The sequence below is a fragment of the Streptomyces sp. PL-29 genome (assembly GCF_058344425.1).
The window spans coordinates 1,239,600-1,295,451 of the sequence record NZ_CP136996.1 but is presented as its reverse complement, the minus strand read 5'-3'; the positions used below and the strand labels follow the sequence as shown (position 1 = coordinate 1,295,451).

The following is a 55,852-nucleotide window of genomic DNA, read 5'->3' as shown; positions in this document are numbered from 1 at the left end:
GTACGCGGCCGGGGCGCCCAGGTCTGGGACGCCGACGGCCGCCAGTACACCGACTTCGTCGGCGGGATCGCCGTCAACGCCCTCGGCCACGCCCACCCGGCGATCGTGGCGGCCGTGACCGAGCAGATCTCGACGCTCGGCCACGTCTCCAACCTCTTCGCCTCCGAGCCGGTCGTCGCGCTCGGCGAACGGCTGCTCCAGCTCTTCGGCCGCCCCGGCAAGGTCTTCTTCTGCAACTCCGGCGCCGAGACGATCGAGGCCGCCTTCAAGATCGGCCGGCTGACCGGGCGGACCCACATGGTCGCCACCGAGGGCGGCTTCCACGGCCGGACCATGGGCGCGCTCGCCCTCACCGGCCAGCCGAAGAAGCAGGAGCCCTTCGTGCCCCTGCCCGGCGACGTCACCCACGTCCCCTACGGCGACGCCGACGCCCTGCGGGCCGCCGTCACCGAGGAAACCGCGCTCGTCGTCATCGAGCCGATCCAGGGCGAGAACGGCGTCGTCGTGCCCCCGGCCGGATACCTGACGGCCGCCCGCGAGATCACCCGCGCCACCGGCACCCTGCTGGTCCTGGACGAGGTCCAGACCGGCATCGGCCGCTGCGGCCAGTGGTTCGAGCACCAGGCCCACGAGGGCGTCGAGCCCGACATCGTCACCCTGGCGAAGGGGCTGGGCGGCGGCCTGCCGATCGGCGCCCTGGTCGCCTTCGGGGCCACCGCCGACCTGCTCCGGCCCGGGCAGCACGGCACCACCTTCGGCGGGAACCCGGTCGCCTGCGCGGCGGGCCTCGCCGTCATCGACACCATCGCCGCGCACGACCTGCTGGACCGGGTCAAGGCGCGGGGCGAGCAGCTGCGCGCGGGCATCGAGTCGGCGGAGCACCCGCTGGTGTCCCACGTCCGCGGCGCCGGACTGTTGCTGGGTATCGTGCTGACCGAGCCGATCGCAGCCACGGTGCAGCAGGCGGCTCAGGACGCCGGCTTCCTGGTCAACGCGCCCGCCCCCGACGTCGTACGGCTCATGCCCCCGTACGTGCTCACCGAGGCCGAGGCGGACGCGTTCGTCCGGGCGCTGCCCGGCATCCTTGACGCGAGCAGCGGGGACGGATCCGGAGAATGAGACGACGATGAGCCAGGCGCAGGACAACGAGCACGGCGGGCAGGCCGTCCCGCAGACCCGCACGGCGCGCCACCGCCGGATCGTGGACATCCTCAACCGGCAGCCGGTCCGCTCCCAGAGCCAGCTGGCCAAGCTGCTCGCCGACGACGGCCTGAGCGTCACCCAGGCGACGCTCTCCCGCGACCTCGACGAGCTGGGCGCGGTGAAGATCCGCAACACGGGCGGGGAGCTCATCTACGCCGTGCCCAGTGAGGGCGGCTTCCGCACCCCGCAGGCCCCGCTCGGCGAATCCGCGAAGGAGGAGCGCATGCGGCGCCTCTCCGGGGAACTGCTGATCTCGGCGGAGGCCTCCGCGAACCTCGTCGTCCTGCGCACCCCGCCGGGTGCGGCGCAGTTCCTGGCCTCGGCCATCGACCAGGCCGAACTCCGCGAGATCCTCGGCACCATCGCCGGCGACGACACCCTGATGCTGATCAGCCGTGACCCGGTGGGCGGCCAGGCCCTCGCCGACCACCTCCTGCGGCTGGCGCAGAAAGAGGGCTGAGCGGGACGTTCGGGCCGGGCCGGGACCGACGCCGCCTAGTAGCGGGTGACCGCGAGCGGCCCGTCCTGCGTGCCGATGGCGATGTGCGGACGCCGGTCCGGATCCGCCCAGCGCAGGATCGCCCGCATGTCCCGCTCGGGCACCGACACGCAACCGGCCGTCGCTCCCTTGCCGTTGACGTGCAGGAAGATCCCGGCGCCCCGGCCGCGCACCGGGCGGTCGTAGTTGAAGGCGATCAGCAGTGCGTGCGCGTACTGCTGCTCGTAGCCGACCAGGTGCTCGGCCTCGCCCGGCGCGCAGTCCGCCGCCAGCGGCTCCACCCACCGGTTGTACGCCGCCGAGGCGTTGTCCTGGCACCACCAGGACTCCGCGGTCACCCGCCGGTAGCGGTACTCCGTCCCGGCCGGCGCACGCCGGATCCCGAAGGCGTAGGGGAGCTCGTACAGGCCGGTCGGGGTGGTGCCGGTGCCCTGGATCCGGGTCGCACCCTCGGCCAGACCGCCCGCCCCGAACCGGGCGGGCGCGCTCCCGGCCGCGTACCAGAGCCCGGCTCGCCGGTCCCACCAGGTCAGGCGGCCGGTCGTGGAGCCGGGCGCGGGCGCGACAGCGGTGATCAGCTGGCTGCCCCCGCCGGTGTCGGCGAGACGGTCGGGCAGGGGCCCGGACGGAGCCCCGGATCCGTGCGGGAGCAGGGCGGTGACGAGCAGTGAGCCCGTGACGAGAGCAGTACGCAGCACATGTCAGACGGTACGGGCAGGAAGGGGCAGCGGCAGCCCCGGCAGGCCGTCGAGGCTCGTCCCGATGTGATCCTTCTTCTCGCAGTACTCGGCGAACTCCTCGTCCGTCTTGCGGGCGAGGAACTCCGAATGGAGGGTGCGCTCACCCTGGTACTCCATGAGGGGGACGGCGTACCCGCACACGTCGGCGATCCGGCGGGCGTGCACCAGGATGACCGCCCGTGCGCCGGGCCCGTCGGCCTCGCCGAACAGCTCGATCAGTTCGGGCCAGCGCGGGTCGTCGCGGAAGACGGCCTCGCCCTCGCCGTGGATGCGGACGATGTTCGGGGGCCCGCTGAAAGCGCACCACATGAGGGTGATCCGGCCGTTCTCCCGGATGTGGGCGATGGTCTCGGCGCCACTGCCGCCGAAGTCCAGGTAGGCGAGCCGCTGTTCGTCGATGACGACGAGGGTGCCGGCGCGGCCCTTGGGGGACAGGTTGACGTGGCCGTCACCCGAGAGCGGGGCGGTCGCGGTGAAGAAGACGGGCTGTTCCTCGATGAAGGTGCGCAGCCTGCCGTCTATGCGTTCGTAGATCTTTCCCATGGGCAGATTATCTGCCCACGACTGCGGTGTAGGTCGCAGGATTTCGGCTGCCCTGCTCGCCGATGCGTGCGGGCGCGCCAATTGACGAAACATGCAGAGCAATGCATAGTTATGCCTGTCGATGGGTGTGCCGATGAGGAGTCCCGCGATGGAGTACGGCGTACCCGCCTGCTCCGGCGGCGTGCACACCCCCCGGCCCCACCGACGTCTTCGACCGGTCGCCGAAGACGCCGGCCGGGCGCGACCCGGCCTGATCGCCGCGCTGCCCAGCCCGCCCGAAGGCGGCCTCCCCGTTACCTCCGCGGCGGGGAGGCCGTTGCACATCCATCCATGCAGTCTTAGAGGAGCAGTAGCTGTGAGCAGCAACAACGCTGGTGACGTCCGGCTCTGGGGCGGCCGGTTCGCCGACGGCCCCGCCGAGGCCCTCGCGAAGCTGTCCGCGTCGGTCCACTTCGACTGGCGCCTCGCGCCCTACGACATCGCCGGCTCGCGCGCCCACGCCCGTGTGCTGCACACGGCGGGACTGCTCACGGCCGACGAGCTCACGCGCATGATCGACGGCCTGGACCGGCTGGAGGCGGATGTCGCCGACGGCTCCTTCACCGGCACCATCGCCGACGAGGACGTGCACACCGCGCTGGAGCGGGGCCTGCTGGAGCGGCTCGGCGCCGATCTCGGCGGCAAGCTGCGGGCCGGACGGTCCCGCAACGACCAGGTGGCCACCCTCTTCCGGATGTACCTGCGCGACCACGCCCGCATCATCGGCGGCCTCATCGCCGACCTCCAGGACGCGCTGGTCGGCCTCGCCGAGAGCCACGCGGACGTGGCGATGCCGGGCCGCACCCACCTCCAGCACGCGCAGCCGGTGCTCTTCGCCCACCACGTGCTGGCCCACGTGCAGTCGCTGTCCCGGGACGCGGAGCGGCTGCGGCAGTGGGACACCCGTACGGCGGTCTCCCCGTACGGCTCCGGCGCGCTGGCCGGTTCCTCGCTGGGCCTGGACCCGGAGGCCGTTGCCGCGGAGCTGGGCTTCGAGCGGGGCTCGGTGGGCAATTCGATCGACGGCACGGCCTCGCGCGACTTCGTCGCCGAGTTCGCCTTCGTCACCGCGATGATCGGGATCAACCTGTCCCGGATCGCGGAGGAGATCATCATCTGGAACACGAAGGAGTTCTCCTTCGTGACCCTGCACGACGCCTTCTCCACGGGCTCGTCGATCATGCCGCAGAAAAAGAACCCGGACATCGCGGAGCTGGCGCGCGGCAAGTCCGGCCGCCTCATCGGCAATCTGACGGGTCTGCTCGCCACCCTCAAGGCCCTGCCCCTGGCCTACAACCGGGACCTCCAGGAGGACAAGGAGCCGGTCTTCGACTCCTGCGACACCCTGGAGGTCCTGCTGCCGGCCTTCACCGGCATGATGGCCACGCTCACCGTCAACCGGGAGCGGATGGAGGAGCTGGCCCCGGCGGGCTTCTCGCTCGCCACCGACATCGCGGAGTGGCTGGTCAAGCAGGGCGTTCCGTTCCGCGTGGCGCACGAGGTGGCAGGCGAGTGCGTCAAGGAGTGCGAGGGGCTCGGCATCGAGCTGGACGAGCTCACGGACGAGCAGTTCGCGAAGATCTCGGAGCACCTGACCCCCGAGGTGCGCACCGTCCTGAACGTCCGGGGCGCGCTCGCCTCCCGCAACGGCCGCGGCGGCACCGCCCCCTCGGCGGTCGCGGCCCAGCTGAACGAACTGAAGGCCGACCTGGTCATCCAGCACGCCTGGGCCGTCCACAAGCAGTAGCCATCCCCACAGTCCCCGCCGCCCTGCGGCCCACACGCCCGCCGACCCGGGTCCGGGCCTGTACGTCCGCACGCGGCGGAACCCCCGGAGGGGCGGCGGGAGCCCGGTGCTCCCGCCGCCCCTCCGGCGCGTCCGCCACCGACCCGGTCCGCATCGGCCGCCCGGTGTTCCGCGTCACGCGGCCCAGTTCGCCAGGGCGTCGAAGTCCTCCCGCGCCAGGCCGATCTGCTCGTCGATGCGCATCAGCAGGGTCCGCGCCGGGTGGTGGCGGTCGACCCACTCGCGGTCCATCGCCGTGATGTCGTCGTCGATCCAGGCGAAAGGCCGCTCGCCCGCATATTCCAGGATGTATTGGGTCTTCCAGAAGGTGCCGGCCGGCGCCCGGCCGTGCATCACCGGCCAGTCGACGAACGGAAGCCGGGGCAGGCCCAGAAGAGGGCCTATCCAGTCGTTGGCCTCGTCCTTCCAGGTGGTCGCCCAGACCAGCTCGTACGCCTTCGCGAGCGCGATCAGCTCCGGGCCGTGGCCGTGGTTCAGCCAGACCCGCAGCGGCTTCGCGCGTTCCTTCTCGGACCAGCCCGTCGGCCGCATCCGGTGGGTGGAGTACCCCGCGGGGCGGCGCTGGGCCCGGGCCGCGTAGGGGTTCAGGGGGCCGTCCACGTCGATCAGCAGCAGTGGCTTCATCGCGGCAGGATTCCGTTCCGGATGCCCGCAGGCATTCCATTTTTCTCTGAGTGAGACGTTGGCGTCTCAATTGGGGTACACTTGTCTCATGGCCATGGATCGTGACCAGGTGCTCCGCGATGCGGCCGCCCTGCTCTCCCGCAAATCGACCGCCACGATGGACGAGGTCGCCCGCGCCGCCGGAATCGGGCGCGCCACCCTCCACCGGCACTTCGCCGGACGTGACGCCCTCGTACGCGCCCTCGAAGATCTCGGCATCCGGGAGTTCGAAGTGGCGTTCGACAATGCCCGCCTCGACGAGGGCACCGCGGTGGAGGCGCTCCGGCGCCTCGTCGCCGAGGCCGAGCCCAACGCCGAGCTGCTGGCCTTCCTCGTCACCGAGAATCAGCTGTTCGAGGGCGACGAGGTCAACGAGGGCTGGGCCCGGCTCGACGCCCGGGTCACCGCCCTGTTCCGGCGCGGCCAGGAAGAGGGCGACATCCGCATCGACCTGAGCCCCGCCTGGCTCACCGAGGCCCTCTACGGCCTCATCGGCAGCTGCGCCTGGGCCGTCATGGACGGCCGGGTCGCTGCGAAGGACTTCCAGTACATGATCACCGAGCTGCTGCTCGGTGGCGCCCGACGGAGTGTGGAGAAATGAGTCGTACCGAACAGCTGGCGCGTCGGACGGGGGTGGAGGAAAGGAGCCGCGGACGCTGGCTCGCGCTCTCCGTGCTCGTCCTGGCCGTGCTGCTCGTCGCGGTCGACGCCACGGTCCTCGGCCTGGCCACGCCCTCACTCAGCGAAGACCTCAAGCCCTCCGGCACCCAGCTGCTGTGGATCGGCGACATCTACTCCTTCGTCATCGCCGGACTCCTGGTGTCCATGGGCTCCCTCGGGGACCGCATAGGCCGCAAGAAGCTGCTCCTCGCCGGCGCCACCGCCTTCGGCGCCGTCTCGGTCCTGAACGCCTACGCCACCAGTCCCGAGATGATGATCGTCGCCCGCGCCCTGCTCGGCGTGGCCGGTGCCACCCTGATGCCGTCCACCCTCGCGCTGATCCGCAACATCTTCACCGACCCGCGGGAGCGCAGTCTCGCCATCGGCATCTGGGGCGCCACCGCCTCGGCCGGCGCGGCCATCGGCCCGGTCGTCGGCGGAGCCCTCCTCCAGCACTTCTGGTGGGGCTCGGTCTTCCTCATCAACCTCCCCGTGATGATCGCCCTGGTCCTCGTCGGAATCAAGCTGCTTCCCGAGTCCCGGAACCCGGTCGCCGGCCCCTGGGACCTGCTCAGCGTCGGCCTGTCCCTCGTCGGCGTCATCGGCGTGGTCTACGCCGTCAAGGAAGCCGCCACGCACGGCATGACCTGGGAGGTCGCGGTCGCCGCGATCCTCGGCGCCGGCGCCCTCTACACTTTCGTCCGCCGCCAGTTCACCCTGCCGTCCCCGCTCCTCGACATGCGGCTCTTCCGGCACCGCGGCTTCTCCGGCGCCGTCCTCGCCGACCTGCTCACCGTCTTCGGCCTGTCCGGACTGGTCTTCTTCCTCTCCCAGTTCCTCCAGCTCGTCCAGGACCGCGGCCCGCTCGAGGCAGGCCTGGCCGAACTGCCCGCCGCCATCGGCGCGGTGGTCACCGGGCTGGTCGCGGGCCGGTACGCCCGCAGGTACTCGGTGCGCTCCGTGGTGACCGGCGGCCTCGCCGCCATCGGCGCCGCACTGGCCGTCCTGACCATGATTCACAAGGAGAGCGGATACCCGCTGCTCGGCGCGGCCCTGCTCGTCGTCGGCCTCGGCGCCGGCTTCTCCTTCACCGTCACCGCCGACGTGATCCTCTCCAGCGTGCCCAAGGAGCAGGCCGGATCGGCCTCCGCCGTCTCCGAAACGGCGTACGAGCTGGGTGCCGCCCTCGGTATCGCCCTGCTCGGCTCCATCGTCACCGGCGTCTACCAGGGCTTCACCGCCCCGGCCTCCGTCAGCGGACCCGTCGCCGACGCCGCGCACGAGTCCCTCGGCGGGGCCGTCGAGGCTGCCGGGGCACTGGACCCGCAGACCGCCGCCCACATGGTCGGAGCCGCCCAGGACGCCTTTGTCGACGGCCTGAGGCTGGCCTCCGGAGCCGGCGCGGCCGTCCTGCTGGCCACCGCCGTGGCCGCCTGGTTCCTGCTCAGGGGCCAGCGGCTCCAGGAGAGCGTCGAGCACTGACCCGACGCCGCGTCAAGAGAGGGTGTCCCGGCCCTGGTTGACAGCCCATGGAACCCCGGGACACCATCCCGGCGATGGAGATCGACGATCTGACCCCGGCCGAGCGCCGCGTATGGGAGGCCTTCCCGCGCGGTGACGGCATCGACTTCCGGGAGCACCCCGAGGACAGCTCCGTCGACGGGGCCGGCTGGGGACCCGGTCGCACGCTGCGTGCCGAGGTGCTGCGCGCCCTCCTGCTCGGTGCCGCCCCCGCCGTCGACGGCCGGGTCGCCGGGCTCAAGATCAAGGGCGCGAGGATCGTCGGCAAGCTCGACCTGCGCTACGCGGTGATCGACCACCCGATCCGGATGCGCGACTGCTGGTTCGAACGCAAACCGCTCCTGTACGGCGCCCAGCTGAAGGCCCTGGTCCTCGGCTACTCCACCCTGCCCGGCCTCACCGCGGCCACCCTGCGCGTCGACGTCGTCCTGCGGCTCTCCTGCTGCCGGATCAGCGGCCCCGTGCGGCTCCAGGGCGCCAAGATATCCGGCGGCCTCTTTCTCCAGGGCGCGGTCGTCGGCCCCACGGCGGGCGAGGAGGCGGACGAACCCCCGCTCCAGCTCAACCACGCGGAGATCGGCACCGACATCATCGCCAACGACCTGACCGTCCACGGCCAGCTCCGCCTCAACGGAGCCGTCGTCGGCGGCCAGGTCAGCCTCGACGACGCGCGCCTGCTCGCCCCCGGTGGCATCGCCCTGCACGCCGAAACCCTCTCGGTCGGCACCAACCTGCACGCCGCGCGGGCCCGGACGCAGGGCCGCGTCAACCTCACCGGCTCGCGGATACCCGGCCGCCTCAACCTCGCCCGCGCCGTTCTGGAGAACCCGGGCGGCATCGCCCTGCGCGCCTCCAGCTGCACCGTCGGCGAGGTGTGGCTGCCGTCCTGCGAAGACGTACGGGGCAGCGTGAACCTCAGGCGATCCCAGTTCGACCTGCTGAACATGCGGCCCGGCACCTGGCGCGACCCGCTGCGCCTGGACGGTCTGACGTACCGCACGCTGGGCCCGCACCTGCCCGCCGAGGAGCGGCTGGCCGCGCTGGAGACCGGCGAGGCAGGCTACCTCCCGTACCCGTACGAACAGCTGGCCGCGGCCTACCGCACCGCGGGTGACGAGGAGGCGGCCCGCACGGTCATGCTCGCCAAACTGCGCCGGCACCGCCGCACGCTGCCCCGGCACACGCGCCTGTGGGGACTCCTGCAGGACGCGACCGTGGGCTACGGCTTCCGGCCGCTGCGCGCGGCCGGCTGGCTGACGGCGCTGCTGCTCACCGGGGCGATCGCGTTCGCGCTGGAGCCCCCGCGCCCGCTCAAGCAGGGCGAGGCGCCGGACTTCAACGCCGTCTTCTACACCATCGACCTGATGATGCCGATCATCGGCTTCGGTCAGGAAGAGGCCTTCGCGCCGAGCGGCTGGTACCAGTGGCTGTCGTACGTGCTGATCGTGACCGGCTGGATCCTCGCCACCACGACGGCGGCGGGCGTCAGCCGGTCACTGAGGCGGCAGTGAGGGCCGCGGAGGACCTGGAGAGCGGCGGAGGCCGCGGGGGCCGCGGAGGCCGCGAGCGTCAGGCGGCCTTCGCCTTGGTGGCGTACATGTCGACGTACTCCTGGCCGGAGAGCCGCATGACCTCGGCCATCACCGAGTCCGTCACCGCACGCAGCACGTACCGGTCGCGGTCCATGCCCTCGTAGCGGGAGAACTCCATCGGCTTGCCGAAGCGGACGGTCACCCGGCCCGGGCGCGGCATGCCGGCGCCGCCGGGCTGCAGCTTGTCCGTGCCGATCATCGCGAACGGCACCACGGGGGCGCCGGTCATCAGGGTGAGGCGGGCGATGCCGGTGCGGCCCCGGTAGAGCCGGCCGTCGGGGGAGCGGGTGCCCTCGGGGTAGATGCCGAAGATCTTGCCCTCTTCGAGGATCCTGCGGCCGGTCATCAGGGCCGCCACGCCGCCGTTGGCGCCGTCCCGGTCGACGGGGATCATCCCGGCGCCGGTGAAGAACCACGCCATGAGCCGGCCCTTGACGCCCTTGCCGGTCACGTACTCGTCCTTGCCGATGAAGTGGACCGTGCGGTCGCACACCAGGGGCAGGATCATGGAGTCGATGAAGGTGAGGTGGTTGCCCGCCAGAATCACCGGTCCGGAGCCGGGGATGTTCTCGACGCCCTCCACGCGGGTGCGGAACATCGTGCGCATGACCGGTCCGACAGTGGCTTTGATGAGCTTCGTACGGAACAACGTGGGCCCTCCGGCATCGAAAAGAGGCTCGCGCCCCCACCGCTCGGCGGTGGGGGCAGGTGAGGACGATACTCGCGGGTCAGCTCCGAGCGCACATCGGGTTCACGTGTCGGATACGCATTGTTGACGCGTGTTTTCGCCATGTTCCCCGGATGTGCCTCCGAGGCACCCCCTGCGGCCACCCCCTCTGTCTACCATCGGCACGCCGATCGCGGGCCGCGGGATGCCGTGACGCCACAGGTCCCGGGACCGCCGGCCCCTTTCATGACGAGGAGTGGCACTCATGACACAGGGTGGGGCAGCGCGGCGCACGGTCCTGGGGGCGGCGGTCCTGGCGGCGGGGGCGGGGATCACCCCTCTCGCGGCGGGACCGGCCTCCGCGTCCGCCGTGGGCGGCGGGCACGGCGCCAAGGGCTACCGGGGCCTGCCGTACCCGGCGGTCATCGGCCACCGCGGCGCCAGCGGCTACCGGCCCGAGCACACGCTCGGCTCCTACCAGCTGGCCCTCGACCTCGGGGCGGACATCGTGGAGCAGGACCTGGTCCCGACCCGCGACGGCCACCTGGTGTGCCGCCACGAGAACGAGATCGGCGGGACCACCGACGTCGCAGACCACCCCGAGTTCGCCTCCCGGCGCACCACCAAGTCCGTCGACGGGGTTTCGGTCACCGGGTGGTTCACCGAGGACTTCACCCTCGCCGAGCTGAAGACCCTGCGCGCCAAGGAGCGCATCCCCGCCCTCCGCCAGCGCAACACGCTCTACGACGGCCAGTGGGCCGTCCCCACCTTCGAAGAGGTGCTCCGCTGGGCCGACCGCGAGGGCCGGCGGCGCGGCGAGCCGGTCTGGCTGCACGTCGAGACCAAGCACCCCAGCTATTTCCGTGGCCTGGGCCTCGGCCTGGAGGAGCCCCTCGCCCGACTGCTGCGTCGGTACGGGCGCGACGGCCGGAACGCCGCCGTCTTCCTCCAGTCCTTCGAGCCCTCCAGCATCCAGCGGCTGTCCCGGCTGGTCTCCGCACCCCGCGTGGTACTGCTCTCCGGTGCGGGTACCCGCCCCTGGGACTTCGAACGGGCGGGGGACCCGCGCACGGTCGCCGACCTGGTCAAGCCCGAGGGCCTCCGGTGGATCGCCGGGTTCGCCCAGGGCATCGGCCCCACCATGGACCTGATCCTCCCGCGCGACGCGGCCGGCCGCCTCGGCGCTCCGACCACCCTGGTCAGGGACGCCCACGCCCGGGGGCTGCTGCTGCACCCCTACACCGCGCGCAACGAGAACAGCTTCCTGCCGACCGAGTACCGCAGGGGTACGGATCCGGCCGCCTACGGCGATGCCCTCGGGGTCTTCCGCACCTACTTCGAGCAGGGCATCGACGGCATTTTCACCGACAACCCGGACACCGGGCTGCTCGCTGCCGAGGCCTTCCGGCCGGGCCGGCGCCCCGTCAACGGCTGAGCGCCGCTTCCCGAACGAGTGGGCCTCGCCCGGCAGGGAAACCGCCGGGCAGGTCCCGCTCGTCCCGCTCGGCATGGACCTGCTGAAGGACCCCGACCTCGTGACCGGGCTGGGCCCGCTGCTCTCCGCGGAGGCTGCGGCCGAGGCCCCGGCCGCCGGAGTGGACGCGGCCGACCTCGAACAAGCCGTCTGGGTCAGGCTGCTGGAGAGCGGCCGCCGCGCGCCCGATCCCGAAGACCCCGCCGAACCGGCCCGCTGGCTGCGCCGGGCGGTACGGGCGGAGGCCAGGCTGGCCCGCCGCCGGGCCAGCCGCGAGATCCCCTACGGCCACCGCAGCCACTCCGCGGACGACGGCCCGCAGCCCCGTGCCGCCAGTGGGAGCGCACCCGAAGACGCCCTGCTGCACGGCGAGGAGAACCGCGTCCTGCGGTCGGCCGTCGCCCGGTTGCCCGGACGCTGTCCCGAGCTGATGAGGGCACTTCTTTCGCCCAGGGACCTCACATACCGTGAAATCGCAGGAGAGTTGGGTATCTCACAAGGAAGTTTAGGGCCCGTGCGTTCCCGTTGCCTGGGATGTCTGCGCAGAATGCTCGCGGCAGAGGTTGCGGCTCCTGGCCTTCGGGGAAGGGAGCGGTAGACCAACGGGCTACCAGGTGAGCTGGAGGCATGCGCACATGGGCATGAGCGTGACCATTTCGGCGGCGGTCGCCGAGGACGCCGAGCAGATCTTCAAACTGCAGTACCTGGCTTTCCAGCGCGAGGCAGAGCTGTACGGCAACTACCTCATCCAGCCGCTCACCCAGTCCCTGGACTCCCTGAAGGGGGAGCTCGCGAAGGACACCGTCCTCGTGGCCCGGCTCGGCGACGAGGTCGTCGGCACCGTGCGCGGCAGTGTGGACGAGGAGGGCACCGCGAAGATCGCCAAACTCTGCGTCCACCCGCGCCTGCAGGGCCACGGGCTCGGCGCGCGCCTGCTGCGCGCTGTGGAGGAGGCCCTCGCGAGCCCCGGCACCGCGACCCGCTTCCGCCTGCACACCGGTCACAAGAGCGAGTCCAACCTGCGCCTCTACCGCAAGGCCGGCTATGTGAAGGTCGGCGGGCGCACGGCGTCCGACGGCGTGCAGTTGGTGATCCTGGAGAAGGACGCCAAGGCCCCCACCGACTTCGCGGTCAGCGCCTGACCCGGCGTCAGCGCCTGCGCAGCCACAGCATCCCGGTGATCGGCAGGATCACCGGGATGAACAGATAGCCCATGCCGAACTGCGACCAGACGGTGGTGTCGGGGAAGGACTCCGGGCGCACCAGGGTCCAGGTGCCCACGGCCAGTACGCCCGCCAACTCCGCGGCGCAGCAGGCCAGTGCAGCCCGGCGCGCCGTCTCGCCGCCGCGCACGAGCGAGTAGGTGATGAAGGCGTACGCCAGCGCCGCCACCGCGGACAGCGAGTAGGCCAGCGGCGCCCGGTCGAACTCGGTGGAGATCTGGAAGGCCGACCGGGAGACCGCGCCCACCACCATCACCCCGTAGAGCCACACCAGCAGCAGCCCGGGTCCGGAGACCAGCCGCTTGCGCCCGGCGGGGGCGGCGGTCGTCGTGTCAGCGTCAGGCACCGGTGGTTCCCCAGATGTCGTAGAGCCGTACTTCGAGGACGGCGAGGACGACCGCGCCCGCGGCCACCGTCACCGATCCCCACTTGGTCCGCTCGGTCAGGGAGAGCAGCCCGGCGGCCGGTACCGCGGCGAAGGCGCCGAGCAGGTAGGCCACGAAGATCACCGAGCCCTCGTCGGGCCTCTCGCCCCGGCCCAGCTGGACCAGGCCGATCACCAGCTGGGCCAGGACCAGTACGGTCACGACGGCCATGCCGATGAAGTGCCAGTCCTTGGTCGGCTGGTCCCGCAGCGCGGCGAAACCGCACCAGGCGGCGAGGGCGAGTGCGGCCACGCCGATGGCGACCGTCAGGGCGTCGAGCATGCAGCGAGGGTATTACGGGCCGGAGAGCCCCGGGCGCGCGCCCCTTCTCCCGCGGCGGTCCCACGTGGCCGCCGCTCCCGGGCGCCGTCCCCCGCGTCGTCGGCCGGACCGTGGTCTTGACCACAGAGGTGCCCGCCGCCCGACCCCGGCAGGTGGTCGGGGGGTCGGCCCGGGACGCCGTGTCGGCGCAGGTCGGCGGCATGATCGGCCGGGTGGGGCGGGTGGCTGCGTTCGGCCGATGGTGTCCGGTATGCGGCCGAAAAATGTCCGGTATCCGGACAGTTTTGATCGGTGAGGGGTCAGGTCTGCTTTACTGGGCCCATGACCACGACGAGCAGCCGCACCCTTGCGACCGAGGCGACCATGACGCCCGGTGCTCGCTGTATGTGTCGAATGCGCGCCTTCTGAGGGCCCCTTCCTGAGCCTCGCGCCCCGAAGCGAGACCGGCAGCGCCAGTGCGTCCCCACCGGATGGACCACCCGGCCTGCTCATGCCCCGCGCACACGTCGACGCCATCGATTTCTGACGGTTCGTCCCGTATCGCGTCCCCAGATGTTTGCCCCGTGCCCGGCAGCCCGCTGCGCCGTGCACTCGACAGCGACGGAATTCCTGTGATCACCACATCGGGCCTCACGAAGGTCTACCAGTCCCGTGGCCGCGAGGTCACCGCCCTGGACGGCGTCGACCTCCACGTCCGCGAGGGCGAGGTATACGGAGTCATCGGCCAGAGCGGCGCGGGCAAGTCCTCCCTGATCCGCTGCGTGAACCTGCTGGAGCGCCCCACCACCGGCACCGTGCACGTCGACGGGGTCGACCTCACGGCGCTCGCCGGCCGCGGCCGACGGGCCGGCAGGGAACTCCGCGAGGCCCGCAGCCGCATCGGCATGGTCTTCCAGCACTTCAACCTGCTGTCCTCGCGCACCGTCCAGGCCAACATCGAGCTGCCCCTGGAGATCCTCGGCGTCTCCGGCCGCGAGCGCTCCCGCAAGGCCCTCGAACTCCTCGACCTGGTCGGCCTCGGCGATAAGGCCAAGGCCTACCCCGCCCAGCTCTCCGGCGGCCAGAAGCAGCGCGTCGGCATCGCCCGCGCCCTGGCCGGCGACCCCAAGGTGCTGCTCTCCGACGAGGCCACCAGCGCCCTTGATCCCGAGACCACCCGCTCCATCCTGAAGCTGCTGCGCGACCTCAACCAGCAGCTCGGCCTCACCGTACTGCTCATCACGCACGAGATGGACGTCGTCAAGACCGTCTGCGACTCGGCCGCGCTGATGAAGAAGGGCCGCATCGTCGAGTCCGGCACGGTCGCCGAGCTGCTCGCCACCCCCGGCTCCGAGCTCGCCGACGAGCTCTTCCCGGTCACCGGCGCGGCCACCGGCCCCGACCGCACGGTCGTGGACGTCACCTTCCACGGCGAGGCCGCCGCCCAGCCGGTCATCTCGCAGCTCTCGCGCACGTACAACATCGACATCTCGATCCTCGGCGCCGCGATGGACACCGTCGCCGGCCGGCTGATCGGCCGCATGCGCATCGAACTGCCCGGCCGCTACGAGGACAACGTCGTGCCCGTCGGCTTCCTGCGCGAGCAGGGCCTCCAGGTCGACGTCGTCGACGACATCGACATCGACATCGAACTGGCCGAACTGGTCAAGGACGGTGCCCAGTGACCTGGTCCGAGATGCAGCCCCTGCTCACCCAGGGCACCTACGACACCCTCTACATGGTCCTGTGGTCCACCCTGGTCACCGTGGTCGGCGGACTGCCCATCGGCATCCTGCTCGTCCTGACCGACAAGGGCGGCCTGCTGCAGAACCAGCCGCTCAACAAGGTCCTCGGCGTGATCGTGAACATCGGCCGCTCGCTGCCGTTCATCATCCTGCTGATCTTCCTGATCCCGGTCACCACCGCCGTCGTCGGCACCTTCATCGGCCCCACCGCCATGATCGTCCCGCTCGCCGTCGGTGCGATCCCCTTCTTCGCCCGGCTCGTCGAGACCTCCGTCCGCGAGGTGGACCACGGCCTCGTCGAAGCCGTCGAGTCCATGGGCGGCGGCATCCCCACCCTGGTCGGCAAGGTGCTCCTGCCGCAGGCCCTGCCCTCCCTGGTCGCCGGCGTCACCACCACCGTCATCACCCTCGTCGGCTACTCCGCCATGGCGGGCGCCGTCGGCGGTGAAGGACTCGGCTCCAAGGCCATCACGTATGGCTTCCAACGCTTCGAGACCGGCTTCATGGTCGCCACGGTCGTGGTCCTCGTCGCCCTCGTCACCGTGGTCCAGCTGATCGGCGACGGCGCCGTCCGCCTCCTGGCCCGCCGCGGCCGGACGGCCTGACCGCCACACCACGGGCCGCGACCCCCACTGATTTCCCCACAGAGCCCGCACTTGTCGTGCTTGGGCCACCACCAGCAAGTCCTCGGTACTTGTTCAGCAAGAAAGGCACTCTTCGTGCGTAAGAACACCAAGCTCACCGCCCTCGCCGCCACCGCCACCGCGCTGACCCTCGGCCTCACCGCCTGCGGCAGCTCCTCGGACCCGTCCTCCGCCAAGGCCGACGGCGGCACGGCGGACGAGAGCAAGCCGCTTGTCATCGCGGCCTCCCCCAGCCCCCACGCGGACATCCTCAACTTCGTCAAGGACAAGCTCGCGGCGAAGGAAGGCCTCACGCTGGAGGTCAAGGAGTTCACCGACTACGTCCTGCCCAACACCGCCACCGAGCAGGGCCAGGTCGACGGCAACTACTTCCAGCACAAGCCGTACCTCGACGACTTCAACAAGAAGAACGGCACCCACGTCGTCCCCGTCGTGAACGTGCACCTGGAACCCCTCGGCCTCTACTCCAAGAAGGTCAAGGCGCTCTCCGACATCAAGGCCGGCCAGACCATCGCCGTGCCCAACGACACCACCAACGAAGGGCGCGCGCTCCAGCTGCTGGCCGCGAACAACCTGATCACCCTCAAGGAGGAGGTCGGCACCAGCGCCAAGCTGTCCGACATCACCGACAAGAAGGGCCTGGAGTTCAAGGAGCTGGAGGCCGCCACGGTCCCGCGCGCCCTGGGCGACGTCGATGCCGCGGTCATCAACGGCAACTACGCCCTCGAGGCCGACCTGGCACCCGCCAAGGACGCACTCGTCCTGGAGAAGGCCGAGGGCAACCCGTACGCCAACTTCCTCGCGGTCAAGGACGGCAACCAGGGCGACCCGCGGATCCAGAAGCTCGCCAAGCTCCTGAACTCCGACGACGTCAAGAAGTTCATCGAGGAGAGGTACCAGGGCTCGGTCGTCCCGGCCTTCGGCACCCCCGCCTCCTGACCCCGCCGACCGACCCGGTCGGGCCCGGACGGTCATGCATCTCGGCCCCGCACGCCCCTGTCGGCGCGCGGGGCCGAGTCCTGCCCGCTGCCGGAGCCGAGTCCTGCCCGCTCCCGGGCAACCCGGCCCTGCACATACCCCGTTCGATGCTGCATGCTGTGGCCTACGACCGTGGATCAGGTCCGGCACCGACCAACGGCCCCACACCACGGTCGCATCGCACCACGGTCGCACCACGTTCTCAGGCATGGAGCTGCGCATGACTACCACCTTCCCGGACGTCACCATCAGCACGGAACGGCTGGTGCTGCGCCCGTTCGAGGAGGAGGACGTCACCGCGCTCGCCGAGATGATGAACGACGAGAACACCACCGCCTGGACCTCCGCGCCGCACCCCTACACCCAGGCCGACGCGCACGCGTGGGCCACCCGCGACTCCCACACCGAACGCGCCGAGGGCCGCGGCATCGTCTTCGCCGTCACCGAGTTCCTCACCCAGCGCCTCGTGGGCATCGTCCACCTCCGCAACACCAACTGGCGCACCCGCGCCACCGAGGTGGGGTACATCACCGCGCCCTGGGCCCGCGGCGAGGGCTACGCCAGCGAGTCGGTCCTGGCCGTCGCACGATGGCTGTTCCGCGAGCAGGGGTTCGAGCGCCTCGAACTGCGCACCGCCGCCGACAACACCGCCTCCCAGCAGGTCGCCCAGAAGATCGGCTGCATCAGCGAGGGGGTCCTGCGCAACGCCTGGACCGTGCGCACGCAGACGGCAGACGGCGGCTGGGTCGACACCCGCACCGACCTCATCGTGTGGAGCCTCCTGCCCGAGGACCTCGACGAGGACGACGACTTCGACGGGTACGACGGGTACGAGAGCTACGACACCTACGGCGGCCACGGCGCACACCCGGGCCACACGGTCCCCGGACAGCGGTCCGACGCGATCGGCCGGCCGGTCGGCGCCGACCGGAAGTGAACCGGTGACCGGGTAGTCTCACCGTGCCCGCCCCTCCCCCCACACCAGGAGACAGACGACGATGGCCGACCGGGTCACGGTGATCGGCTGGGACGGATCCCCCCTGACCTCGGCCGCCCGGTCCGCGCTGTCCGCCGCAACCCTCGTGGCCGGAGCCGCCCACCACCTCGCGCTCCCCGAAGTCCCGCCCACCGCCGAGCGCATCCGCCTCGGCAGCCTGGGCCTGGCCGCCCGCCGCATCGCAGGCCACCGCGGCACCGCGGTGGTCCTCGCCGACGGTGACCCGGGCTTCTTCGGCGTCGTACGCACCCTGCGCGCCCCGGAGCACGGCCTGGAGGTCGAGGTCGTCCCCGCCGTCTCCTCCGTCGCGGCCGCCTTCGCCCGCGCCGGCATGCCCTGGGACGACGCCCAGGTCGTTGTCGCCCACCCCCGCACCCTGCGGCGGGCCGTCAACGTCTGTCGCGCCCACCCCAAGGTGGCCGTCCTCACCTCGCCCGGTGCCGGGCCCGCCGAACTCGCCCTGCTCCTCGACGGAGTCCACCGCACCTTCGTCATCTGCGAGGAACTCGGCACGGACCGCGAGCAGGTGAGCGTCCTGACCTCCGACAAGGCCGCCGACCACAGCTGGCGCGACCCCAACGTCGTCATCGTCATCGGCGGCGCGGTACAGGCATCGGCCGGTGACCCGGCGTGGCTCCTCGGCCAAGGCCCCGCCCACTCCGGCGAACGCGGCTGGGCCCGCCCACAGGCTGGCGCGGGGGAGGGGGAGTCGGCCCTGCTGCACGCGGCGCAACTCGCCCGGCTCGGCCCGCGCACCGGCGACCTGGTCTGGGACATCGGCACCGGATCAGGCGGTGTGGCCGTGGACGCCGCCGCCCTCGGCGCCGCCGTCATCGCCGTCGACGCCGACCCCGCAGCCCGCGAGCGGGTGACCGCCGCGGCCCGCAACCGCGGAGTGCAACTGCAGTTCGTTGCCGGGCGGGCACCGCACGTCCTGGAGAACCTGCCCGAACCCGACGTCGTCCGGGTCGGCGGCGGAGGCGCCGAGGTCGTCGCGGCCGTCGCCGACCGGCGCCCCGAACGGATCGTCAGCCACGCCTCCACCCGCGACGACGCGGAGGCCATCGGCCGGACCCTCGCCGAACACGGTTACGAGGTCGAGTGCGCCCTCCTCCAGGCCGTTGGCCTGGACCCCCGCACGTGGGTCGAACAGGACCGTTCCGTGGTGTTCCTCCTGGCAGCTCAGCGCCCCGTGACCCGCTGAGACGGGGGCCGGGGTAGGCTGGCCGATCGTCGTACCGCGCCGACGTTTCGGGCATCGCGCCATGGCTCGGACACGCGACGTGGCGCAGTCCACAGAGGACCGTGGTGGTTATGGCCGCCACGATCGCGAACGGGCGCGACAATGCTTACTGGTTGTCGTGCAGGTGCGCGTGGGACGGACTCGTCGCACCCGCGACACCGCACGGCAGCTCCGCTCGGAGGCCTCGTGGGCGACCGGGTGATCGAAGAGGCAACACCGATGGGCGAGGGGTAAGCATGACTGACACCGGCCAGGTCCCGGGCGAGGGTCTCCCGGACAACACGGGCATGGTGGATCAGCAGGGCATCCCCGCGCCGGTCCAGATCCCGGCACCGATGCCCGGGTACGCCTTCCAGGACCTCATGGACAACCCGGCCGAGCCGGAAGACGAGGAACTGCTGCTCATGCCGAGCGGCCAGGGCTCCTGGAGCGACCCGCAGGTCGTCCCGCAGGCCCCGGCCTTCCCGGTGGATCCCCAGCTCGGCGAGCCGCCGATGTACACCGACGCGTCCTACGGCTCCGTGCCCGCCTACCCCGGTGCCCCGGCGGCGTACCCGGAACCGGTCGCGTACACCGAGTTCCCCCAGCCGGGCTTCCCCGACGGCTCCTACAGCGCCGGCGCCCACGAGACGGGCGGCCGGGATTCCGGTGCGCTCGACCTCGGCGGTCTCGTCGTCCCGCCGCCCGCGGCTCCGGAGGCCTCCGCGGCCTCCGTCCGGCGCCCGCTGCACATGGGCCCGCCGGTGCCCGACGCGACCGGCGGAGTCGTACGCTCCCTCGCGGACCGCGGCCCGGCCACCGCGCCCGCCCAGCCCGCCCCGCTCGCCTCCGCGGTCGCCGCTGCCGTGCCCGCCACCCCGCTCCACCAGGCCGGCCCCCCGACCGTCGGGCCCGAGTACCTGGACGTCCCGCGTGCGGAGGCCGCCCAGGAGCCGGCCCCGCAGCTCGGCGAGGTCCCGCCGCAGGCCGGGGCGCCGTGGACGGCGGAGCCGGTCCCCGCGCCGGCGCAGGCCGAGGCCGCCCGGGCCCCCGAGCCGGCCGAGGCCCCCGCGCCCGTACCGACCACCGTGGAGCCCGAGCCGGAGCCGACGGCCGTGGCGGCACAGCCGGCGGCTCAGCCGGCGCAGCCCGAGGACGGTCCGGCCGAGGCGATCGCCGTGCCGGCGGAGCCTCCCGCGCCCGTGGCCGCGGCGGCTCCTGCAACCGCTCCCGAGGAGGTCGTGCCCGAGCCGGTCGCCGTTCCGGCGGAGGCCGAGCCGGTTGCGTCCGTCGAGGCCGTCGTCGTCGAGCCGGTCCCGCCGGTGCCGGCCGAGGCCGTGGCTCCCGTGGCTCCCGTGGCTCCCGTGGCTCCCGAGCCGGTGGCCGCGGAGCCGTCGGTCGAGGCCGTCGCCGCCGCGGAGCCCGCCGAGCAGGTCATGCCCGAGCAGGTCGTGGCCGAGGCGGTCGCCGCCGCGGAGCCCGCCGAGCAGGTCGTGCCCGAGCCGGTCGCCGTTCCGGCGGAGGCCGAGCCGGTTGCGTCCGTCGAGGCCGTCGTCGAGCCGGTCCCGCCGGTGCCGGCCGAGGCCGTGGCTCCCATGGCTCCCGAGCCGGTGGCCGCGGAGCCGGTGGCCGAGGCCGTCGCCGCTACGGAGCCCGCCGAGCCCGTCGTGCCGGTCGTGTCCGAGCCCGTCGTGTCCGCGCCGGCCGAGGCCGTCGCCGCAGAGTCGGAACCCGGCGCCCTGGCCGGGGCGCCCGTCACGGCCGAGCCCGTCGCCGGTGACCCGGCCCCCGGCTACGACGACGCCGAGCGCGAGGCCGTCCTGCGCGTCATGCGCGAGCGCCGTGACATCCGCAAGGGCTTCCGGACCGACCCGATCCCGCACGAGGTGCTGCTCCGCGTCCTGGAGGCGGCCCACACCGCGCCCAGCGTCGGCCACTCCCAGCCCTGGGATTTCGTCGTCATCCGCTCGGCCGAGACCCGCCGGACGATGCACGAGCTCGCCCAGCGCCAGCGCGAGGCATATGCGAAGTCGCTGCCCAAGGGCCGGGCGAAGCAGTTCAAGGAACTCAAGATCGAGGCCATCCTCGACACCCCGGTGAACATCGTCGTCACCGCCGACCCCACCCGTGGCGGCCGCCACACCCTCGGCCGGCACACCCAGCCGCAGATGGCCCCGTACTCCTCGGCCCTCGCCGTCGAGAACCTCTGGCTCGCCGCGCGCGCCGAGGGCCTCGGCGTCGGCTGGGTCAGCTTCTTCGACGAGCGCGAGATGGTGCGCGAGCTCGGCCTGCCGGAGCACCTGGAGGTCGTCGCGTACCTGTGCGTCGGCTACGTCGACGAGTTCCCGGAGGAGCCCGAGCTGGCCCAGGCCGGCTGGTCGCAGCGGCGCCCGCTCTCCTGGGTGGTGCACGAGGAGACCTACGGCCGCCGCGCCCTGCCCGGAGAGGAGCCGCACGACCTCCTCTCCGAGACGGTCGCCAGCATCCGCCCGCTCGACGCCAAGGCGCTCGGCGAGGCATGGGAGCGGCAGAAGCGCATGACCAAGCCCGCCGGGGCCCTCGGCATGCTGGAGATCATCTCCGCTCAGCTCGCGGGTCTGTCCCGGGTCTGCCCGCCGCCGATCCCGGAGCCGGCGGCGGTCGCGATCTTCGCCGGGGACCATGGCGTCCACGCCCAGGGCGTGACCCCCTGGCCGCAGGAGGTCACCACCCAGATGGTCGCCAACTTCCTGGGCGGCGGAGCGGTCTGCAACGCCTTCGCCAACCAGGTCGGCGCCGAGGTCTGCGTGGTCGACGTCGGTGTCGCCCGGGACCTCCCGGCCACCCCCGGCCTGCTGCCGCGCAAGGTCCGCCCCGGCACGGCAGACCTCTCCACCGGCCCCGCGATGACCCGCGAGGAGGCCGTCGCCGCCATCGAGGTGGGCATCGAGACGGCCCGGGACCTGGTCGCGGCCGGGAACAAGGCGCTCCTGACGGGCGAGATGGGCATCGCGAACACCACCGTCTCCGCCGCCCTCATCTCGGTCTTCACGGGCGTCGACCCGTCCGAGGTCACCGGCCGCGGAACGGGCATCAACGACGAGACCCACGCCCGCAAGGTCGACGTCGTCCGCCGTGCCCTCGAACTCCACCAGCCGGATCCGGCGGACCCGATCGGCGTCCTCGCGGCGATCGGCGGCCTGGAGCACGCGGCCATCGTCGGTCTCCTGCTGGGCGGCGCGTCCCTGCGCACACCGGTGCTCCTGGACGGCGTCAGCGCCGGCGCCGCCGCCCTGGTGGCCCGCGCCATTGCGCCTGAGTCCCTGTCCGCCTGCATCGCGGGCCACCGCAGCGCCGAGCCGGGCCACGTGGCGGCCCTGAACAAGCTGGGCCTGCGGCCGCTGGTCGACCTGGACCTGCGCCTGGGCGAGGGCACGGGCGCCCTGCTGGCCCTCCCGCTGGTCCAGAGTGCGGCCCGCGCGATGCACGAGGTCGCCACCTTCGACTCGGCGGGCGTCACCGAGAAGTAGGGCCCGGCCCAGCCCCCGGAGCGGGCCTGTTCCACGGAGTGCCGTGAGGCGGCGCCCCTCCGGGATGCCCCGCAGGCCCCGGCCGGGCGGGCCCCGCCGGCACGGCGCCGGCCCGGTCCGGCCCCCGGCCCGCACCCCGCGGAGACCACCGGAGGGGCGCCGCCCCGCCGCGAAGCCCTCGCGGCCCCGGCCGGACCGCCGCGCGCACGACCGGACCTTCCGGCGCCCGAGGCGCTGGGCCGGGGCGGAGCCCCGGGAGGGGCGCAGCCCCGTCCGCGCTGTGGGACGGCCCGCGCCGTATGGTGGACCCGCACCAGGAACCCGCACGTCAGTACCTCGCCAGTACCCTCGCCGCTCCAGAGCCGCAGCGGCACGACAGAACGACCGCCGCATCAGGAGCCGCACCGCCATGGCCGACACCCCCGCCTACCCCGTAGGACTCCGCCTCGCCGGCCGCCGCGTCGTCGTCATCGGCGGTGGCCAGGTCGCCCAGCGGCGACTCCCCGCGCTGGTCGCGGCCGGCGCCGACGTCCTGCTCGTCTCGCCCTCCGCCACCCCCTCGGTGGACGCGATGGCCGCGACCGGCGAGATCCGCTGGGAACGCCGCCGCTACCAGGACGGCGACCTCGCCGGGGCCTGGTACGCCTTGATCGCCACGCAGCACCGCGAGGTCAACGAGCGGGCCTCCGCCGAGGCCGAGCGTGAGCGCGTCTGGTGCGTGCGTGCCGACGACGCCGCGGCGGCCACCGCGTGGACCCCGGCCACCGGCCGCATCGAGGGCGTCACGGTCGCCGTGCTGACGGGCAACGATCCGCGCCGCTCCGCCGCCGTCCGCGACGCCGTGGTGGAGGGCCTCCGCGACGGCAGCCTCGCCGCCCCGGGACACCGCCACAAGTCCACCCCCGGCGTCGCCCTCGTCGGTGGCGGCCCCGGCGACCCCGACCTGATCACGGTGCGCGGCCGCCGCCTCCTCGCCGAGGCGGACGTGGTCATCGCCGACCGGCTCGGCCCCCGCGACCTGCTGGACGAGCTCCCTCCGCACGTCGAGGTCATCGACGCCGCGAAGATCCCGTACGGCCGGTACATGGCCCAGGAGGCCATCAACAACGCGCTGATCGAGCACGCCAGGGCGGGCAAGGCCGTGGTCCGGCTCAAGGGCGGCGACCCGTACGTCTTCGGCCGCGGCATGGAGGAGCTCCAGGCCCTCGCCGAGGCCGGCATCGCCTGCACCGTGGTCCCTGGCATCTCCAGTTCCATCTCGGTCCCCGGCGCCGCCGGCATCCCGGTCACCCACCGCGGGGTCGCCCACGAGTTCACCGTGGTCAGCGGTCACGTCGGCCCCGACGACCCGCGTTCCCTCGTGGACTGGGCCTCCCTCGCCAAGCTCACCGGCACCCTCGTGATCCTCATGGGCGTCGACAAGATCGGACTGATCGCCGAGGCGCTCGTGCGCCACGGCCGCCCCGCGGACACCCCGGTCGCGGTCGTCCAGGAGGGCACCACGGCCACCCAGCGCCGCGTGGACGCCACCCTGGCCACGGTCGGTGCGACGGTCCGCGCCGAGGAGGTCCGTCCGCCCGCGGTCATCGTCATCGGCGAGGTCGTCCGCGTCGGAACCCCGGACGTTCCCACCACCAGCGCCTGACAGGCCGTTGGCACCGCACCCAGGACAAGGCAGTATCACCCTGTGGCTGATCTCATCACCATCACCGACCCCGACGACCCCCGGCTGCGCGACTACACGGGCCTGACCGACGTCGAACTCCGGCGCAGGCGCGAGCCGGCGGAAGGCCTCTTCATCGCCGAGGGCGAGAAGGTCATCAGACGGGCCAAGGACGCCGGTTACGAGATGCGCTCGATGCTGCTGTCCGCCAAGTGGGTCGACGTCATGCGCGACGTCGTCGACGAGATCCCGGCACCGGTCTACGCCGTCAGCCCCGATCTGGCCGAGCGCGTCACGGGCTACCACGTGCACCGCGGGGCCCTCGCCTCCATGCAGCGCAAGCCGCTGCCGGCGGCCGAGGAACTCCTCGCCACCACCCGCCGCGTGGTCGTCATGGAGGCGGTCAACGACCACACCAACATCGGGGCCATCTTCCGCAGCGCCGCCGCCCTCGGAATGGACGCGGTGCTGCTGTCCCCCGACTGCGCGGATCCGCTCTACCGGCGCTCGGTCAAGGTCTCCATGGGCGCGGTGTTCTCCGTCCCCTACGCCCGCTTGGAGGCCTGGCCCAAGAGCCTGGACTCGGTGCGCGAGGCCGGCTTCAAGCTGCTCGCGCTGACCCCGCACGAGAAGGCGACGCCCATCGACGTGGCCGCCCCGCAGTCCCTGGAGCGGGTCGCGCTGATGCTGGGCGCCGAGGGCGACGGCCTGTCCACGCGGGCGCTGGTCGCGGCCGACGAGTGGGTGCGCATCCCGATGGCCCACGGCGTGGACTCGTTGAACGTGGGCGCGGCCGCGGCGGTCGCCTTCTACGCGGTGGCCCAGGACCGATAGCGCCCGGCGGCGTTACAGCTTCTGGGCGGCCGCGATGCCCAGCGCCACGATCAGCGTCACCACGATGAACACGATCAGGCGCTGGCGCATCAGCCTCGGGTCCGGCCGTGCGGGGCGTCGCCCCGCGCCCGTCGTCCTGGGCGCCGGGCGGCCGCCCGTGCGCCCCGCCGTCGGCCGGGAGGACGGACCGCCGGAACCGCGCGGGTTGCGCGAGGAGGAGGGCCGCGAGTGCGGGCCGCCCGACGAGCCGCCCTGCGCCCTGGGCGCGCCGCCGCCGGTACGGCGCTCCGTACGCCGTTCCGCGTGCTCCAGGGCGCCTTCGGGCAGCCGTCCCGTGGGCCGGTCGGTCCGTGCCCGCTGCGCCGGCGGACGGCCGTCCGACAGCCCCTGCGCCTCGCGGGCCGCGATCTCCTTGAGCCGCATCGACAGCTGGAGCGTGCTGGGCCGCTCCTCGGGGTCCTTGGCCAGGCAGGCCCGTACGAGGGGCGCCAGGGCGTCCGGGACGCCCTGCAGGTGCGGCTCCTCGTGCACGACGCGGTACAGCATGACCTCGGAACTGCCGTGCCCGAAGGGCGAGTCGGCGGTGGCCGCGTAGGCGAGGGTGGCGCCGAGCGCGAAGACGTCCGTGGCCGGGGTGACGGCGGCGCCGCGTACCTGCTCGGGCGCGAGGAAGCCGGGAGAGCCCACGGCCGTGCCCACATGGGTGAGCGTGCTCGCACCGGTGGCCCAGGCGATCCCGAAGTCGATGATCCTGGGGCCCTTGGGGGACAGGAGGATGTTCGACGGTTTGAGGTCCCGGTGGACGACTCCCGCCTCGTGGACGGCGACCAGTCCCTCGGAGAGCGCGGCGCCCACGGCGGCGATCTGTGCGGCCGTCAGGGGACCCTCCTCGGCCACCTTGTCGTGCAGCGAGGGACCGGGCACGTACTGGGTGGCGAACCACGGCCGCTCGGCCTCCAGGTCCGCGGCGACCAGGCGCGCCGTGCATCCGCCCCGGATGCGCCGGGCGGCGGACACCTCGCGGGCGAACCGCGAGCGGAACTCCTGGTCCTCGGCCAGATCCGGCCGGATGACCTTGAGGGCGACGCGCTGTCCGCGCCGGTCCGATCCCAGGTAGACCACGCCCATGCCGCCGGCCCCGAGCCGCCGGTGCAGTCTGAACGAGCCGACGACACGCGGGTCCTCGCGCCGGAGCCGCATCATCGCCATGTCCACCCCGCTGACCGGTCGTCCTGTTGACGTGCCACAGCTTACGGACCATCCGGCATGCGTGCTCAGAGGCCGCGCCCTCGTCGGGAGATTCGATCGTCAGTGCGGCGCAGCACTCTTGAGAGAGCATCAGGGATCCGGCCCGCCGGTCCGGCCGCGATCGGCGCCTGGCCCAAACGGCCCATCGGGCAAGGGGATTGACGCTTCGGAGCAGGTCGGAGCGCACCGGGGCGTGCGCCGGCGCCGTGGTGACCCGAGCCGATCCCGCCCATGCCCCATCGACGGACACGCATGCGCAGGGAGTGACGAAAGTGAGGGAAGTCACTACCCTCCGGTCATCCCTTCCGGGATGACCCCGACGCGGGGAGGAAGCTCTCCACCCAGGGGAGTACACCGCGCGGTCGCCCTCATCCTCCTGGAGGCCCGGCAATGGGTACGAGGGCATGAGGCCGGCGGCCGTCCGCCCGCCTAGTGTTGAGGTCAAGCGGCGGGTGATGCACTCGTCCCCCGAGGTCAAGAACCCGCCGCTGTCAGACGACAGGGGAGAGGGCCATGGCGGACACCGCACGGCAGGGACGCAAGGCATTCGCGTTCAACGGCCATGAGTCCGGCACTCGCCACCCGCTGGTGGCCGCGGCCATGGTGCTCCCCCTGGCCGCCCTGCTGCTCTTCCTCTTCGGAGGGTTCGACCAGCTGGCGGCACAGGCGTCGTCCGTGGGCATGATGCCGGGGCGCTGAGCGGCGCCCCGGGCCCGGGAGAGCGGTCCGGGCCGGGACATCGGGCCTGCTGTACCCCGTGGGGACGGGGGCGCGGCGGACGGCAGGTGAAGGGTGCTGCCCGCACGGCTGGGGAGTCGTGCGGGCAGCACCCTTTTCGGCGTCCGCACCGGAGTTCCGCACCCGTGTGGACGAACGCGAAAGCCCCGGCCGTGGAGGGCCGGGGCTTTTCGGTGGTGCGCGATACTGGGATTGAACCAGTGACCTCTTCCGTGTCAGGGAAGCGCTCTCCCGCTGAGCTAATCGCGCGGGACCGCGGTGCAAAGCCGCAGGTGATGCCTGTACTGCGTGCGCGATACTGGGATTGAACCAGTGACCTCTTCCGTGTCAGGGAAGCGCTCTCCCGCTGAGCTAATCGCGCGGGGATCCTTGCGGATCAGTGGACGATACTGGGATTGAACCAGTGACCTCTTCCGTGTCAGGGAAGCGCTCTCCCGCTGAGCTAATCGTCCTTGGAGGTGGAGACGGGATTTGAACCCGTGTAGACGGCTTTGCAGGCCGTTGCCTCGCCTCTCGGCCACTCCACCATGGAGCTGCAGGGGTTCTCGGGAAGATCCCCCACTTCGAGCGGACGACGAGACTCGAACTCGCGACATCCACCTTGGCAAGGTGGTGCTCTACCAACTGAGCTACGTCCGCAGGTCACCGTGTTCGCTCCGGGGTTTTCCCCTTCGCTCCCTGGCGACGTGTTGAACTCTAGCGGATTCCCGGGCCAGCTCAAAAACGCGTTTCCGCAGCGTGCTGCCGCGCGATCACCACAGGTCACCCAGTCGTCACCGCACCGGCGCCCTCGCGTCACCGGTCATAGACTCGCAGCCGTGCACGACCTGCCCCCCATGGCCCGCTTCGGCGGCCTCCTCGCGACCGACCTGCGGGATGTCACCAGTGATCCCGCCGCCCTCGACTCCACCGGCTTCTGGGCCGTGGCCGCCGACTTCGAAGGGCGCCTCGTCTGTGCGCGTTTCGGGGACGTCCGGCCCGACCCTGTCCCCGCGCCCGTGCCGGGCGCCTGGCACGGCCCCGAGGCCGACCGGTGGACCTCCTCCCTCGACCGGGCCGCGTACGTCGCCGGAGTGCGCCGCATCCGCGAGCACATCGCGGCCGGTGAGGTCTACCAGGCCAACCTCTGCCGCGTGATGTCCGCGCCGCTGCCGCGTGTGGACCGGGCCGATGTCGACGCCCTCACCGCGCTCCTCGCGCGCGGCAATCCCGCACCCTTCGCAGGAACGATTCGTCTCGCCGCTCACGGCGTGGAGATCGCCACCGCCTCGCCCGAGCTGTACCTGCGCCGCGAGGGCCGCCGCGTGGAGTCCGGACCCATCAAGGGCACCGGCCGCACCGCCGGCGACCTCCTCCCCAAGGACCACGCCGAGAACGTGATGATCGTGGACCTCGTGCGCAACGACCTGGGCCGGGTCTGCGCCACGGGGTCGGTGTCCGTCCCCGAGCTGTGCGCCGTCGAGGAGCACCCCGGCCTCGTGCACCTCGTCTCCACGGTGAGCGGCGAACTGGCCGACGGCGCCGGCTGGCCCGAACTGCTCGCCGCCACCTTCCCGCCCGGATCCGTCACGGGCGCGCCCAAGTCCTCCGCCCTGCGGATCATCGAGGCCCTGGAGACCGCCCCGCGCGGCCCCTACTGCGGAGGCATCGGATGGGTCGACGCGGACCGCGGCACCGGCGAGCTCGCCGTCGGCATCCGTACCTTCTGGATAGACCGGGCGGCCCCCGGCGGCCCCCGCCTGCTCTTCGGCACGGGGGCCGGCATCACCTGGGGCTCCGACCCCGACCGCGAGTGGGCGGAGACCGAGCTCAAAGCGGCCCGCCTGCTGCGGGTCGCGGCGGGACGGGAGACCGGCGGCAGCGCCCAAGGAGCGAACGGCACCACCGGAAGGACAGCACCATGAGAATCTGGCTCGACGGAGCCCTGCGGGACGCCGACAGCGCGACGGTGTCCGTCCTCGACCACGGGCTCACCGTGGGAGACGGCGTCTTCGAGACGCTCAAGACGCAGCGCGGCCGGGCGTTCGCGCTCACCCGCCACCTGGAACGGCTGACCCGCTCCGCCCGGGGCCTCGGCCTCCCCGACCCCGACCTCGACGAGGTGCGCCGCGCCTGCGCCGCGGTCCTGGAGGCCGACCCCGTCGAACACGGGCGGCTGCGCCTCACCTACACCGCCGGCGTCGCCCCGCTCGGCTCCGACCGCGGCGCCGCCGGGCCCACCCTGATCGCCGCCGTCGCTCCCTCCCCCCGCCGCCCGGACACCACCGCCGTCGTCACGGTCCCCTGGGTCCGCAACGAGCGTTCCGCCGTGGCCGGCCTGAAGACCACCTCGTACGCGGAGAACGTGGTCGCGCTCGCCGCCGCGCACCAGGCGGGCGCCTCCGAGGCGCTTCTGGCCAACACCGTCGGCAGGCTCTGCGAGGGCACCGGCTCCAACGTGTTCGTCGTGCTCGACGGGGAACTGCACACCCCGCCCCTGGAATCAGGCTGCCTCGCCGGAATCACCCGTGCCCTCATCGTCGACTGGGCCGGCGCCAAGGAGACGGACCTGCCCTTCGACGTCCTCGAACGCGCCGAGGAGGTCTTCGTGACCTCCTCGCTGCGCGACGCCCAGGCGGTGGTCCGCCTCGACGGCCGGGAACTGGGCACCGGGCCCGGACCGGTCACGGCCGAGGTCATGCGGATCTTCGAGGTGAAGGCCGGAGCCGACCTCGATCCGTGAACACCGGTGACGCGGAGCCGCAGGGCAGGTAGAACTCGAAGTGATGACCACCACCCTGCGGCCCGCGCAGCCGCTTCAGCGAAACAGCGACGGCACCCGACGGCGGGCCTACGAGGTCCGGGTCAACAGCCGTCGGGTCGGCACGCTCGAACTGGCCACCCGATCCGCCGCCCAGCCCACCGTCGGCGTGATCCGGGGGCTGTGGATCGACGAGGGCGACCGGCGGCGCGGCCGCGGCACGGTGGCCGCGCTCGCCGCCGAGGAGGTACTGCGCTCCTGGCGCTGCACTTCGATCGCGGTGTCGGTGCCCGCTGACGCCGGGCCGGCGCTGCGGATGGCCGCGGCCCTCGGCTATCGGGAGACCGGCCGCGTCATGGCCAAGGAACTGCCGCAGCAGCCGCCGGACCTTCCGCCGGGGGCCGTCGGCCGTCCGATGAATCGGGCGGAGTTCGACGCCTGGCTGGAGCCGGGCATCGTCGAGTACGGCCGCAGGCTCACCGCCCCGGGCATGACCGAGGAGCAGGGCGTGGCCGCCTCCCGCGCCGAACACGCCAGGATGCTGCCCGACGGCTCCGACACCCCGGGGACGGCTTTCCTCCTGCTGGAGACTCCGGCGGGGGAGCCGCTGGGCACCGTGTGGGTGGGGGAGTGCGAACTACCGGGCCTGGGCACCGTCCCGTACGTGTACGACGTCAAGGTCGCGCCGGAACACCGCGGGCAGGGCCACGGGCGGACCCTCATGCTGCTCGCCGAGCGGACCGTGCTGGCCGCCGGGGACAGCCGGCTGGGCCTCCATGTGGTCGAGGGCAACACCCCGGCCCGGCGGCTCTACGCGTCGCTCGGGTACCGGGACATCGCGGTGAACGCCTCCAAGGCGCTGATCTAGGGTGCGTGGCGTGACGTGGCGAAGGGAACGCCCTCCGCCCGAAGCCAGCCGGGCCTCGCCACGACGTTCCGGTGCCCCGCCGGGCAACCGTCGCCCCGGAGGGATGTCGGGGGCACGTCCCGGTAGACCCGCCCGGTGCTCCTTCGGCCGCCCCTGATCCGTCGGACAGGGATCCCGGCGCACTCCACCTAGGCCGCGAGGACGCGGTCGGCGATCTCCTCGATGCGGGCGCGCAGGCCCTCCTGGCTCTTGCCGCCGTCGAGGCGCTCGCCGTCGATCACGTACGTCGGGGTGCCGGTCACCCCGATCGCCTTGCCCTCGGCCTGGTCGGCGTCGACGATCAGGATGTGCCGGCCGTCGATCAGGGCGGTGTCGAACTCCTCGACGTCGAGGCCCAGGCCGCGGGCCACGTCCAGCAGCACCGGCTCGCCCCGCTCGGCCAGCTCCGCGGTGCGGGCGAGCAGGGCCTCGGCGTAGGGCCAGCCCTGCCCCTGCTCTGCGGCCTCCTCGGCCGCCTGCGCGGCGGCGAACGCGTGCTTGTGCTTCTCCAGGGGGAAGTGGCGCAGCCTGATGTCCAGCCGGTCGCCGTAGCGGGCGCGCAGGGCGCGGACGTCGTCAAGGGCGCGGTGGCAGTCCGGGCACTGCAGTTCGCACCAGACGTCGAGGATCACGGAATCGGTCATGCGGACAGTCTCCCAGCCCCCGCCCGCCCCACGTACCCGGACCTGCACCGGGAGCTGCGCCGGGCCCCGGACCGGCACCTGGGGAGGAGAACCGACCCCGAGATCCCCCGGAGATCCTCATGGGGGAGTCCGCGTGCCTGGCCCCCGCACCGACGGGCGGTGCACGATGGACGGACGGGGATAGACCGCCCTGCCGCCGAGAGTCCGGAGGACCGCATGCTTGCCGAGACCATTTGCTCCGCGGTGTCCGCAGCGGGCCTGGGCATCGCCGCGGTGACCGCCTACCGCAGGCGGTTCCTGGCCGCCGCGCGGATCGCCGCGTACGCGTTGGTGCCGGTCGGCCTGGTGATGACGGGTGTCGTGGAATGGCTGACCGGCATCGTCTTCAACCCGACCGTCTGGATCGGCTTCGGGCTGCTGGGGCTGGCCTGGCTGATCCTCTTCACCACCCGCGCCGTCGAGCGGCGCGGCCTGGACGGCTCCGGGAAGCCCGCCCGGAAGAAGGCCAAGGCGGGCGCGTCCCCGGAGGCCGTCGCCCCGGCCGCCTCCAAGCCCTCCTTGAGCGCCGGCGGCCCCACCTCCCGCCGCGACCAGCCGGCCGCCGCCCCCGCGGACGACTTCTCCGACATCGAGGCCATCCTGAAGAAGCACGGCATCTGACCACCCCGTCCGCGGGGGGAAGCACGTCGGGCGGGTGAGCGGGGCGAGATCGCGACACGTCCACAAGATCGAGCGAACTACCCCGTCCGCATTGGCGTGTTGAGGCGTGCCGTGCGGCCCGCTGGGTCATCATCGGCGCGACATGATCGAGACATCGCAAAGTGATTCCGCGGTGCCCGTCGGGGTGCCCGACCCTGTGGCGGACGAGCCCCGAGGCTGCCTGTTCGCACTCTCCCAGCCGCCGCTGATGATCTTCCTAGCGGTGATCGGGATCCTGCTGCTGCTCGCCGCCGTGCACGATCTCTTCCTGCTCTGACAGCACCGCGTCCGCCTCCTTGCGGCGGGCCCGGTAGGCGGCCACGTGCAGTCGGTTCCCGCAGGTCCGGCTGTCGCAGTAGCGCCGCGAGCGGTTCCGCGAGAGGTCCACGAAGGCGCGCCGGCAGTCGGGGGCCTCGCAGCGGCGCAGCCGCTCCTGCTCGCCGGAGACCACGATGAAGGCGAGTGCCATGCCGCCGTCGGCCGCCAGGTGGTCGCCCACCGACGCGCCCGGGGCGAAGTAGTGCACGTGCCAGTCGTAGCCGTCGTGGTCGGTCAGCTGCGGGGTGGTGCCCGCGGTCGCCACGAGCTCGTTGATCAGCACGGACGCGGCGCGCGCGGTCGGCGCCGCGAAGACCTGGGCGAACTTCGAGCGCACGGTCCGGACACCGGCCAGGTCGCGGGCGCCGAGCTCGCCGACGTCACTGATCGCGTACTCCTGGACGAAGCCGCGCAGCGCACCGACGTCCGAGAGCCCGTCGGGCTGGTCCGGTTCGGCCGCGGTGTTCACCAGCGCGACGACGACGTCGAGCGCGCGACGGGTGTCGTGTGGGATCTGCACGGGTGTCTCCCTGGGGGCCGGCCTGCGGCGACGGACGCGCCGCCGATGCCGCCCGACAATAGCCGGTCCCCGCACAGCGCACAGGCGCCGTCCTCGCGGGTGGCTTCCGCGGGAACAGCGCCGGCGCACGCGTATGTGGTTGTCCGCTCCGCACCGTCGCCCCGAGTCGGACGGTGCCGAGCGGCCGTGAGACTGGCTCAGCTTTCGGCCAGGATGTGGGAGAGCTCCTTGTCGAGGTCGAAGTGCCGGTGCTCGGTCCCGGGCGGAACCGCGGCGTCCGTCCGCTTGAGGAACGACTCCAGGGCTCGTGCGGGTGCTTCGAGAAGTGCTTCTCCCTCCGGTGAGCTCAGGGCGATGCAGACGACGCCCTGACCGTGACTGCGGGAGGGCCAGACGCGGACGTCGCCGGTACCGGTGGGTCGGTGGAGACCCTCTGCGAGGAGGTCGCGGGCGAATACCCATTCGACCGTCTCCTCGGCGCCGGTGTGGAAGGTGGCGTGCACGGCGTAGGGGTCGGCCGTGTCATACCGCAGGCCCGCGGGAACAGGCAGTGAGGACTCGCTCGACACAACGAGGCGCAGGTGCAGCTCGCAGCTGACCGTGGTGTTCATAAGCGCCAGGGCCTTTCGCTCAGTGTGCGCTCGGGGATTCGCACGTCGGCGAAATCGACATGCCACCTACGGTGTCGTTGTAAACCCCTCTGACCGTTTTGCGGACCTCTGGGTCCCTCGGACGGCGGATCCAAACCGCCGTTCCCGTGTGCTTCGCGCTCGGGTAGATTCGACCCATGAATACGGGGAGTGACCGCGGAACGAATGGGTCCGCCGCCGGCGACACCGCAACCGGAACCAACGCGCCCGCCGCCGCGCAGACCGCGGAGGAAACGCCGCACGTGTCGAAGGCGCCCGCCTTCATCAAAGCCAGCAAGGGCCTGCACCTCAGCTGGCAGGTCGGCGTCTTCGTCGTCGGCCTCGCGGTGATCGTCGCCGGCATCGCCATGCTCGTCCTGCCGGGCCCCGGCTGGGTCGCGATCTTTGCCGGGCTGGCGATCTGGGCCACCGAGTTCGCCTGGGCCCATCTCGTGCTGCGCTGGACCAAGCGCAAGGTCACCGAGGCGGCGCAGAAGGCGCTCGACCCGAAGGTGCGCCGCCGCAACCTCATCCTGACCACCTCGGGCCTGGTCATCGCGGGTGCCCTGATCGGCTTCTACCTGTGGAAGTACGGGCTCGTGCTGCCCTGGCACCTCAAGGATCAGTGATGGTCAAAGAGCACCGCTGACATGGGGTAATGTTTGCGGTGCGTCCGGGCGATTAGCTCAGTGGGAGAGCACTTCGTTCACACCGAAGGGGTCACTGGTTCGAACCCAGTATCGCCCACCCGGACCGGAGGCCCCGGAGACATTCACCGTCTCCGGGGCCTCTGTCGTTCCCGCCGGGCGCGGCCCCCGCCCGCCTACCGCAGCCGGCCGACCGCGGCCCGGAGCCTGCGCGCGTCCCGCAGCCGCTTCTCGTACGTCGCCCCCACCGCCAGCAGCAGCACGCCCGCCAGGGCCGGCGGCACCCAGCGCGGCAGCGCCCCCGCGACCTGCACCACGTACGGGGCCAGCTCGTGCACCGCCACCGCAGCCAGCACCGCGCCGCCCAGCAGGAGCGGAGCCTGGAGCCTGCGGTGCGCGCCCGTCAGGGTCACCGCCAGCGCGGCGGCCCCCAGCACCAGCGGCCGCACCCAGCCCGTGTCACCCCAGGCCGCCGACAGGCTGGGCACCAGCGTCGCCGCCAGCCCCGGCCCGTAGGCCGTCCAGGACGAGGCCTCCGGGTCCCGGCGGCGCCGCAGCAGCCCCACAGCGAGCGCGGGGACCGTGACCGGCAGCGTGTACGCCTCCGGCGCCGTCACCCCGGCCTGCACCAGCCGCACCCACGTCGCCGCCGCGAACAGCGCCCCCGCCGCCCAGCCCAGGATCCGCCGCTCCGGCCGCACCGCGGCCCCCGCGCAGACCACCCCGGCCAGCGCCAGGGCCAGGGCCAGGCTTCCGGGCCGCCCCGCCGACAGGGCCAGCGCCAGGGCACCCGACACGGCCGCCGCGATCTCGGCCGGCAGCCGGACCTCTCCCAGCCGCGGCCCGAGCGCCGCCACGAGCGCCGGGACCGCGAGCACCGGCAGTGCCCACCAGACCACCGCCAGATCCGTCACCGCGGCCCCGGCCACCGCCAGCCCCGTCGCGTAACCCACCGCGCACACCGCCGCCCCCGCGCGGAGCCACCGCGCGGCGGGCCCGTACGCCGCTGCCACCGCACAGCCCGCGCCCAGCAGCCCCCAGACCGAGAAGGTCGCCGCGCGGCCGTCCAGCGCACCCAGGGACACGCTCCCGGCCCCCGCCAGCGCGCACACGGCCGCCGCGATCCCGGCCCCCCGCGCCGGGGGGCGCAGGGCGAGGACCCCCGCCGCGCCCGTCACCGCGAGCTGCGCGGCGAACACCACCGCCACCGGCAGACCCAGCAGCATCGGCGCCGTGAACAGAGCCGCCCAGGCCAGGACCACGGCCACCGCCGCGGGTTCCGGCCGCGGGGTCACTCGCGACAGCCACCAGGCCGCCCCTGCCGTCATCAGCAGCGCGACCGCGGCCGCCACCCCCGGGGCGAACGGGCCCGTCGTCGGGGTCGTCGCCGCCCACACCTGCTCCAGCACCCGCAGCCGGGCCACCGGCACCGGCAGCACGGCCGCGCCGGCCGCCAGCGAGCCCAGCGCGCCCACCACCACACCGGCCAGGGCCCACCCGCGCCGTACCGCCTGCGGCAGCGCGGAGACCCGCACCGCCGCCAGCAGCGGCAGCCCCACCAGCAGGTGCGCCACCCCCGTCCAGCCCGCTGCGAGTTCCGGCCGGGCCAGGCCGCCCGCGGCCACCACCGCCGCCAAGGCGCCCGCCGCTGCGGCGGCCCCTGCGCGCGGCTCCCGCCAGGCCGCCGCCGTACCCAAAGCCGCGCCCGCCAGCAGCAGCGCCGCCGGGGCGAGGGCCTGTGCCGCCGAGCCGGCCGACCACGACTGGGCCGCGCCGGTCAGCAGGGCCGCGGCGCCCAGCACCGCCGCCGACACCGCCGCCGGGACTGCCGCCGTGCGGACCCGCAGGGCCAGCGCCGCGTCCAGCCCGGCGGTCGCCAGCAGCGCCCAGCCGAGCCCCAGCGGGCCCGCGTCCCCGGCGATCGCCGCCAGCGTCAGCGGCAGCTGCGCCGCGAGCACCGCCGCCGGCAGCGGCAGCCGCAGCGTGCGCAGCACCGACCCGTACCCGGTCCACACCGCCGCCAGCACCGCGGCCGCGCCGGCCGCGTACCCGGTGCCGTCGGTGTCCGGCAGGACGACGGCGTACAGCGCGTAGGCGTCCAGAACGGTCAGCAGCAGCCCCACGGCGGCCACCGACTCCGCCGTCGAGCGCAGCCCCCGGCGCAGCAACGCCACGGGCGCGGCCAGGGCCGCCGCCGTCACCGCGGCCAGTACTGCGGAGCGTCCGGCGATCCCCATCGAGCCCCAGCTGACCAGCGTGAACGCTAGCGCTGCCACGGCCAGCAGCACCGCGCCCAGGGTGAGCAGGACGTTCTGCGCGCTGGGGGCCGAGGCCTGCTTCGCGGGGCCGGCGGACCAAGCGGGCGGGCCGGACACGCCGGGTTCCCGGTGGGCCGCCGCCGCGCCCGGCTGCCGGAGCAGGCGCAGCAGCCAGTCCCGGCGGGCCAGCAAGTACACGCGTCGGGCATCGAGTTGGGCCAGCTCGCGGTCGATGAGCGCCAGCTCTTCGGCCGGCGGCAGAGGGGAGTCCATAGGGGGAGTGTGGCGCCCGTCACCCGGTCAGGACATGGGCGGGGATACTCAAGTGCGCACTGAGTACTCCCGGGCGGACCCCGGTCGGGGAAGCGGTTTGAACCAGCCCCGAGGCTTCTGTATTGTTCAGTGCGTTCCCGGGCGATTAGCTCAGCGGGAGAGCACTTCGTTCACACCGAAGGGGTCACTGGTTCGATCCCAGTATCGCCCACCGGGTCAGGCCGGTCCGTCCATGACGGACCGGCCTTCCGCATGTCCGGGACTCCCGTCCGGCTAGGCGGCTGCCGACAGGTCCGGCCGCAGCGGCCAGTGCGGGTCCACCGCCTCCGGGGTCCCCTGCCGTGCGAACCACGCCTGGAGCCCGCGCGCCTGCGCCGCGTGCCACACGGCCTGGAGCGTGTGCAGCTCTGCCGGCGTCAGCCGCTCCAGCCGCGAGGCGAACCGGCGGCCCACCGCCCGCACGAGCTCCAGCGACGCCATCGCGTCCGCCGCCGCGTCGTGCGCGCCCTCCAGCTCGATCCCGTAGTGCGCGCACAGGTCCGTCAGGGTCCGGCGGCCCTTGCGGTACCGGTCCAGGTGCTTGTCCAGCACCCGCGGGTCCAGCACCGTCAGCGGCCGGTTGTCCAGGTAGCGCGACAGCGAGGACGCCCGGTGCCGGCGCAACTCCCGGTCCAGCAGCGTCAGGTCGAACGGCGCGTTCATCACCACCACCGGCCGGCCCGCGACCTGCTGTTCCCCGAGCGAACGGGCTATCTCCTCCACCACCGGCGCCGGCCAGCGCCCGTGGAGCTGCAGGTGCTCGTCGGTGAGGCCGTGCACTTCCGTCGCGCCCGGGGGCACCGGAACGCCGGGATTGACCAGCCAGCGCGTCGTGCGGACCCGGCCGCCCGCGCACTCCTGCACGATGAGCGCGGCGGACACGATCCGGTCCTGCTCCACGTCCACCCCGGTGGTCTCCGTGTCGAATGCGGCCAGCGGGCCCTCGTACCAGCGTGTCATGGCGAACTCCTCGTCCCCGGTCGGCAGTTGGGGTGCAGCCGGGCGCCGCCGCCTCGGAACGTGCCGCCCCTGCCCGAATCGGTGATACCCGGGCTGTTTGTTCCGTACGCCGTTTGCGGCGACCCGGGTGCGGAGACAACAACCCTGGGGGGCCGTGCACATGACCGGTCGTCACCCACCCATCCAGCCATCCATCCACCGACGGCACAGCCCGGAAGGCATGGGGAGCCGGCCATGGCGCTCGCGCAGCCCGAACCGGGCGGGGTGCTGGCGGGGCAGATCGATCCGCGGACCGGTCCGGGTGCGGACGCACCGGGCGGGACGCGGGCGGTACCGCTGCGCGGCACACTCGCCACCACCGCCTGCATGGAGACCCTCCAGGTGGGATACCTGCACGCCGTCGCCGCCGCGGCGGGCTGCTCGCTGTCCCAGCCCTTCCCCGACAACGGTGTCGACTGGCACGTCAGCCACGGCGCCCCCGAGCACGTCGTCGACGACGAGGTCACCGTCAAGGTGCAGTTGAAGGCGACCTACCAGGTACCGCCCAGGCCGCCCGGGCCCACGTTCGCCTTCACCCTCGACAACGAGCACCTGGTGAAGCTGGCCCGCACCCCGGTCGCCGTCCACAAGATCCTCGTCGTGATGCTCGTCCCGCGGGAGCGCGACCAGTGGCTCGCCGCCGGACACGACCGGCTCGACCTGCGGCACTGCTGCTACTGGACCAATCTCGCCGGACACCCCGTGACCGGCCGGCGCCGGACCACCGTGCGGATCCCGACCACGCGGATCTTCGACGACCGGGCGCTCTGCGAGATCATGACCCGGGTCGGGTCGGGAGGGACACCCTGATGCACCGGTACCCGTCGAACCTCGAACCGCTGCTGCCCCCGGACCACGGCCGCCCCGGGCCGCCCTTCCCGGACTTCCCGCACTCCGCCGCGCCCGATCCCGCGCAGGTCGACCCCGCCGTGCTCGGTGCGCTCCTGCACCGGCACGGCTGGCTGCGCCGGGGCGGGGCCGCCGGCCGGTACGGGCGCTGGACACCGCCCGGACCCGCCGGCACCAGCGTGCTCGTCCCCGAGAACCGGGCCTTCCCCGACTGCGCCGACCTGCTGGAGGAGGCCCTGACCGCGCTCACGCGCAGCACGGTCCCGTCCGCGCGAGAGGTGCTCTACGGGCTGAGCGTGCCCAGCGACGAGATCCGCTGGGAGCGGGAGGTCCCGCAGGGGGCCAACGGGCTGGAGGGCGAGGCGGCCTGGACCGTGCAGGAACAGCTGCGCCAGGCCGCCCGGCAACTGCTGCTGGCGGGGGCGCTCGCGGCGCGGGCGCGGGCCGGCTACTACGGTGCCCGCCACCGGGCCCAGGCCGAACGGGCCCTGGAGCCCGTCCTGGTGGGGCCGTATCCGGGCGGGCGGCGGCTGAGCGCGTACGTCCCGGTGGACGGCGGCCGGGGCACCGTGACGCGGCTGCACCACGCGCTGCACGCGGCCCGCGAGGCCGTGGACTACCGGCGGGCCACCGGAGGCATGGAGGCCTTCGACGCCGCCGTGGCCGCCGGGGTCAGCCGGGAGCTCGCCGAGGCGTTGATCTCACTGGTGCGGGGCTCGGAAGGGGCCCGTGTCGCACTGGCCTGGGCGCCCGCGGCGGGCGTGCCGGCAGGCTGCGCCGCCCGGCCGGAGCCGGTGGAGTTCTCCCCGGGAGACCTGCCCGTCCTGCGGGAGGCCGCGGCGCGCTACACGCGCGACGAGCCGGCCGTGCAGGTGCGCGTCGCGGGGGCGGTGGTCCGGATGCGGCGCTCGGCGCCGGGTGGCGGGGGAACGGTTCGGCTGCGGGTCCTGGCCGGGGCGGAGGTCCCGTACGTTCGGGCGGCGCTCGACGAGGAGGCCTACCGGGTGGCGGGCCACGCGCACCTGGTGGGCCTGCCGATCCGGATCAGCGGACGGCTCCAGCGCCGGGGCGGCTTCCGCCGGCTCACCGACGCGTCGGACGTGAGCCCCGTACCGCTGGACGAGGTCGAGCGGGACCGCCTCATGAAGTCCCTGGACGAGCCCTTCGACCCGGCGGACGTCCTGCCGTCGGACGACTGAAGGAGGCCATCACGAGCCCCGGGGCGGGGGAGAAGTCGGCACCGCGGGTGAAGCCGAGCGCCTCGTAGAGGCGGACGGCCGGGGTGTTGGCGGCGCCCGTGGCGACCCGGACGGTGCGGCCGGGGAAGACCTCGGCCAGGGCGTGGCGCAGCAGCAGCGAGGCGACACCCCGGCGGAAGAAGGCCGGGTCCACGCACAGCCGGTCGATGCCGACGCCGCCGTCGGACTCCTCCTCCCAGGCGAGGAAGCCGGCCGGCTCCCCGTCCTCGGAGACGACGCCGAACCAGTTCAGCGGCCGCGCGCGCATCTGCGCGAGGCTCTCGCCGAGCGCCGGGATGCCCTCGAAACCGATCAGCCCGGCCTCGACCGCGTACGCGGCCCGGCCGATCCGGTGCACGGCGGCCGCGGTGGCGTCGTCACCCAGGTCGAGTGGGCGGGGCTGCGGGCTCGGCACGGGATTCCCTCCGGGGGTCGGGGCGGGCTCCCACGCTACCGGCGGCCTCCGGCGACGTCCCGGAATTTCCGCCGCGCGGGGCTGGTGCCCGGCCGGGGGCGCCGCGCCTGCCACCGGGCGGCGTGAGCAGGAGGTCCGGGCCGGGCCCGGACGGAACCGTTTAGCGGCGCGGGCACTCGGCTCGGTACGATTCAGGCGCGCGGCGTTCGCTCGCGCATCCCCTGAGTCAGGAGAGACCGGTGTCAGACGTCCGTGTGATCATCCAACGCGATTCCGAGCGGGACGAGCGCGTGGTGGCCACGGGCACTACGGCGGCGGAGCTCTTCGCCGGCGAGCGCACCATCGTCGCCGCCCGGGTCGCGGGCGAGCTCAAGGACCTCGCGTACCAGGTGCAGGACGGCGAGACCGTCGAGCCGGTGGAGATCTCCTCCGAGGACGGCCTGAACATCCTGCGCCACTCGACCGCGCACGTCATGGCGCAGGCCGTGCAGGAGCTGTTCCCCGAGGCCAAGCTCGGCATCGGCCCGCCGGTCCGGGACGGCTTCTACTACGACTTCGACGTGGCCCGGCCCTTCACTCCGGAGGACCTCAAGGCCGTCGAGAAGAAGATGCAGGAGATCCAGAAGCGCGGCCAGCGCTTCTCCCGCCGCGTCGTCACCGACGAGGCGGCCCGCGAGGAGCTCGCGGACGAGCCGTACAAGCTGGAACTCATCGGCATCAAGGGCTCCGCGTCCACCGACGACGGCGCGAACGTCGAGGTGGGCGGCGGTGAGCTGACCATCTACGACAACCTGGACGCCAAGACCGGCGAGCTGTGCTGGAAGGACCTGTGCCGCGGTCCCCACCTGCCCACCACCCGCAACATCCCGGCGTTCAAGCTCATGCGCAACGCGGCCGCCTACTGGCGCGGCAGCGAGAAGAACCCGATGCTCCAGCGCATCTACGGCACCGCGTGGCCGTCGAAGGAGGAGCTGAAGGCCCACCTCGACTTCCTCGCCGAGGCCGAGAAGCGCGACCACCGCAAGCTCGGCAACGAGCTGGACCTCTTCTCCATCCCGGACGAGATCGGCTCCGGCCTCGCCGTCTTCCACCCGCGCGGCGGCATCATCCGCCGGGTCATGGAGGACTACTCGCGCCGCCGGCACGAGGAGGAGGGCTACGAGTTCGTCTACTCGCCGCACGCCACCAAGGGCGCGCTCTTCGAGAAGAGCGGGCACCTGGACTGGTACGCGGAGGGCATGTACCCCCCCATGCAGCTCGATGGTGGTACCGACTACTACCTCAAGCCCATGAACTGCCCGATGCACAACCTGATCTTCGACGCGCGCGGCCGCTCCTACCGCGAACTGCCGCTGCGCCTGTTCGAGTTCGGCACCGTGTACCGGTACGAGAAGTCCGGCGTGGTGCACGGCCTGACGCGTGCCCGCGGCTTCACCCAGGACGACGCGCACATCTACTGCACCCGTGAGCAGATGGCCGAGGAGCTCGACCGCACCCTCACCTTCGTGCTGAACCTGCTGCGCGACTACGGTCTGACCGACTTCTACCTGGAGCTCTCCACTAAGGACCCGGAGAAGTTCGTCGGCTCGGACGAGGTCTGGGAGGAGGCCACCGCGGTCCTCCAGCAGGTCGCCGAGAAGCAGGGCCTCCCGCTGACCCCCGACCCGGGCGGCGCGGCCTTCTACGGGCCGAAGATCTCGGTGCAGGCGCGCGATGCCATCGGCCGTACCTGGCAGATGTCGACCGTCCAGCTCGACTTCAACCTGCCGGAGCGCTTCAACCTGGAGTACACCGCCCCGGACGGCTCGCGCCAGCGGCCGGTCATGATCCACCGGGCGCTGTTCGGCTCGATCGAGCGGTTCTTCGCGGTGCTGCTGGAGCACTACGCGGGTGCCATGCCGCCGTGGCTGGCGCCGGTCCAGGCCGTCGGCATCCCGATCGGCGACGGGCACGTCGGCTACCTCCAGGAGTTCGCCGCCGAGGCGAAGAAGCAGGGCCTGCGGGTCGAGGTGGACGCCTCCTCCGACCGGATGCAGAAGAAGATTCGCAACCACCAGAAGCTCAAGGTCCCGTTCATGATCATCGTCGGTGACGAGGACATGGCCGCGGGCACCGTCTCCTTCCGCTACCGCGACGGTTCGCAGGAGAACGGCATCCCGAAGGACCAGGCCCTCGCCAAGCTGGCGAAGGTCGTCGCAGACCGCGTCCAGGTCTGATCCCGGACGAGGAAGGCCCCCGGAAAGTGATCACTTTCCGGGGGCCTTCCTCGTCCGCGCGGGCGAGGTCATATGCTGCTTGCCATGACGACTGAGCCGGAGCAGCAGATCGGGGTCGGCACGCAGGACGCGTTCCAGCGACTGTGGACGCCCCACCGGATGGCCTACATCCAGGGGGAGAACAAGCCGACCGGCCCCGAGGCCGGGGACGGCTGTCCCTTCTGCGGGATTCCGGAGATGACGGACCAGGACGGCCTGGTCGTGGCCCGGGGCGAGCATGTCTACGCCGTGCTGAACCTCTACCCCTACAACGGCGGCCACCTGATGGTCGTGCCGTACCGGCACGTCGCCGACTACACCGAGCTCGACGCCCCCGAGACGGTCGAACTGGCCGACCTCACCAAGCGGGCGATGGTGGCCCTCCGCAAGGCCTCGGGTGCGCACGGTTTCAACATCGGCATGAACCAGGGCGCGGCGGCCGGCGCCGGTATCGCCGCCCACCTCCACCAGCACATCGTGCCCCGCTGGGGCGGGGACACGAACTTCATGCCGGTGGTCGGCCACACCAAGGTGCTGCCGCAACTCCTCGCGGACACACGCCAGATGCTCGCCGACGCCTGGCCCGTGGGCTGACCCTAGGCGTCGTAGACGTCCGCCTTGCGCGGCGCCGGCTCCTGGATCAGACCGCTCATGATCGAGGAGCGGTTGGTGAAGCGCTCGGTGTCCACGCCGTTCTCCTCCAGGACCTTGAAGGTCGCCGCGTGGATCGACCGCAGCACCGGGGCCACCGTGCGCAGCGCGTCGTCGGCCATGAAGCGGTGGCGCCACATCGAGCTCGCCCAGACGTGGCGCAGGCCGAAGGGTTCGGGCAGGACCAGCTTGCCGCCGAAGAAGTCGAGGAGCGGCGGGTACCAGGTCAGCGGTGCCCGCACGGCGAGCCGCACCACCTCCTGGGTGTCCACCAGCGGCAGCGGCTTCTCCACGGTCTCCCAGAAGCGGATGCTCTTGGGCACCTCCACCACCGGGGCCTTGGACTTGGTGGTGAACAGGCCGTGCACCGGACCCAGGGCGTGCGCGGTGACGTCCACGCGCAGGGTCTTGTACAGCACGGTGACGGTGACCAGCATGTTGATGATCAGCTGGCCGTCCCACAGCGGGTACTGGATGCCCAGGTAGTGCCGGTTCCCCGAGTTGAACTGCTGCTCGTTGCAGATGCGGGTGACCTCGTGCGGCTTGACGAGGAAGGCGTCGACGTTCTCGCCGGTGGGGCGGGCCACCTCGGCGGCGCCCTCGCCGACCGGGGTGACGATCCAGTGCTGGATCGCGGCGGGCGGGAAGCCGCCGGTGTGCAGCGGGCCGCGCTCCAGCTTGCGCAGCTGGGCGTCGATCGCGCGGATGACGTCCCAGGCGCGGAAGGGGTGGATCTCCTTGCTCTCGTCCGTCGGGGCGAGCTCCTCGGCCATCTGCCAGTTGCCCCAGCGGGTGCCCATGCCGAGGATGCCCTTGGGGCCGGCGTAGAAGACCTGGTTGCTGCGGTCCTCCGCGGTGAGCTTGGCGAGCTGGTGGCGCAGGTCCTCGCGGGCCTTCTCATCAGGGTTGCCGGGCACCGCCTGTGGGATCTTGGCGGCGACCCCGCCCCCGGACAGCAGCCCGTCCCAGCGCTCGCGCAGGTCGCGGGCGGTGGACTCGCAGGTGCGGCGGGCGAGCAGCCAGCCCAGTGCGGGGGCGATGACCATGCCGCGGGCGTACAGGCCGAGGAAGCCGGTGAGCGGCAGCCTGAACATCAGCACGGCCACCACGACGGCGATGCCGACCAGGAGCGTGGTGCCCAGCCAGGAGTGCTTGCCCTGCCGCGAGGCCAGCGAGGTGCGGAGCTGGAAGAGCCCCAGCCACAGCAGCAGCCCCGGCAGGAACAGCACGCCGCAGACCAGCATGATCAGCCGGAGCCTGCGGTCGCGCTCCTTGCGGATGCGGGATGCCGCCAGGCAGTGCTCCACGACCGTCTGCGGGTCGGCACCGAAGGACTGGATGAGCGGCTTGCGGCCGGACCCCAGGGTGCGGGCCTCGACGGCCCGGCAGAAGGCCTCGCCGAGGCTGGGCTCGAAGAGGGACAGCTTCGGGGGCTTCACCGTCGCCGGGTGGTTCTCGCTGTTGGCCCCGAGTATCGCGTCGAGCCTGGTGTCCTGCCCCCCGTCCCGGTACGCGGCCGAGGCGAGGGCGTTGGTCGCCGCCGTCTGCCCCCCGCCGTTCTGCAGTGGAATCTGTGCGCCGGGCCTGAAGTCGAATCCGTCGTCCGCCACCGCTGCCCCCCTCGCTGTGCGTTCATGCTCTTTTGGTGCGCCGACGAGCCTATCGGCGGATCCCGCCCCATGGTCATGGGACAGGGAAATGCCGCCCGCCGCAAGCGGGTTGGGTGGGCGGCACTCCGTTGCTCCCCCGACTACGTTCCCTTCCCGGCCTGTTCGCGCACCTTCTCCGCGATCTGTGGCGGCATGGGTTCGTGCCGGGCGTAGGCGCGGGCGAAGCGGCCGGTGCCGTGCGAGACGGAGCGCAGTTCGACGGCGTACCGGCCGATCTCTATCTCCGGGATCTCGGCGCGGACCCGGGTACGGCCGGAACCGGCCTGGTCGGTGCCGACGACACGGCCCCGGCGGCCCGCGAGATCGCTCATGACGGGTCCGACGTACTCGTCGGGGATCAGGACGTCGAGCTCGGCGACCGGTTCGAGCAGGTCGATCCGGGCCTCCGCCGCGGCCTCACGCAGGGCGAGTGCGCCGGCGGTCTGGAAGGCGGCGTCCGAGGAGTCCACCGAGTGCGCCTTGCCGTCGAGGAGGGTGATCCGCACGTCGACCAGCGGGTATCCGGCCGCGACCCCGCGGGCGGCCTGGCTGCGCACGCCCTTCTCTACGGACGGGATGAACTGGCGGGGTACCGCCCCGCCGACGACCTTGTCGACGAACTCGATGCCGCTGCCGGGCGGGAGCGGCTCGACCTCGATCTCGCAGATCGCGAACTGGCCGTGGCCGCCCGACTGTTTGACGTGCCGGCCGCGACCGGCCGCCTTCCCGCCGAAGGTCTCGCGCAGGCTCACCCGGTGCGGGACGGGATCGACCTGGACGCCGTAGCGGGTGCGCAGCCGCTCCAGGGCCACGTCCTGGTGGGCCTCGCCGAGGCTCCACAGGACGACCTGGTGGGTGTGCGGGTTCTGTTCCAGCCGCATGGTGGGGTCCTCGGCGACGAGCCGGGCCAGTCCCTGCGAGAGCTTGTCCTCGTCGGCCTTGCTGTGGGCCTCGATGGCGAGGGGAAGCAGCGGGTCGGGCATGGTCCAGGGGGCCATCAGGAGCGGATCGTCCTTGGCGGAGAGGGTGTCGCCGGTCTCCGCGCGACTGAGCCTGGCCACGCAGGCCAGGTCTCCGGCGATGCACCTGCCGAGGGCGCGCTGCTGTTTGCCGAAGGGGGCGGTGAGGGTTCCGATCCGTTCGTCGGCCTCGTGGAGCGCAGGGTCCTCCTGGTTCCGGTCGGCCGGGCCGTGCCCGCTGACGTGGACGGTCTCCTCGGGGGTCAGGGTGCCGGAGAAGACGCGTACGAGGGAGACGCGGCCGACGTAGGGGTCGGAGGAGGTCTTGACGACCTCGGCGACCAACGGCCCGTCGGGGTCGCAGACGGCGTCGGGGCGGGCGGAGCCGTCGGGGCGGGTGACCGTGACGGCGGGGCGCTCCAGCGGGGTCGGGAAGCCGCCCGTGATCAGTTCGAGGAGTTCCACCGTGCCGAGCCCCTGACGGGCGCCGTCGGCCGCCGGAGCGGCCATCAGGACGGGGTGGAAGGTGCCGCGCGCGACGGCCCGCTCCAGGTCGTCGACGAGCGTCTTGAGGTCGATGTCCTCGCCGCCGAGGTAGCGGTCCATGAGGGTCTCGTTCTCGCTCTCGGCGATGATCGCCTCGATCAGGCGTGCGCGGGCCTCGGTGATGAGCTCCCGCTCGTCCGGGTCCGGGGCACGCTCCACCCGCTCGCCGGAGGCGTACTCGTACACGCGCTGCGAGAGCAGGCCGAGCAGTCCGGTGACCGGCGCGTGCCCGTCCGGGCCGGCGGGGCCGTGCAGGGGGAGGTAGAGGGGGATGACCGCGTCCGGGTCGTCCGCACCGAAGATCTCGCCGCACACGGTGGTCATCTGCGTGTAGTCCGAGCGCGCGGCCTCCAGGTGGGTCACGACGATGGCGCGGGGCATGCCGACGGCCTCGCACTCGTCCCAGACCATGCGGGTGGCGCCGTCGATCCCGTCCGAGGCCGAAACCACGAAAAGGGCCGCGTCCGCGGCGCGCAGACCGGCCCTGAGCTCCCCGACGAAGTCGGCGTATCCGGGGGTGTCCAAGATGTTGATCTTGATTCCGTCCCATTCGACGGGGACGAGGGAGAGCTGGATGGACCGCTGGCGCCGGTGTTCCATCTCGTCGTAGTCGGAGACGGTGGCGCCGTCCTCGACCCGACCGGCCCGGTTGACCGCTCCTGCGGTCAGGGCGAGGGCCTCGACCAGCGTGGTCTTGCCGGATCCGCTGTGGCCGACCAGCACGACGTTCCGTAGGGAAGAGGGACGGTCGGCCGTCAGTGCCCTGCCGGCGGCTCCGGCTTGGTGTGATGTGGCTCCCATGGTGCTCGTGCCTCCCGGTGGTGACGGTGAGGAGGGTGGGTTCCTTGTCCCCGCGCATGAGGAATGCGCGGTTCTACGAGCTTTGCACTGCTGTCACACCGCGTCCATACGTCGTACCGGAGACGTACGCAGGGGGCGCCCGCGGCGGTCCGCGGCGTGACGAGCGCCTTACCGGGCGAGAACCGGTGGGTGCGCGGCGCTCCGGCGGCGGCGTGCTGGCTACGATGGGCCAGCCGGTGGCCGTGGTGGCCGTGCGGCCCAGCGACCCTCCGGGAAGGCCATGCTGAACAAGTACGCGCGTGCATTCTTCACGCGTGTTCTCACGCCATTCGCCGCATTTCTGCTCCGGCGGGGGGTGAGCCCGGACGCGGTCACCCTGATCGGCACGGCCGGAGTGGTGGCGGGCGCGCTGGTCTTCTTCCCCCGCGGGGAGTTCTTCTGGGGCACCATCACCATCACCCTCTTCGTCTTCTCCGACCTCGTCGACGGGAACATGGCCCGCCAGGCCGGGATCTCCAGCCGCTGGGGCGCCTTCCTCGACTCCACCCTCGACCGGGTGGCCGACGCGGCGATCTTCGGCGGCCTCGCCCTCTGGTACGCCGGCAACGGTGACGACAACGCGCTGTGCGCGGTGGCGATCTTCTGCCTGGCCAGCGGCCAGGTGGTGTCGTACACCAAGGCGCGCGGCGAGTCGATCGGGCTGCCCGTGGCCGTCAACGGACTCATCGAGCGCGCCGAACGCCTGGTCATCTCGCTGGTCGCGGCCGGGCTGTCGGGTCTGCAGGCCTTCGGGGTGCCGTCCTGGATCGGGATCCTCCTGCCGATCGCCCTGTGGGTGGTTGCCGTCGGCTCGCTCGTCACGCTGGTCCAGCGCGTGGTCACCGTGCGCCGCGAGTCCGCCGAGGCCGACGCCGCGGCCGCCCCCGAAGGGGGTACCGCCTGATGGGCGCGGCACAGGACAAGCTGGTCGACGGGCTCTACGGGCTCGGCTGGGCCGGAGTCAAGAAGCTGCCCGAGCCGGCCGCCGTGGCGCTGGGCCGGCGGATCGCGGACTTCGCGTGGAAGCGCCGCGGCACGAGCGTGCTGCGGCTGGAGTCCAACCTGGCCCGGGTGGTGTCCGACGCCGGGCCGGAGCGGCTGCGCGAGCTCTCCAAGGCCGGCATGCGTTCGTACATGCGGTACTGGATGGAATCCTTCCGGCTGCCCACGATGGACCCGAAGCGGTTCAGCACGGACGTGGAGTTCAAGGACGAGCACATCCTGCGCGAGGCCCTCGCCTCCGGGCGCGGGGTCGTCGTCGCCCTGCCGCACCTCGCCAACTGGGACCTCGCCGGCGCCTGGGCCATCGGCCACCTCGGGGTGCCGTTCACCACCGTCGCCGAACGGCTCAAACCCGAGACCCTCTACGACCGCTTCGTCGCCTACCGCGAGAGCCTGGGCATGGAGGTCCTGCCGCACAGCGGCGGCGCCGCCTTCGGCATCCTGGCGCGGCGGTTGCGCTCGGGCGGCCTGGTCTGCCTGGTCGCGGACCGCGACCTGTCGGCCTCCGGGGTCGAGGTGGACTTCTTCGGTGCGACGGCCCGCATGCCGGCCGGGCCGGCGCTGCTGGCCCAGCAGACCGGCGCGGTGCTGATCCCGGCCACCCTGCACTACGGCGACACGCCGAAGATGTACGGCCGGATCCACCCCGAGGTGGAGGTCCCGAAGACCGGGACCCGGGCGGAGAAGACCACCGTGATGACACAAGCGGTGGCGGACGCCTTCGCGTGGGGCATCGCCGAGCACCCGGAGGACTGGCACATGCTCCAGCGCCTCTGGCTGGACGACCTGGAGGAGCGCACGCCGTGAAGATCGGCATCGTGTGCCCGTACTCGTGGGACGTGCCGGGCGGAGTCCAGTTCCACATCCGGGACCTGGCCGAGCACCTGATCGGCCTCGGCCACGAGGTCTCGGTGCTGGCCCCGGCCGACGACGAAACCCCGCTCCCGCCCTACGTGGTCTCGGCGGGCCGCGCCGTGCCCGTGCCGTACAACGGATCCGTGGCCCGGCTGAACTTCGGCTTCCTCTCCGCCGCCCGGGTCCGGCGCTGGCTGCACGACGGCACCTTCGACGTCATCCACATCCACGAGCCGGCCTCGCCGTCGCTGGGACTGCTGTCCTGCTGGGCCGCCCAGGGACCGATCGTGGCCACCTTCCACACCTCCAACCCGCGCTCCCGGGCGATGATCGCCGCCTACCCGATCCTGCAGCCTGCGCTGGAGAAGATCAGCGCGCGGATCGCGGTGAGCGAGTACGCGCGTCGCACCCTCGTGGAGCACCTGGGCGGGGACGCCGTGGTGATCCCCAACGGCGTCGACGTGGACTTCTTCGCGAAGGCCGAGCCGAAGGCGGAATGGAGCGGCCGGACACTCGGCTTCATCGGCCGCATCGACGAGCCGCGCAAGGGCCTGCCGGTGCTGATGGCGGCCTTCCCGAAGATCGTGGAGGCCTGCCCGGACGTGCGGCTGCTGGTCGCGGGCCGCGGTGACGAGGAGGAGGCGGTGGCCTCGCTGCCGCCGGGCCTGCGCTCGCGCGTCGAGTTCCTCGGGATGGTCTCGGACGAGGACAAGGCCAGGCTGCTGCGCAGCGTCGACGTGTACGTCGCCCCGAACACCGGAGGCGAGAGCTTCGGGATCATCCTGGTCGAGGCCCTGTCGGCGGGCGCCGCGGTGCTGGCGTCCGACCTGGACGCCTTCGCGCAGGTCCTGGACCAGGGCGGGGCCGGCGACCTCTTCGCCAACGAGAACGCGGACGCCCTGGCGGCGGGAGCCATCGCCCTCCTGCGGGACCCGGAGCGCCGGGCGCGGCTCAGCGCCAGCGGCTCGGCGCACGTCCGCCGCTTCGACTGGTCGACGGTCGGGGCGGACATCCTGGCGGTTTACGAGACGGTGACGGACGGCGCGGCCGCGGTGGGCGCCGACGAGCACGTCCCGCTCCGCACCCGCCTCGGCTTCTCCCGGGACGCTCAGGAGTCCTGACCGGCGGCACCGGCCCGGCCGGGGGCCGGCACCGGCCGTCGGGCCCGCCCCGAGCGCGGCCGGGGCGCCCGCCGCGAGGACGCCCGCCGGCGCGATCGGCGGGCAGCCCGCGGGTCCGCGGGTGACCTGGCGTTCCCCGTCCCCCTCGGGTTGCGCGGACCGCGCAGGCGGCGCGCCCGGATCGGGCCCGGTCGGCCCGGTGGGAGCCGGGGACGTGCGGAGCGGTAGGGTCGCGCAGCGTGATCGAAACCCTTGTCTGGATCGCCCTGGCCCTCGCTGTCATCGGCGTCTACCTCAGCTGGACCGCCGGGCGGCTGGACCGGCTGCACTCGCGCATGGACGCCTCGCGGGCCGCGCTCGACGCGCAGCTCGTCCGGCGTGCCTCCGTGGTGCTTGAGGTGGCCACCTCCGGGGCGCTCGACCCGGCCTCCTCGCTGGTGCTGTACGAGGCCGCGCACGCCGCCCGGCAGGCCGAGGAGGACCACCGGGAGGTCGCCGAGAGCGAGCTCAGCCAGGCGCTGCGGGCGGTATTCGCCGACACCGACCAGGTCGAGGTGCTGAAGGCGGCTCCCGGCGGGGCGCAGGCGACCGAGGAGCTGGCGGCGGCCGTCCGCCGGGTGCCGATGGCCCGCAGGTTCCACAACGACGCCGTACGGGCCGCCCGCGCGCTGCGCCGCCACCGCAAGGTCCGCTGGTTCAGACTGGCCGGACACGCGCCGTTCCCGCTGGCCTTCGAGATGGACGACGAGCCCCCGGCGGACCTGGCGGACCGGCCCGCTTAGAGCCACGAGGGACAAATGAAAGAGCCACTGGCTCCACATTGGCCCTTGTAGTGGACTGATCCGCTGGGGTTTCCTCGGCCGAGTAGTACCCGTCTTCCTTTCGAGTGAGGTCAATCCGTGAGCACGCTTCCCACCTCCCCCCAGTCCGCCGAGTCGGCGATCGGCACCTCGCGCGTCAAGCGCGGCATGGCCGAGCAGCTGAAGGGCGGCGTGATCATGGACGTGGTCAACGCCGAGCAGGCGAAGATCGCCGAGGACGCCGGCGCCGTGGCCGTCATGGCTCTGGAGCGGGTCCCCGCCGACATCCGCAAGGACGGCGGCGTCGCGCGCATGTCCGACCCCAACATGATCGAGGAGATCATCGGGGCCGTGTCCATCCCCGTGATGGCCAAGTCCCGCATCGGCCACTTCGTCGAGGCCCAGGTCCTGCAGTCGCTCGGTGTCGACTACATCGACGAGTCCGAGGTCCTGACCCCGGCCGACGAGGTCAACCACTCCGACAAGTGGGCCTTCACCACCCCCTTCGTCTGCGGCGCCACCAACCTCGGCGAGGCCCTGCGCCGCATCGCCGAGGGTGCGGCCATGATCCGCTCGAAGGGCGAGGCCGGCACCGGCAACGTCGTCGAGGCCGTCCGCCACCTGCGCCAGATCAAGAACGAGATCGCCAAGCTGCGCGGCTTCGACAACAACGAGCTGTACGCCGCCGCCAAGGAGCTGCGCGCCCCGTACGAGCTCGTCAAGGAGGTCGCCGAGCTCGGCAAGCTCCCCGTCGTGCTGTTCTCCGCCGGTGGTGTCGCCACCCCGGCCGACGCCGCCCTGATGCGCCAGCTCGGCGCCGAGGGCGTCTTCGTCGGCTCCGGCATCTTCAAGTCCGGCGACCCGGCCAAGCGCGCCGCCGCCATCGTGAAGGCCACCACCTTCTTCGACGACCCGAAGGTCATCGCGGACGCCTCCCGCAACCTGGGCGAGGCCATGGTCGGCATCAACTGCGACACCCTCCCCGAGGCCGAGCGCTACGCCAACCGCGGCTGGTAGTCCCGACATGACCAACACCCCCGTGATCGGTGTCCTGGCCCTCCAGGGCGACGTACGGGAGCACCTGATCGCCCTGGCCGCGGCGGACGCCGTGGCCAGGCCGGTCCGGCGCCCCGAGGAGCTCGCCGAGGTCGACGCCCTGGTGATCCCCGGCGGAGAGTCCACGACCATGTCGAAGCTCGCCGTGCTCTTCGGCATGCTGGAGCCGCTGCGCGAGCGCGTGGCCGCCGGCATGCCCGTGTACGGCACCTGCGCAGGCATGATCATGCTCGCCGACAAGCTTCTCGACGGCCGTGACGACCAGGAGACCCTGGGCGGCATCGACATGATCGTGCGCCGCAACGCCTTCGGCCGACAGAACGAGTCCTTCGAAGCGCAGGTCGACTTCGCGGGCATCGAGGGCGGACCCGTCGAGGGCGTCTTCATCCGCGCCCCGTGGGTCGAGTCCGTCGGCGGCGCCGCCGAGGTGCTCGCCACCTACGACGGCCACACGGTGGCCGTGCGCCAGGGCAACGTCCTGGCGACCTCGTTCCACCCCGAACTGACCGGCGACGACCGGGTCCACGCGTACTTCGTCGAGATGGTGCGCGCGGGGCTGTGACGAGCTCCCGGTAGGATCGGGGACGAACACTGTTGGTTACGCGAAGGAGACAGGCGGATGTCCGGCCACTCTAAATGGGCTACGACGAAGCACAAGAAGGCCGTGATCGATGCCAAGCGCGGCAAGCTCTTCGCGAAGCTGATCAAGAACATCGAGGTCGCGGCGCGCATGGGCGGTGCCGACATCGACGGCAACCCGACGCTTTTCGACGCGGTCCAGAAGGCTAAGAAGCAGTCGGTCCCGAACAAGAACATCGACTCCGCGGTCAAGCGCGGCGGCGGCCTCGAGGCCGGCGGCGCCGACTACGAGACGATCATGTACGAGGGCTACGGTCCGAACGGTGTCGCGGTGCTCATCGAGTGCCTCACCGACAACCGCAACCGCGCCGCGTCCGACGTCCGTGTCGCCATGACCCGCAACGGCGGCTCGATGGCCGACCCGGGCTCGGTCTCGTACCTGTTCAACCGCAAGGGTGTCATCATCCTGCCCAAGGCCGAGCTCACCGAGGACGACGTCCTCGGCGCGGTGCTGGAGGCCGGTGCCGAAGAGGTCAACGACAACGGCGACACCTTCGAGATCATCAGTGAGGCCACCGACCTGGTCGCGGTCCGCACCGCGCTCCAGGACGCCGGCATCGACTACGACTCGGCCGACTCCAGCTTCGTCCCGACCATGCAGGTCGAGCTCGACGAAGAGGGCGCCCGCAAGATCTTCAAGCTGATCGACGCGCTTGAGGACAGCGACGACGTCCAGAACGTCTTCGCCAACTTCGACGTCTCGGACGAGGTCATGGAGAAGGTCGACGCGTAGGGCGGCCGCGCACCGAGCGGATCCGGCGGGCCGGTGGGGACACGTCCCCCCGGCCCGCCGCCGTTGTCAGTGCCAGCGGATAGCCTGACGGCGTCGGCGGGTCCGCGCCGGCGGTCCGCAGCCCACAGGGCCCGCGGAGGCGGCAGGGTCCTTGCGGTGAAGAGGGGTGGGCGGTGCGGGTACTGGGCGTGGACCCGGGGCTGACACGATGCGGGGTCGGCGTGGTCGAAGGCGCCGCCGGTCGCCCCCTCACCATGCTCGGCGTGGGGGTGGTGCGGACGCCCGCCGACGCCGATCTGGCCCACCGGCTCGTCGCCGTCGAGCAGGGCATCGAGGAATGGCTCGACACGCACCGGCCCGACGTCGTCGCCGTGGAGCGGGTCTTCAGCCAGCACAACGTCAGCACCGTGATGGGCACCGCCCAGGCGAGCGCCGTCGCGATGCTCTGCGCCGCCCGCCGCGGGATACCGGTCGCCCTGCACACACCCAGCGAGGTCAAGGCCGCCGTCACCGGCAGCGGCCGGGCCGACAAGGCCCAGGTCGGCGCGATGGTCACCCGCTTGCTGCGGCTGTCCGGACCTCCCCGGCCCGCCGATGCGGCCGACGCCCTGGCGCTGGCCGTCTGCCACATCTGGCGGGCCCCTGCCGTCAACCGCCTCCAGGAGGCGGTCGCCCAGCACGCCCAGCACGCCCCGAAAGGCCGTACCCGATGATCGCCTTCGTCAACGGCGTGGTCGCCGCGCTCACCCCCGCCCTCGCCGTGATCGAGGTCGGGGGAGTGGGTATGGCCGTGCACTGCACGCCGAACACCATCGCCGGCCTGCGCGTGGGGGAGCAGGCCCGGCTGGCGACCTCCCTGGTCGTCCGGGAGGACTCGCTGACCCTGTACGGCTTCGCCGACGACGACGAGCGCCAGGTCTTCGAACTCCTGCAGACCGCGAGCGGCGTCGGACCACGCGTGGCGCAGGCCATGCTCGGCGTGCACACCCCCGACGCCCTGCGGGCGGCCTTCGCCTCCGGCGACGCCAAGGCGCTGACGGCGGTGCCGGGCATCGGGCCGAAGGGCGCGCAGAAGCTGCTGCTCGAACTCAAGGGCAAGCTGGGCGCACCCGCCCCGGTCGTGGGCGCCCAGCGGGCGGTCGCAGCGGCGCCCGCACCCTGGACCGAGCAGCTCACGGCCGCTCTGATCGGCCTCGGCTACGCCTCACGGGAGGCGGAGGAGGCCGTGGTGATCGTGACCCCGCAGGCGGAGGCCGCCATCGCCTCCGGCGGCTCGGCCCCCGTGCCCCAGTTGCTGCGGGCGGCCCTCCAGTCCCTGAACCGCGCCCGCTGACGGGGCCGGCAACGGCGCGGGGCGCACACGCCCCGGCCCGCACGCAGGGCGGCAGCCCACGCCGCCCGGCGCAGGCGCGCGATCCGCGGGCACCCCGGACCGACCACCGCAATGACGCAGAAGGCAGACTGACAGCGTGAACTGGGATGACGAGAGCGACGACCGGATCGTGGCCGCCGCGGCGGATGGTGAGGACACCGCGGTCGAGGCGGCCCTGCGCCCCAAGGACCTGGGGGAGTTCGTCGGCCAGGAGAAGGTCCGCCAGCAGCTGGACCTGGTCCTGAAGGCGGCCAAGCAGCGCGGGGCCACGGCGGACCACGTCCTGCTGTCGGGCGCCCCCGGACTCGGCAAGACCACCCTGTCCATGATCATCGCAGCCGAGATGGGGGCGCCCATTCGGATCACCTCCGGCCCCGCCATCCAGCACGCCGGGGACCTCGCCGCGATCCTGTCCTCCCTCCAGGAGGGCGAAGTCCTCTTCCTCGACGAGATCCACCGCATGTCCCGGCCCGCCGAGGAGATGCTCTACATGGCCATGGAGGATTTCCGCGTCGACGTGATCGTCGGCAAGGGGCCCGGGGCCACCGCGATCCCGCTGGAGCTGCCGCCCTTCACCCTGGTCGGCGCCACGACCCGGGCCGGACTGCTGCCTCCGCCGCTGCGCGACCGCTTCGGCTTCACCGGCCACATGGAGTTCTACGCCCCCGAGGAACTGGAGCGCGTCGTCCACCGCTCCGCCCGCCTCCTCGATGTGGAGATCGACACCGCCGGTGCGGCCGAGATCGCCGGACGCTCGCGGGGCACCCCGCGCATCGCCAACCGCCTGCTGCGCCGCGTGCGCGACTACGCCCAGGTCCGGGCGGACGGGGCGATCAACCGGGAGGTCGCCGCCAGCGCCCTGCAGGTGTACGAGGTGGACGCCCGCGGTCTCGACCGGCTGGACCGGGCCGTTCTGGAGGCGCTCCTGAAACTGTTCGGGGGTGGGCCCGTGGGGCTGTCCACCCTCGCCGTGGCGGTGGGGGAGGAGCGGGAGACCGTCGAGGAGGTCGCGGAACCCTTCCTGGTCCGTGAGGGACTGCTCGCGCGCACCCCCAGGGGCCGGGTCGCGACCCCCGCCGCCTGGGCTCACCTGGGCCTTGTCGCACCGCAGCACGGCGGAAGCGGATCAACGGGGCAACAGGGCCTGTTCGGGCCATGACGGCGCGGAGGTTCGCCCCCTCAGGAACTGCGGTGCCATGCTGGGCGTTGTTCCATCGGTGCGGACTCGCCTAGACTCCGCCGATGCCGACCCTTCGGGTCGGCGTGCCCACCCCCGTAGAAAAGGCCGCCGTCCGCGTGCGGTC

The 55,852-nt window shown here is 72.6% G+C and carries 52 protein-coding genes and 7 tRNA genes (1 of these 59 running past the window's edge); 39 read left to right on the top strand and 20 right to left on the bottom strand.

The window, feature by feature from the left end; translation table 11 throughout:
* Positions 1-1,119 carry the 3' portion of an acetylornithine transaminase gene (locus R4Z63_RS05915; protein WP_384451798.1) on the top strand. Its footprint begins 87 nt before the window's first position, so only the last 1,119 of its 1,206 coding nucleotides appear in the window; its start codon lies beyond the left edge, outside the window; its stop codon occupies positions 1,117-1,119.
* Positions 1,120-1,126: 7 nt separating this feature from the next.
* Positions 1,127-1,663 (top strand): arginine repressor, encoded by a 537-nt coding sequence (locus tag R4Z63_RS05910; RefSeq protein WP_037925941.1) that lies wholly within the window; start codon positions 1,127-1,129, stop codon positions 1,661-1,663.
* A 35-nt stretch (positions 1,664-1,698) separates the two neighbouring features.
* Here R4Z63_RS05910 and R4Z63_RS05905 read toward each other — a convergent pair whose 3' ends face one another.
* Positions 1,699-2,397 carry a L,D-transpeptidase family protein gene (locus tag R4Z63_RS05905; protein WP_384451836.1) on the bottom strand — a complete coding sequence of 233 codons (699 nt, stop codon included), beginning with the start codon at positions 2,395-2,397 and terminating at the stop codon, positions 1,699-1,701.
* A 6-nt stretch (positions 2,398-2,403) separates the two neighbouring features.
* Positions 2,404-2,985 (bottom strand): pyridoxamine 5'-phosphate oxidase family protein, encoded by a 582-nt coding sequence (locus tag R4Z63_RS05900; RefSeq protein ID WP_037925944.1) that lies wholly within the window; start codon positions 2,983-2,985, stop codon positions 2,404-2,406.
* 355 nt (positions 2,986-3,340) lie between these two features.
* Between R4Z63_RS05900 and argH the strand changes: the two genes are divergently transcribed.
* A complete protein-coding gene (argH, locus tag R4Z63_RS05895; RefSeq protein WP_037925946.1) occupies positions 3,341-4,771 on the top strand; it encodes an argininosuccinate lyase in 1,431 nt (476 codons plus the stop codon).
* A gap of 174 nt (positions 4,772-4,945) precedes the next feature.
* Here the strand turns inward: argH and R4Z63_RS05890 are convergent, their stop codons facing one another.
* A complete protein-coding gene (locus tag R4Z63_RS05890; protein WP_384451795.1) occupies positions 4,946-5,455 on the bottom strand; it encodes an HAD domain-containing protein in 510 nt (169 codons plus the stop codon).
* Between the two features lie 88 nt (positions 5,456-5,543).
* On the opposite strand from R4Z63_RS05890, the gene R4Z63_RS05885 reads away from it, so the two are divergent.
* The 3 genes from R4Z63_RS05885 to R4Z63_RS05875 all read left to right on the top strand — a co-directional run bounded on the left by R4Z63_RS05885 (position 5,544) and on the right by R4Z63_RS05875 (position 9,186).
* Positions 5,544-6,095 carry a TetR/AcrR family transcriptional regulator gene (locus tag R4Z63_RS05885; RefSeq protein WP_037925951.1) on the top strand — a complete coding sequence of 184 codons (552 nt, stop codon included), beginning with the start codon at positions 5,544-5,546 and terminating at the stop codon, positions 6,093-6,095.
* Entirely contained in the window at positions 6,092-7,636 is a 1,545-nt protein-coding gene (locus R4Z63_RS05880) for an MFS transporter (protein ID WP_384451790.1), read from the top strand. The genes R4Z63_RS05885 and R4Z63_RS05880 overlap by 4 nt, the downstream gene beginning before the upstream one ends.
* Before the next feature lie 74 nt (positions 7,637-7,710).
* Positions 7,711-9,186: a membrane-associated oxidoreductase gene (locus tag R4Z63_RS05875; protein WP_384451787.1), complete on the top strand. Its 1,476-nt coding sequence runs from the start codon at positions 7,711-7,713 to the stop codon at positions 9,184-9,186.
* Between the two features lie 58 nt (positions 9,187-9,244).
* Here the strand turns inward: R4Z63_RS05875 and R4Z63_RS05870 are convergent, their stop codons facing one another.
* A complete protein-coding gene (locus tag R4Z63_RS05870) occupies positions 9,245-9,874 on the bottom strand; it encodes a lysophospholipid acyltransferase family protein (protein ID WP_037926483.1) in 630 nt (209 codons plus the stop codon).
* Between the two features lie 325 nt (positions 9,875-10,199).
* Here R4Z63_RS05870 and R4Z63_RS05865 point away from each other — a divergent pair, with 325 nt between their 5' ends.
* The 3 genes from R4Z63_RS05865 (at position 10,200) to R4Z63_RS05855 (ending at position 12,550) form a co-directional block, all read left to right on the top strand.
* Positions 10,200-11,369 (top strand): glycerophosphodiester phosphodiesterase, encoded by a 1,170-nt coding sequence (locus tag R4Z63_RS05865; protein ID WP_491522518.1) that lies wholly within the window; start codon positions 10,200-10,202, stop codon positions 11,367-11,369.
* Between the two features lie 73 nt (positions 11,370-11,442).
* Positions 11,443-12,006 carry an RNA polymerase sigma factor gene (locus R4Z63_RS05860; RefSeq protein ID WP_078556861.1) on the top strand — a complete coding sequence of 188 codons (564 nt, stop codon included), beginning with the start codon at positions 11,443-11,445 and terminating at the stop codon, positions 12,004-12,006.
* A 37-nt stretch (positions 12,007-12,043) separates the two neighbouring features.
* Positions 12,044-12,550 carry a GNAT family N-acetyltransferase gene (locus tag R4Z63_RS05855; RefSeq protein WP_037925960.1) on the top strand — a complete coding sequence of 169 codons (507 nt, stop codon included), beginning with the start codon at positions 12,044-12,046 and terminating at the stop codon, positions 12,548-12,550.
* Positions 12,551-12,557: 7 nt separating this feature from the next.
* Here the strand turns inward: R4Z63_RS05855 and R4Z63_RS05850 are convergent, their stop codons facing one another.
* The gene (locus R4Z63_RS05850) at positions 12,558-12,977 is read right to left on the bottom strand and encodes a hypothetical protein (protein WP_037925963.1); all 420 of its coding nucleotides are present in this window, start codon (positions 12,975-12,977) and stop codon (positions 12,558-12,560) included.
* A complete protein-coding gene (locus R4Z63_RS05845) occupies positions 12,970-13,338 on the bottom strand; it encodes a hypothetical protein (protein ID WP_384451779.1) in 369 nt (122 codons plus the stop codon). The genes R4Z63_RS05850 and R4Z63_RS05845 overlap by 8 nt, the downstream gene beginning before the upstream one ends.
* A gap of 611 nt (positions 13,339-13,949) precedes the next feature.
* On the opposite strand from R4Z63_RS05845, the gene R4Z63_RS05840 reads away from it, so the two are divergent.
* The 8 genes from R4Z63_RS05840 to R4Z63_RS05805 all read left to right on the top strand — a co-directional run bounded on the left by R4Z63_RS05840 (position 13,950) and on the right by R4Z63_RS05805 (position 24,909).
* Positions 13,950-15,002 (top strand): methionine ABC transporter ATP-binding protein, encoded by a 1,053-nt coding sequence (locus R4Z63_RS05840; protein ID WP_384451776.1) that lies wholly within the window; start codon positions 13,950-13,952, stop codon positions 15,000-15,002.
* Positions 14,999-15,667, top strand: coding sequence for a methionine ABC transporter permease (locus R4Z63_RS05835; RefSeq protein ID WP_037925969.1), 669 nt, complete (start codon positions 14,999-15,001; stop codon positions 15,665-15,667). Before R4Z63_RS05840 ends, R4Z63_RS05835 begins: the two co-directional genes overlap by 4 nt.
* 114 nt (positions 15,668-15,781) lie before the next feature.
* Entirely contained in the window at positions 15,782-16,645 is an 864-nt protein-coding gene (locus R4Z63_RS05830; protein WP_384451772.1) for a MetQ/NlpA family ABC transporter substrate-binding protein, read from the top strand.
* Positions 16,646-16,904: 259 nt separating this feature from the next.
* Positions 16,905-17,621 (top strand): GNAT family N-acetyltransferase, encoded by a 717-nt coding sequence (locus tag R4Z63_RS05825; protein ID WP_384451769.1) that lies wholly within the window; start codon positions 16,905-16,907, stop codon positions 17,619-17,621.
* 61 nt (positions 17,622-17,682) lie between these two features.
* Positions 17,683-18,885: a precorrin-6y C5,15-methyltransferase (decarboxylating) subunit CbiE gene (gene cbiE, locus R4Z63_RS05820; protein ID WP_384451767.1), complete on the top strand. Its 1,203-nt coding sequence runs from the start codon at positions 17,683-17,685 to the stop codon at positions 18,883-18,885.
* A gap of 275 nt (positions 18,886-19,160) precedes the next feature.
* A complete protein-coding gene (gene cobT / locus R4Z63_RS05815) occupies positions 19,161-22,412 on the top strand; it encodes a nicotinate-nucleotide--dimethylbenzimidazole phosphoribosyltransferase (protein WP_384451764.1) in 3,252 nt (1,083 codons plus the stop codon).
* A 409-nt stretch (positions 22,413-22,821) separates the two neighbouring features.
* Positions 22,822-24,057 (top strand): uroporphyrinogen-III C-methyltransferase, encoded by a 1,236-nt coding sequence (gene cobA, locus R4Z63_RS05810; RefSeq protein WP_384451762.1) that lies wholly within the window; start codon positions 22,822-22,824, stop codon positions 24,055-24,057.
* A 42-nt stretch (positions 24,058-24,099) separates the two neighbouring features.
* On the top strand, positions 24,100-24,909 hold the full coding sequence (locus tag R4Z63_RS05805) for a TrmH family RNA methyltransferase (RefSeq protein WP_384451760.1): 810 nt from the start codon (positions 24,100-24,102) through the stop codon (positions 24,907-24,909).
* Positions 24,910-24,921: 12 nt separating this feature from the next.
* Here R4Z63_RS05805 and R4Z63_RS05800 read toward each other — a convergent pair whose 3' ends face one another.
* Positions 24,922-26,124 carry a serine/threonine-protein kinase gene (locus tag R4Z63_RS05800; RefSeq protein WP_078556863.1) on the bottom strand — a complete coding sequence of 401 codons (1,203 nt, stop codon included), beginning with the start codon at positions 26,122-26,124 and terminating at the stop codon, positions 24,922-24,924.
* A gap of 546 nt (positions 26,125-26,670) precedes the next feature.
* Between R4Z63_RS05800 and R4Z63_RS05795 the strand changes: the two genes are divergently transcribed.
* Positions 26,671-26,856 (top strand): hypothetical protein, encoded by a 186-nt coding sequence (locus tag R4Z63_RS05795; RefSeq protein WP_037925987.1) that lies wholly within the window; start codon positions 26,671-26,673, stop codon positions 26,854-26,856.
* Positions 26,857-27,069: 213 nt separating this feature from the next.
* Here the strand turns inward: R4Z63_RS05795 and R4Z63_RS05790 are convergent.
* The 5 genes from R4Z63_RS05790 to R4Z63_RS05770 all read right to left on the bottom strand — a co-directional run bounded on the left by R4Z63_RS05790 (position 27,070) and on the right by R4Z63_RS05770 (position 27,534).
* A tRNA-Val gene (locus tag R4Z63_RS05790) sits at positions 27,070-27,144 on the bottom strand.
* 40 nt (positions 27,145-27,184) lie between these two features.
* Positions 27,185-27,256: transfer RNA gene (locus tag R4Z63_RS05785), tRNA-Val, on the bottom strand.
* Between the two features lie 19 nt (positions 27,257-27,275).
* A tRNA-Val gene (locus R4Z63_RS05780) sits at positions 27,276-27,347 on the bottom strand.
* A 1-nt stretch (position 27,348) separates the two neighbouring features.
* A tRNA-Cys gene (locus tag R4Z63_RS05775) sits at positions 27,349-27,422 on the bottom strand.
* 39 nt (positions 27,423-27,461) lie between these two features.
* Positions 27,462-27,534: transfer RNA gene (locus tag R4Z63_RS05770), tRNA-Gly, on the bottom strand.
* Between the two features lie 179 nt (positions 27,535-27,713).
* Here R4Z63_RS05770 and R4Z63_RS05765 point away from each other — a divergent pair.
* Genes R4Z63_RS05765 through R4Z63_RS05755 form a run of 3 tightly spaced genes read left to right on the top strand, consistent with a single transcriptional unit; the run spans position 27,714 to position 30,503 of the window.
* Positions 27,714-28,799 (top strand): chorismate-binding protein, encoded by a 1,086-nt coding sequence (locus R4Z63_RS05765; protein ID WP_384451756.1) that lies wholly within the window; start codon positions 27,714-27,716, stop codon positions 28,797-28,799.
* Positions 28,796-29,617 carry an aminotransferase class IV gene (locus R4Z63_RS05760; protein WP_037925999.1) on the top strand — a complete coding sequence of 274 codons (822 nt, stop codon included), beginning with the start codon at positions 28,796-28,798 and terminating at the stop codon, positions 29,615-29,617. Before R4Z63_RS05765 ends, R4Z63_RS05760 begins: the two co-directional genes overlap by 4 nt.
* Positions 29,618-29,660: 43 nt before the next feature.
* Complete coding sequence (locus R4Z63_RS05755; RefSeq protein ID WP_037926002.1) at positions 29,661-30,503, top strand: GNAT family N-acetyltransferase; 843 nt, start codon at positions 29,661-29,663, stop codon at positions 30,501-30,503.
* 188 nt (positions 30,504-30,691) lie between these two features.
* On the opposite strand, the gene R4Z63_RS05750 is transcribed toward R4Z63_RS05755, so the two are convergent.
* Positions 30,692-31,186: a DsbA family protein gene (locus R4Z63_RS05750; protein ID WP_037926005.1), complete on the bottom strand. Its 495-nt coding sequence runs from the start codon at positions 31,184-31,186 to the stop codon at positions 30,692-30,694.
* Between the two features lie 216 nt (positions 31,187-31,402).
* Between R4Z63_RS05750 and R4Z63_RS05745 the strand changes: the two genes are divergently transcribed.
* Positions 31,403-31,846 carry a hypothetical protein gene (locus tag R4Z63_RS05745; protein ID WP_037926007.1) on the top strand — a complete coding sequence of 148 codons (444 nt, stop codon included), beginning with the start codon at positions 31,403-31,405 and terminating at the stop codon, positions 31,844-31,846.
* 256 nt (positions 31,847-32,102) lie between these two features.
* On the opposite strand, the gene R4Z63_RS05740 is transcribed toward R4Z63_RS05745, so the two are convergent.
* Both R4Z63_RS05740 and R4Z63_RS05735 read right to left on the bottom strand, forming a co-directional pair.
* Positions 32,103-32,723, bottom strand: a complete 621-nt coding sequence (locus R4Z63_RS05740; RefSeq protein ID WP_384451751.1) for a CGNR zinc finger domain-containing protein — start codon at positions 32,721-32,723, stop codon at positions 32,103-32,105.
* 197 nt (positions 32,724-32,920) lie between these two features.
* Positions 32,921-33,334 carry an SsgA family sporulation/cell division regulator gene (locus tag R4Z63_RS05735; RefSeq protein WP_030011909.1) on the bottom strand — a complete coding sequence of 138 codons (414 nt, stop codon included), beginning with the start codon at positions 33,332-33,334 and terminating at the stop codon, positions 32,921-32,923.
* Between the two features lie 176 nt (positions 33,335-33,510).
* Here R4Z63_RS05735 and R4Z63_RS05730 point away from each other — a divergent pair, with 176 nt between their 5' ends.
* Together R4Z63_RS05730 and R4Z63_RS05725 are read left to right on the top strand one after the other, a co-directional pair.
* Positions 33,511-33,981 (top strand): TIGR02611 family protein, encoded by a 471-nt coding sequence (locus tag R4Z63_RS05730; RefSeq protein ID WP_384451749.1) that lies wholly within the window; start codon positions 33,511-33,513, stop codon positions 33,979-33,981.
* A gap of 46 nt (positions 33,982-34,027) precedes the next feature.
* A tRNA-Val gene (locus R4Z63_RS05725) sits at positions 34,028-34,099 on the top strand.
* A gap of 76 nt (positions 34,100-34,175) precedes the next feature.
* On the opposite strand, the gene R4Z63_RS05720 is transcribed toward R4Z63_RS05725, so the two are convergent.
* On the bottom strand, positions 34,176-36,530 hold the full coding sequence (locus R4Z63_RS05720) for an SCO7613 C-terminal domain-containing membrane protein (RefSeq protein ID WP_384451746.1): 2,355 nt from the start codon (positions 36,528-36,530) through the stop codon (positions 34,176-34,178).
* A 139-nt stretch (positions 36,531-36,669) separates the two neighbouring features.
* Here R4Z63_RS05720 and R4Z63_RS05715 point away from each other — a divergent pair.
* Positions 36,670-36,741: transfer RNA gene (locus R4Z63_RS05715), tRNA-Val, on the top strand.
* Positions 36,742-36,803: 62 nt separating this feature from the next.
* Here the strand turns inward: R4Z63_RS05715 and R4Z63_RS05710 are convergent.
* Positions 36,804-37,529, bottom strand: coding sequence for a 3'-5' exonuclease (locus R4Z63_RS05710; protein ID WP_037926019.1), 726 nt, complete (start codon positions 37,527-37,529; stop codon positions 36,804-36,806).
* A gap of 234 nt (positions 37,530-37,763) precedes the next feature.
* Here R4Z63_RS05710 and R4Z63_RS05705 point away from each other — a divergent pair, with 234 nt between their 5' ends.
* Together R4Z63_RS05705 and R4Z63_RS05700 are read left to right on the top strand one after the other, a co-directional pair.
* Positions 37,764-38,378 (top strand): DUF4365 domain-containing protein, encoded by a 615-nt coding sequence (locus R4Z63_RS05705; protein ID WP_037926023.1) that lies wholly within the window; start codon positions 37,764-37,766, stop codon positions 38,376-38,378.
* Positions 38,378-39,616 (top strand): hypothetical protein, encoded by a 1,239-nt coding sequence (locus R4Z63_RS05700; protein WP_106967656.1) that lies wholly within the window; start codon positions 38,378-38,380, stop codon positions 39,614-39,616. The genes R4Z63_RS05705 and R4Z63_RS05700 overlap by 1 nt, the downstream gene beginning before the upstream one ends.
* Here R4Z63_RS05700 and R4Z63_RS05695 read toward each other — a convergent pair.
* Complete coding sequence (locus tag R4Z63_RS05695; RefSeq protein ID WP_384451741.1) at positions 39,558-40,070, bottom strand: GNAT family N-acetyltransferase; 513 nt, start codon at positions 40,068-40,070, stop codon at positions 39,558-39,560. The two genes, R4Z63_RS05700 and R4Z63_RS05695, sit on opposite strands and share 59 nt — an antisense overlap.
* Positions 40,071-40,309: 239 nt before the next feature.
* Between R4Z63_RS05695 and thrS the strand changes: the two genes are divergently transcribed.
* Together thrS and R4Z63_RS05685 are read left to right on the top strand one after the other, a co-directional pair.
* On the top strand, positions 40,310-42,286 hold the full coding sequence (gene thrS / locus R4Z63_RS05690) for a threonine--tRNA ligase (RefSeq protein WP_384451738.1): 1,977 nt from the start codon (positions 40,310-40,312) through the stop codon (positions 42,284-42,286).
* Positions 42,287-42,358: 72 nt separating this feature from the next.
* Positions 42,359-42,919 carry an HIT family protein gene (locus R4Z63_RS05685; RefSeq protein WP_037926028.1) on the top strand — a complete coding sequence of 187 codons (561 nt, stop codon included), beginning with the start codon at positions 42,359-42,361 and terminating at the stop codon, positions 42,917-42,919.
* Between the two features lie 2 nt (positions 42,920-42,921).
* Here the strand turns inward: R4Z63_RS05685 and R4Z63_RS05680 are convergent, their stop codons facing one another.
* Positions 42,922-44,586, bottom strand: coding sequence for an AbeC-like domain-containing protein (locus R4Z63_RS05680; protein ID WP_037926032.1), 1,665 nt, complete (start codon positions 44,584-44,586; stop codon positions 42,922-42,924).
* Positions 44,587-44,726: 140 nt separating this feature from the next.
* The gene (locus R4Z63_RS05675) at positions 44,727-46,931 is read right to left on the bottom strand and encodes an elongation factor G-like protein EF-G2 (protein WP_384453502.1); all 2,205 of its coding nucleotides are present in this window, start codon (positions 46,929-46,931) and stop codon (positions 44,727-44,729) included.
* Between the two features lie 280 nt (positions 46,932-47,211).
* On the opposite strand from R4Z63_RS05675, the gene pgsA reads away from it, so the two are divergent.
* The 10 genes from pgsA to ruvB all read left to right on the top strand — a co-directional run bounded on the left by pgsA (position 47,212) and on the right by ruvB (position 55,707).
* A complete protein-coding gene (gene pgsA, locus R4Z63_RS05670; protein ID WP_384453505.1) occupies positions 47,212-47,874 on the top strand; it encodes a phosphatidylinositol phosphate synthase in 663 nt (220 codons plus the stop codon).
* A complete protein-coding gene (locus R4Z63_RS05665) occupies positions 47,874-48,779 on the top strand; it encodes a phosphatidylinositol mannoside acyltransferase (RefSeq protein WP_384453508.1) in 906 nt (301 codons plus the stop codon). Before pgsA ends, R4Z63_RS05665 begins: the two co-directional genes overlap by 1 nt.
* Positions 48,776-49,948, top strand: coding sequence for a glycosyltransferase family 4 protein (locus R4Z63_RS05660; RefSeq protein WP_384453511.1), 1,173 nt, complete (start codon positions 48,776-48,778; stop codon positions 49,946-49,948). The genes R4Z63_RS05665 and R4Z63_RS05660 overlap by 4 nt, the downstream gene beginning before the upstream one ends.
* Before the next feature lie 239 nt (positions 49,949-50,187).
* Positions 50,188-50,730, top strand: coding sequence for a LemA family protein (locus tag R4Z63_RS05655; RefSeq protein WP_037926044.1), 543 nt, complete (start codon positions 50,188-50,190; stop codon positions 50,728-50,730).
* Between the two features lie 117 nt (positions 50,731-50,847).
* On the top strand, positions 50,848-51,765 hold the full coding sequence (gene pdxS / locus R4Z63_RS05650) for a pyridoxal 5'-phosphate synthase lyase subunit PdxS (RefSeq protein ID WP_037926047.1): 918 nt from the start codon (positions 50,848-50,850) through the stop codon (positions 51,763-51,765).
* 7 nt (positions 51,766-51,772) lie between these two features.
* Complete coding sequence (pdxT, locus tag R4Z63_RS05645; RefSeq protein ID WP_037926049.1) at positions 51,773-52,366, top strand: pyridoxal 5'-phosphate synthase glutaminase subunit PdxT; 594 nt, start codon at positions 51,773-51,775, stop codon at positions 52,364-52,366.
* Between the two features lie 57 nt (positions 52,367-52,423).
* A complete protein-coding gene (locus R4Z63_RS05640) occupies positions 52,424-53,176 on the top strand; it encodes a YebC/PmpR family DNA-binding transcriptional regulator (RefSeq protein WP_037926051.1) in 753 nt (250 codons plus the stop codon).
* A gap of 173 nt (positions 53,177-53,349) precedes the next feature.
* Positions 53,350-53,889 carry a crossover junction endodeoxyribonuclease RuvC gene (gene ruvC / locus R4Z63_RS05635; protein ID WP_384453516.1) on the top strand — a complete coding sequence of 180 codons (540 nt, stop codon included), beginning with the start codon at positions 53,350-53,352 and terminating at the stop codon, positions 53,887-53,889.
* Positions 53,886-54,509 carry a Holliday junction branch migration protein RuvA gene (gene ruvA / locus R4Z63_RS05630; protein ID WP_384453519.1) on the top strand — a complete coding sequence of 208 codons (624 nt, stop codon included), beginning with the start codon at positions 53,886-53,888 and terminating at the stop codon, positions 54,507-54,509. The genes ruvC and ruvA overlap by 4 nt, the downstream gene beginning before the upstream one ends.
* Positions 54,510-54,645: 136 nt before the next feature.
* Positions 54,646-55,707, top strand: coding sequence for a Holliday junction branch migration DNA helicase RuvB (gene ruvB / locus R4Z63_RS05625; protein ID WP_037926063.1), 1,062 nt, complete (start codon positions 54,646-54,648; stop codon positions 55,705-55,707).
* Positions 55,708-55,852: the final 145 nt, after the last annotated feature.

Coding starts and splice junctions, on each gene's coding strand:
- R4Z63_RS05760 (WP_037925999.1), top strand. CDS start 28,796: ATGAGAATCTGGCTCGACGGAGCCCTGCGGGACGCCGACAGCGCGACG.
- R4Z63_RS05865 (WP_491522518.1), top strand. CDS start 10,200: ATGACACAGGGTGGGGCAGCGCGGCGCACGGTCCTGGGGGCGGCGGTC.
- cobA (WP_384451762.1), top strand. CDS start 22,822: ATGGCCGACACCCCCGCCTACCCCGTAGGACTCCGCCTCGCCGGCCGC.
- cbiE (WP_384451767.1), top strand. CDS start 17,683: ATGGCCGACCGGGTCACGGTGATCGGCTGGGACGGATCCCCCCTGACC.
- R4Z63_RS05700 (WP_106967656.1), top strand. CDS start 38,378: ATGCACCGGTACCCGTCGAACCTCGAACCGCTGCTGCCCCCGGACCAC.
- R4Z63_RS05890 (WP_384451795.1), bottom strand. CDS start 5,455: ATGAAGCCACTGCTGCTGATCGACGTGGACGGCCCCCTGAACCCCTAC.
- R4Z63_RS05735 (WP_030011909.1), bottom strand. CDS start 33,334: ATGAACACCACGGTCAGCTGCGAGCTGCACCTGCGCCTCGTTGTGTCG.
- R4Z63_RS05675 (WP_384453502.1), bottom strand. CDS start 46,931: ATGGGAGCCACATCACACCAAGCCGGAGCCGCCGGCAGGGCACTGACG.
- pgsA (WP_384453505.1), top strand. CDS start 47,212: ATGCTGAACAAGTACGCGCGTGCATTCTTCACGCGTGTTCTCACGCCA.
- R4Z63_RS05875 (WP_384451787.1), top strand. CDS start 7,711: ATGGAGATCGACGATCTGACCCCGGCCGAGCGCCGCGTATGGGAGGCC.
- R4Z63_RS05640 (WP_037926051.1), top strand. CDS start 52,424: ATGTCCGGCCACTCTAAATGGGCTACGACGAAGCACAAGAAGGCCGTG.
- R4Z63_RS05665 (WP_384453508.1), top strand. CDS start 47,874: ATGGGCGCGGCACAGGACAAGCTGGTCGACGGGCTCTACGGGCTCGGC.
- R4Z63_RS05710 (WP_037926019.1), bottom strand. CDS start 37,529: ATGACACGCTGGTACGAGGGCCCGCTGGCCGCATTCGACACGGAGACC.
- R4Z63_RS05750 (WP_037926005.1), bottom strand. CDS start 31,186: ATGACCGATTCCGTGATCCTCGACGTCTGGTGCGAACTGCAGTGCCCG.
- R4Z63_RS05825 (WP_384451769.1), top strand. CDS start 16,905: ATGACTACCACCTTCCCGGACGTCACCATCAGCACGGAACGGCTGGTG.
- R4Z63_RS05855 (WP_037925960.1), top strand. CDS start 12,044: ATGGGCATGAGCGTGACCATTTCGGCGGCGGTCGCCGAGGACGCCGAG.
- R4Z63_RS05900 (WP_037925944.1), bottom strand. CDS start 2,985: ATGGGAAAGATCTACGAACGCATAGACGGCAGGCTGCGCACCTTCATC.
- pdxT (WP_037926049.1), top strand. CDS start 51,773: ATGACCAACACCCCCGTGATCGGTGTCCTGGCCCTCCAGGGCGACGTA.
- R4Z63_RS05755 (WP_037926002.1), top strand. CDS start 29,661: ATGACCACCACCCTGCGGCCCGCGCAGCCGCTTCAGCGAAACAGCGAC.
- ruvA (WP_384453519.1), top strand. CDS start 53,886: ATGATCGCCTTCGTCAACGGCGTGGTCGCCGCGCTCACCCCCGCCCTC.
- cobT (WP_384451764.1), top strand. CDS start 19,161: ATGACTGACACCGGCCAGGTCCCGGGCGAGGGTCTCCCGGACAACACG.
- R4Z63_RS05745 (WP_037926007.1), top strand. CDS start 31,403: ATGCTTGCCGAGACCATTTGCTCCGCGGTGTCCGCAGCGGGCCTGGGC.
- R4Z63_RS05705 (WP_037926023.1), top strand. CDS start 37,764: ATGGCGCTCGCGCAGCCCGAACCGGGCGGGGTGCTGGCGGGGCAGATC.
- R4Z63_RS05795 (WP_037925987.1), top strand. CDS start 26,671: ATGGCGGACACCGCACGGCAGGGACGCAAGGCATTCGCGTTCAACGGC.
- R4Z63_RS05860 (WP_078556861.1), top strand. CDS start 11,443: ATGGACCTGCTGAAGGACCCCGACCTCGTGACCGGGCTGGGCCCGCTG.
- R4Z63_RS05910 (WP_037925941.1), top strand. CDS start 1,127: ATGAGCCAGGCGCAGGACAACGAGCACGGCGGGCAGGCCGTCCCGCAG.
- R4Z63_RS05885 (WP_037925951.1), top strand. CDS start 5,544: ATGGCCATGGATCGTGACCAGGTGCTCCGCGATGCGGCCGCCCTGCTC.
- R4Z63_RS05845 (WP_384451779.1), bottom strand. CDS start 13,338: ATGCTCGACGCCCTGACGGTCGCCATCGGCGTGGCCGCACTCGCCCTC.
- R4Z63_RS05870 (WP_037926483.1), bottom strand. CDS start 9,874: ATGCGCACGATGTTCCGCACCCGCGTGGAGGGCGTCGAGAACATCCCC.
- R4Z63_RS05730 (WP_384451749.1), top strand. CDS start 33,511: ATGAATACGGGGAGTGACCGCGGAACGAATGGGTCCGCCGCCGGCGAC.
- R4Z63_RS05720 (WP_384451746.1), bottom strand. CDS start 36,530: ATGGACTCCCCTCTGCCGCCGGCCGAAGAGCTGGCGCTCATCGACCGC.
- R4Z63_RS05685 (WP_037926028.1), top strand. CDS start 42,359: ATGCTGCTTGCCATGACGACTGAGCCGGAGCAGCAGATCGGGGTCGGC.
- R4Z63_RS05880 (WP_384451790.1), top strand. CDS start 6,092: ATGAGTCGTACCGAACAGCTGGCGCGTCGGACGGGGGTGGAGGAAAGG.